General features: G+C 62.6%; 52 protein-coding genes, 1 tRNA gene and 1 other RNA gene (1 of these 54 running past the window's edge). 24 read left to right on the forward strand and 30 right to left on the reverse strand.

The genetic code is table 11. The features are described 5' to 3' along the window. Window positions 1-4 precede the first annotated feature (4 nt). The 20 genes from AB5Y81_RS04970 to AB5Y81_RS05065 all read left to right on the forward strand — a co-directional run bounded on the left by AB5Y81_RS04970 (window position 5) and on the right by AB5Y81_RS05065 (window position 22,026). A tRNA-Ser gene (locus AB5Y81_RS04970) sits at window positions 5-92 on the forward strand. Between the two features lie 54 nt (window positions 93-146). After that, window positions 147-275, forward strand: a non-coding RNA gene (locus AB5Y81_RS04975) — RtT sRNA. Window positions 276-708: 433 nt separating this feature from the next. Continuing rightward, window positions 709-1,467 carry a flagellar motor protein gene (locus AB5Y81_RS04980; protein WP_274437480.1) on the forward strand — a complete coding sequence of 253 codons (759 nt, stop codon included), beginning with the start codon at window positions 709-711 and terminating at the stop codon, window positions 1,465-1,467. Then, window positions 1,442-2,320: a flagellar motor protein MotB gene (locus tag AB5Y81_RS04985; RefSeq protein ID WP_164464948.1), complete on the forward strand. Its 879-nt coding sequence runs from the start codon at window positions 1,442-1,444 to the stop codon at window positions 2,318-2,320. The genes AB5Y81_RS04980 and AB5Y81_RS04985 overlap by 26 nt, the downstream gene beginning before the upstream one ends. Window positions 2,321-2,578: 258 nt before the next feature. Then, window positions 2,579-2,983, forward strand: a complete 405-nt coding sequence (locus AB5Y81_RS04990; RefSeq protein WP_010634271.1) for an NADH-quinone oxidoreductase subunit A — start codon at window positions 2,579-2,581, stop codon at window positions 2,981-2,983. A 29-nt stretch (window positions 2,984-3,012) separates the two neighbouring features. Next, window positions 3,013-3,687, forward strand: coding sequence for an NADH-quinone oxidoreductase subunit B family protein (locus tag AB5Y81_RS04995; protein WP_005299840.1), 675 nt, complete (start codon window positions 3,013-3,015; stop codon window positions 3,685-3,687). A gap of 2 nt (window positions 3,688-3,689) precedes the next feature. Then, a complete protein-coding gene (nuoC, locus tag AB5Y81_RS05000; RefSeq protein WP_279484485.1) occupies window positions 3,690-5,495 on the forward strand; it encodes an NADH-quinone oxidoreductase subunit C/D in 1,806 nt (601 codons plus the stop codon). Window positions 5,496-5,556: 61 nt separating this feature from the next. Beyond that, complete coding sequence (nuoE, locus tag AB5Y81_RS05005; protein WP_279484486.1) at window positions 5,557-6,099, forward strand: NADH-quinone oxidoreductase subunit NuoE; 543 nt, start codon at window positions 5,557-5,559, stop codon at window positions 6,097-6,099. Beyond that, complete coding sequence (gene nuoF, locus AB5Y81_RS05010; protein WP_139724643.1) at window positions 6,096-7,463, forward strand: NADH-quinone oxidoreductase subunit NuoF; 1,368 nt, start codon at window positions 6,096-6,098, stop codon at window positions 7,461-7,463. Before nuoE ends, nuoF begins: the two co-directional genes overlap by 4 nt. A 68-nt stretch (window positions 7,464-7,531) precedes the next feature. After that, on the forward strand, window positions 7,532-10,261 hold the full coding sequence (gene nuoG, locus AB5Y81_RS05015; RefSeq protein ID WP_279484487.1) for an NADH-quinone oxidoreductase subunit NuoG: 2,730 nt from the start codon (window positions 7,532-7,534) through the stop codon (window positions 10,259-10,261). Continuing rightward, window positions 10,258-11,226, forward strand: a complete 969-nt coding sequence (gene nuoH / locus AB5Y81_RS05020) for an NADH-quinone oxidoreductase subunit NuoH (protein WP_279484488.1) — start codon at window positions 10,258-10,260, stop codon at window positions 11,224-11,226. Before nuoG ends, nuoH begins: the two co-directional genes overlap by 4 nt. Window positions 11,227-11,354: 128 nt before the next feature. Continuing rightward, window positions 11,355-11,897, forward strand: coding sequence for an NADH-quinone oxidoreductase subunit NuoI (gene nuoI / locus AB5Y81_RS05025; RefSeq protein WP_005299827.1), 543 nt, complete (start codon window positions 11,355-11,357; stop codon window positions 11,895-11,897). 10 nt (window positions 11,898-11,907) lie between these two features. Next, the gene (gene nuoJ / locus AB5Y81_RS05030) at window positions 11,908-12,459 is read left to right on the forward strand and encodes an NADH-quinone oxidoreductase subunit J (RefSeq protein WP_017765895.1); all 552 of its coding nucleotides are present in this window, start codon (window positions 11,908-11,910) and stop codon (window positions 12,457-12,459) included. After that, window positions 12,456-12,764, forward strand: coding sequence for an NADH-quinone oxidoreductase subunit NuoK (gene nuoK, locus AB5Y81_RS05035; protein WP_005299823.1), 309 nt, complete (start codon window positions 12,456-12,458; stop codon window positions 12,762-12,764). Before nuoJ ends, nuoK begins: the two co-directional genes overlap by 4 nt. Continuing rightward, window positions 12,761-14,608, forward strand: coding sequence for an NADH-quinone oxidoreductase subunit L (gene nuoL / locus AB5Y81_RS05040; RefSeq protein ID WP_042050902.1), 1,848 nt, complete (start codon window positions 12,761-12,763; stop codon window positions 14,606-14,608). Before nuoK ends, nuoL begins: the two co-directional genes overlap by 4 nt. A 78-nt stretch (window positions 14,609-14,686) precedes the next feature. Then, on the forward strand, window positions 14,687-16,207 hold the full coding sequence (gene nuoM / locus AB5Y81_RS05045) for an NADH-quinone oxidoreductase subunit M (RefSeq protein WP_026458937.1): 1,521 nt from the start codon (window positions 14,687-14,689) through the stop codon (window positions 16,205-16,207). Window positions 16,208-16,268: 61 nt separating this feature from the next. Then, on the forward strand, window positions 16,269-17,732 hold the full coding sequence (gene nuoN, locus AB5Y81_RS05050; protein WP_010634280.1) for an NADH-quinone oxidoreductase subunit NuoN: 1,464 nt from the start codon (window positions 16,269-16,271) through the stop codon (window positions 17,730-17,732). Between the two features lie 190 nt (window positions 17,733-17,922). Next, a complete protein-coding gene (locus AB5Y81_RS05055) occupies window positions 17,923-19,053 on the forward strand; it encodes an FIST signal transduction protein (RefSeq protein WP_043170961.1) in 1,131 nt (376 codons plus the stop codon). After that, window positions 19,050-20,483 carry an HD domain-containing phosphohydrolase gene (locus AB5Y81_RS05060; protein ID WP_024941381.1) on the forward strand — a complete coding sequence of 478 codons (1,434 nt, stop codon included), beginning with the start codon at window positions 19,050-19,052 and terminating at the stop codon, window positions 20,481-20,483. The genes AB5Y81_RS05055 and AB5Y81_RS05060 overlap by 4 nt, the downstream gene beginning before the upstream one ends. A gap of 16 nt (window positions 20,484-20,499) precedes the next feature. Further along, entirely contained in the window at window positions 20,500-22,026 is a 1,527-nt protein-coding gene (locus tag AB5Y81_RS05065) for an HD domain-containing phosphohydrolase (RefSeq protein WP_279484489.1), read from the forward strand. A 58-nt stretch (window positions 22,027-22,084) separates the two neighbouring features. On the opposite strand, the gene purL is transcribed toward AB5Y81_RS05065, so the two are convergent. Next, a complete protein-coding gene (purL, locus tag AB5Y81_RS05070; RefSeq protein WP_279484490.1) occupies window positions 22,085-25,990 on the reverse strand; it encodes a phosphoribosylformylglycinamidine synthase in 3,906 nt (1,301 codons plus the stop codon). Between the two features lie 149 nt (window positions 25,991-26,139). Here purL and mltF point away from each other — a divergent pair, with 149 nt between their 5' ends. Continuing rightward, complete coding sequence (mltF, locus tag AB5Y81_RS05075; protein WP_043170957.1) at window positions 26,140-27,630, forward strand: membrane-bound lytic murein transglycosylase MltF; 1,491 nt, start codon at window positions 26,140-26,142, stop codon at window positions 27,628-27,630. A gap of 77 nt (window positions 27,631-27,707) precedes the next feature. Here the strand turns inward: mltF and AB5Y81_RS05080 are convergent, their stop codons facing one another. The 21 genes from AB5Y81_RS05080 to trmJ all read right to left on the reverse strand — a co-directional run bounded on the left by AB5Y81_RS05080 (window position 27,708) and on the right by trmJ (window position 46,957). Beyond that, the gene (locus AB5Y81_RS05080) at window positions 27,708-27,896 is read right to left on the reverse strand and encodes a hypothetical protein (RefSeq protein WP_326492475.1); all 189 of its coding nucleotides are present in this window, start codon (window positions 27,894-27,896) and stop codon (window positions 27,708-27,710) included. Between the two features lie 90 nt (window positions 27,897-27,986). Beyond that, a complete protein-coding gene (locus tag AB5Y81_RS05085; RefSeq protein WP_010634287.1) occupies window positions 27,987-28,220 on the reverse strand; it encodes a zinc ribbon domain-containing protein in 234 nt (77 codons plus the stop codon). Window positions 28,221-28,329: 109 nt separating this feature from the next. After that, window positions 28,330-29,829, reverse strand: a complete 1,500-nt coding sequence (gene der, locus AB5Y81_RS05090; protein WP_201988564.1) for a ribosome biogenesis GTPase Der — start codon at window positions 29,827-29,829, stop codon at window positions 28,330-28,332. Between the two features lie 74 nt (window positions 29,830-29,903). Continuing rightward, entirely contained in the window at window positions 29,904-31,088 is a 1,185-nt protein-coding gene (gene bamB, locus AB5Y81_RS05095) for an outer membrane protein assembly factor BamB (protein ID WP_010634288.1), read from the reverse strand. After that, the gene (locus AB5Y81_RS05100) at window positions 31,081-31,731 is read right to left on the reverse strand and encodes a tetratricopeptide repeat protein (RefSeq protein WP_279484491.1); all 651 of its coding nucleotides are present in this window, start codon (window positions 31,729-31,731) and stop codon (window positions 31,081-31,083) included. Before AB5Y81_RS05100 ends, bamB begins: the two co-directional genes overlap by 8 nt. 3 nt (window positions 31,732-31,734) lie before the next feature. Next, window positions 31,735-33,012 (reverse strand): histidine--tRNA ligase, encoded by a 1,278-nt coding sequence (gene hisS / locus AB5Y81_RS05105; RefSeq protein WP_279484492.1) that lies wholly within the window; start codon window positions 33,010-33,012, stop codon window positions 31,735-31,737. Window positions 33,013-33,150: 138 nt separating this feature from the next. Continuing rightward, entirely contained in the window at window positions 33,151-34,266 is a 1,116-nt protein-coding gene (ispG, locus tag AB5Y81_RS05110; protein WP_010634291.1) for a flavodoxin-dependent (E)-4-hydroxy-3-methylbut-2-enyl-diphosphate synthase, read from the reverse strand. A gap of 10 nt (window positions 34,267-34,276) precedes the next feature. Next, window positions 34,277-35,218, reverse strand: coding sequence for a cytoskeleton protein RodZ (rodZ, locus tag AB5Y81_RS05115; RefSeq protein ID WP_279484493.1), 942 nt, complete (start codon window positions 35,216-35,218; stop codon window positions 34,277-34,279). After that, the gene (gene tapF / locus AB5Y81_RS05120; protein WP_017765910.1) at window positions 35,208-35,999 is read right to left on the reverse strand and encodes a PilW family type IVa pilus biogenesis/stability lipoprotein TapF; all 792 of its coding nucleotides are present in this window, start codon (window positions 35,997-35,999) and stop codon (window positions 35,208-35,210) included. The genes rodZ and tapF overlap by 11 nt, the downstream gene beginning before the upstream one ends. Window positions 36,000-36,011: 12 nt before the next feature. Next, window positions 36,012-37,115, reverse strand: coding sequence for a bifunctional tRNA (adenosine(37)-C2)-methyltransferase TrmG/ribosomal RNA large subunit methyltransferase RlmN (locus AB5Y81_RS05125; protein WP_005299790.1), 1,104 nt, complete (start codon window positions 37,113-37,115; stop codon window positions 36,012-36,014). Window positions 37,116-37,283: 168 nt separating this feature from the next. Beyond that, the gene (gene ndk, locus AB5Y81_RS05130; protein WP_005299787.1) at window positions 37,284-37,712 is read right to left on the reverse strand and encodes a nucleoside-diphosphate kinase; all 429 of its coding nucleotides are present in this window, start codon (window positions 37,710-37,712) and stop codon (window positions 37,284-37,286) included. Between the two features lie 272 nt (window positions 37,713-37,984). Continuing rightward, on the reverse strand, window positions 37,985-39,268 hold the full coding sequence (pepB, locus tag AB5Y81_RS05135) for an aminopeptidase PepB (RefSeq protein WP_279484494.1): 1,284 nt from the start codon (window positions 39,266-39,268) through the stop codon (window positions 37,985-37,987). Further along, window positions 39,265-40,569, reverse strand: coding sequence for an aminopeptidase PepB (gene pepB, locus AB5Y81_RS05140; RefSeq protein WP_368146573.1), 1,305 nt, complete (start codon window positions 40,567-40,569; stop codon window positions 39,265-39,267). The genes pepB (AB5Y81_RS05135) and pepB (AB5Y81_RS05140) overlap by 4 nt, the downstream gene beginning before the upstream one ends. A 157-nt stretch (window positions 40,570-40,726) precedes the next feature. Next, the gene (gene fdx, locus AB5Y81_RS05145; RefSeq protein ID WP_005299781.1) at window positions 40,727-41,065 is read right to left on the reverse strand and encodes an ISC system 2Fe-2S type ferredoxin; all 339 of its coding nucleotides are present in this window, start codon (window positions 41,063-41,065) and stop codon (window positions 40,727-40,729) included. A 1-nt stretch (window position 41,066) separates the two neighbouring features. Further along, window positions 41,067-42,914 (reverse strand): Fe-S protein assembly chaperone HscA, encoded by a 1,848-nt coding sequence (gene hscA / locus AB5Y81_RS05150; protein WP_279484496.1) that lies wholly within the window; start codon window positions 42,912-42,914, stop codon window positions 41,067-41,069. A 28-nt stretch (window positions 42,915-42,942) separates the two neighbouring features. Next, window positions 42,943-43,461, reverse strand: coding sequence for a co-chaperone HscB (gene hscB / locus AB5Y81_RS05155; RefSeq protein WP_017780043.1), 519 nt, complete (start codon window positions 43,459-43,461; stop codon window positions 42,943-42,945). Window positions 43,462-43,582: 121 nt separating this feature from the next. Continuing rightward, window positions 43,583-43,906, reverse strand: a complete 324-nt coding sequence (iscA, locus tag AB5Y81_RS05160; RefSeq protein WP_005299772.1) for an iron-sulfur cluster assembly protein IscA — start codon at window positions 43,904-43,906, stop codon at window positions 43,583-43,585. Window positions 43,907-43,921: 15 nt separating this feature from the next. Next, window positions 43,922-44,305, reverse strand: coding sequence for a Fe-S cluster assembly scaffold IscU (gene iscU / locus AB5Y81_RS05165; RefSeq protein WP_005299770.1), 384 nt, complete (start codon window positions 44,303-44,305; stop codon window positions 43,922-43,924). Window positions 44,306-44,359: 54 nt separating this feature from the next. Then, window positions 44,360-45,574 carry an IscS subfamily cysteine desulfurase gene (locus AB5Y81_RS05170; protein ID WP_005299763.1) on the reverse strand — a complete coding sequence of 405 codons (1,215 nt, stop codon included), beginning with the start codon at window positions 45,572-45,574 and terminating at the stop codon, window positions 44,360-44,362. Between the two features lie 57 nt (window positions 45,575-45,631). Then, a complete protein-coding gene (gene iscR, locus AB5Y81_RS05175; RefSeq protein ID WP_011705634.1) occupies window positions 45,632-46,135 on the reverse strand; it encodes a Fe-S cluster assembly transcriptional regulator IscR in 504 nt (167 codons plus the stop codon). A gap of 93 nt (window positions 46,136-46,228) precedes the next feature. Then, complete coding sequence (gene trmJ, locus AB5Y81_RS05180; RefSeq protein ID WP_279484497.1) at window positions 46,229-46,957, reverse strand: tRNA (cytosine(32)/uridine(32)-2'-O)-methyltransferase TrmJ; 729 nt, start codon at window positions 46,955-46,957, stop codon at window positions 46,229-46,231. A 180-nt stretch (window positions 46,958-47,137) separates the two neighbouring features. On the opposite strand from trmJ, the gene AB5Y81_RS05185 reads away from it, so the two are divergent. After that, window positions 47,138-47,554, forward strand: coding sequence for a hypothetical protein (locus tag AB5Y81_RS05185; RefSeq protein WP_010634300.1), 417 nt, complete (start codon window positions 47,138-47,140; stop codon window positions 47,552-47,554). Here AB5Y81_RS05185 and AB5Y81_RS05190 read toward each other — a convergent pair. Next, window positions 47,501-48,040 (reverse strand): SCP2 domain-containing protein, encoded by a 540-nt coding sequence (locus AB5Y81_RS05190; RefSeq protein WP_025201837.1) that lies wholly within the window; start codon window positions 48,038-48,040, stop codon window positions 47,501-47,503. The two genes, AB5Y81_RS05185 and AB5Y81_RS05190, sit on opposite strands and share 54 nt — an antisense overlap. 191 nt (window positions 48,041-48,231) lie before the next feature. On the opposite strand from AB5Y81_RS05190, the gene AB5Y81_RS05195 reads away from it, so the two are divergent. Together AB5Y81_RS05195 and AB5Y81_RS05200 are read left to right on the forward strand one after the other, a co-directional pair. Then, window positions 48,232-49,227 (forward strand): peptidase U32 family protein, encoded by a 996-nt coding sequence (locus AB5Y81_RS05195; RefSeq protein WP_054545101.1) that lies wholly within the window; start codon window positions 48,232-48,234, stop codon window positions 49,225-49,227. Window positions 49,228-49,239: 12 nt separating this feature from the next. Then, complete coding sequence (locus AB5Y81_RS05200; RefSeq protein ID WP_054545102.1) at window positions 49,240-50,112, forward strand: U32 family peptidase; 873 nt, start codon at window positions 49,240-49,242, stop codon at window positions 50,110-50,112. Between the two features lie 134 nt (window positions 50,113-50,246). On the opposite strand, the gene nlpI is transcribed toward AB5Y81_RS05200, so the two are convergent. The 7 genes from nlpI to queA form a co-directional block, all read right to left on the reverse strand. Beyond that, entirely contained in the window at window positions 50,247-51,194 is a 948-nt protein-coding gene (nlpI, locus tag AB5Y81_RS05205) for a lipoprotein NlpI (protein ID WP_005299750.1), read from the reverse strand. Window positions 51,195-51,284: 90 nt separating this feature from the next. Beyond that, window positions 51,285-51,653, reverse strand: coding sequence for a rhodanese-like domain-containing protein (locus AB5Y81_RS05210; RefSeq protein WP_010634304.1), 369 nt, complete (start codon window positions 51,651-51,653; stop codon window positions 51,285-51,287). 99 nt (window positions 51,654-51,752) lie between these two features. Beyond that, window positions 51,753-52,700: a protein translocase subunit SecF gene (gene secF / locus AB5Y81_RS05215; protein ID WP_005299746.1), complete on the reverse strand. Its 948-nt coding sequence runs from the start codon at window positions 52,698-52,700 to the stop codon at window positions 51,753-51,755. A 9-nt stretch (window positions 52,701-52,709) separates the two neighbouring features. Beyond that, complete coding sequence (secD, locus tag AB5Y81_RS05220; RefSeq protein ID WP_005299734.1) at window positions 52,710-54,563, reverse strand: protein translocase subunit SecD; 1,854 nt, start codon at window positions 54,561-54,563, stop codon at window positions 52,710-52,712. 18 nt (window positions 54,564-54,581) lie between these two features. Further along, window positions 54,582-54,917: a preprotein translocase subunit YajC gene (gene yajC, locus AB5Y81_RS05225; RefSeq protein WP_005299732.1), complete on the reverse strand. Its 336-nt coding sequence runs from the start codon at window positions 54,915-54,917 to the stop codon at window positions 54,582-54,584. 50 nt (window positions 54,918-54,967) lie between these two features. Continuing rightward, on the reverse strand, window positions 54,968-56,104 hold the full coding sequence (gene tgt / locus AB5Y81_RS05230) for a tRNA guanosine(34) transglycosylase Tgt (protein WP_010634306.1): 1,137 nt from the start codon (window positions 56,102-56,104) through the stop codon (window positions 54,968-54,970). Between the two features lie 121 nt (window positions 56,105-56,225). Next, window positions 56,226-56,999, reverse strand: partial view of a tRNA preQ1(34) S-adenosylmethionine ribosyltransferase-isomerase QueA gene (gene queA, locus AB5Y81_RS05235; RefSeq protein ID WP_010634307.1) — the 3' portion only. It continues 294 nt past the right edge of the window; 774 of the gene's 1,068 nt are visible here — the last part of the coding sequence; its start codon lies off the right edge, out of view; its stop codon occupies window positions 56,226-56,228.

The following is a 56,999-nucleotide window of genomic DNA, read 5'->3' on the forward strand; positions in this document are numbered from 1 at the left end:
ATTTGGTGAGGTGTCCGAGTGGCTGAAGGAGCACGCCTGGAAAGTGTGTATACGGCAACGTATCGAGGGTTCGAATCCCTCCCTCACCGCCAAATGTTAAAGAACCGACCTGATGGTCGGTTTTTTGCTTTGGGGAAGAATTATCAGCTCATGTCGAAGAGGGAGGGTGAGAACCCTCGCCGGGTTCGAGCAGAGCAGCTTGCTGCGATGAACGGCCGCAGGCCGCCCCGAAGGGGTGAGCCACGCAGTGGCGAATCATCCCTCCCTCACCGCCAAATTTTAAAGAACCGACCTGATGGTCGGTTTTTTGCTTTCAGGCTCCGACGAAAGCGAACCCCTCACCCAGCGTCAAGCAGGCCGGCAGCCTCTATCTATCCTCCAGGCTGTCCTGCTGGCTATGACCCGCCCCATGGCGCACCGATCTCATCGCCCATTTGAACGGCCAACCTGATGGCTGATAGTGACATTCCGCCGCCAGCCAGCCTCTGCAGCCAAGCGCCTCAAACGCAAGACCACAGCACCGCCAAATTCCCTCTGCTGGCAGCAACGTCCACCTTGGTGGCACACCCCTTTCCATCCGGAAAACACCTCTCCCAGGCGGCAGCTGACGCTGACGCGCGTTATTGCTCACCGATTGGATATCATTTTGAAAAACTGATACTTAAGTAGCTACACTAGCCATTATCAATCTTCAGGGATGCGTAATAAATGAGCTTAATCGGCCTGGTTCTGGCATTGATCGCCATTCTGGGCGGCAACATGATCGAGGGCGGGCACCCCAGCGCCCTGCTCGATCTGCCCGCCTTCCTCATCGTGATCGGTGGTACTGTCGGTGCCGCTCTGACCCAGTTCCCCTTCTCCGTCGTCGGCAGCACCCTCAAGCGTTTCAAGTGGTTGCTGACCCCTCTCAAACTCGACATGCAGGAGCAGGCCGAACTGCTGGAGAACCTGGCGGGCAGCGCCAGGCGCAGCGGCATGCTGGCCCTGGAAGGGATGATCGACGACATCAAGGACCCCTTCCTGCAAAAGGGGGTGCAGATGATGGTCGACGGCTACGAGAAGACCAAGATCCACGAGGTGCTGGAGAACGAGATCGAGTTCGAGCAGGAAGATCTCGAGCAGACCGTCAAGTTCTATGAGGCCATGGGGGGTTATTGCCCGACCATGGGGATCGTGGGGGCGGTATTTGGCCTCATTCACGCCATGGGCCTGCTGGATGCCCCGGACAAGCTGGGGGGCGCCATTGCGGTGGCCTTCATCGCCACCATCTACGGGGTTTCGGCCGCCAACCTCATCTTCCTGCCCTTCGGCAACCGCTACAAAGCCTTTGCCCACCAGATCCGCCACTACAAGGAGATGACCCTGACCGGCATCCTCTGCATCGTGGACGGCGAATCCCAACAACGTCTGCAAGTCACCCTCGAACCCTACTTAGGAGGCCATGGTGGCAAAAAAGAAAAAGGCTGAGGCGCCGGAGAACCACGAACGCTGGCTGGTCTCCTATGCCGACTTCATGACCCTGCTGTTCGCCCTGTTCGTGGTGCTCTACTCCTTCGCGATGGCCAAGCAGTCTGAAACCCGGGTACTGATCCAGGGCTTCATCGAATCGCTGGGTAAAATAGGCCTGATCTCTCCTCCCGCCGGTTCACCGGTCATGCAAGGGGGAACCGGCATTCTTGAGCCGGAATCCAAGACCACCCCGAGCAGCCCCGAAAAGGAGACTGTGCTGGAGAAAGATGCCCCCGCAGCGGCCTCGGATCCCTTCAACGAGACCATAGGCGCCTCTGAGAAGCCGAGTGCGACGGAGTCCTGGCCTCACAAAACCAAGGAACAAGAGTGGGTGCAGGTCACCAAGAAGAAGCTGGAGCAGCAGCTCAAGGCACAGATTGAATCCAAGGATCTGGAGGTAGAGCAGCTCGGCAGCCAGCTGGTGATCCGCATCGGTGAGAAGGCGCTGTTTCCGGCAGATTCCGCCTTCCTCCAGCCCCAGTTCATTCCGCTGGTCAACAAGATCGCCGGCATTCTGGCGGATATCCCGGGCAAGGTGGTGGTCACAGGTCACACCGACAACTCGCAGGCGCCGGTAGAGCTCTATCGCAGCAACTGGGAGCTGTCGGTGCTGCGTTCGGCCTCCATCGTGCACACCCTGCTCACCAATCCCAAGCTCGATGCCTCCCGAGTCATCGCACAGGGGGTGGCTGATGCCCAGCCCCGCTATCCCAACGACACCCCGGAACACCGGCAGGCCAACCGCCGGGTCGAGATCACCCTCTCCCAGGGCAAGGCCGCCGAAGAGTCCCTCCCCGTCCTCAAACCCTGATCCAGCAGACCCCGCCCGGCGGGGTCTCGTTTTTCTCGATTAGTTTATTTTTCGAACTGCCCTGCGATTTTCCCCCCATTACAAAAGCGAGTGAAAATGATTCTCAAGTAGGAACATTGACCCCGCTTGCAAAATACGATTTTCCTCCCGCTGATTAATAATTAATCCCCTGAAATGACATGTAAATCAGTATCGAAGTGGCATAATACGTAACATCCTTGTTAAGTCTCGTGATTAATTTGGTTAGGGAAAACTCCTATGTTTGCTGATATTGCTGTCCAGCATTGGGCTTTTGCTGTCTATGTAGTTGGGGCCATCTGTATCTGCCTGATCATGATCGGCCTGGCTGCCCTGCTGGGAGGCCGCGCCTACGGCCGAGCCAAGAACAAGCCCTTCGAATCAGGCGTGGACTCCGTGGGCAATGCCCGTCTGCGCTTTTCCGCCAAGTTCTATCTGGTTGCCATGTTCTTCGTCATCTTCGACGTGGAGGCGCTCTATCTCTTTGCCTGGTCCGTCTCCGTTCGGGAGAGCGGCTGGGTCGGCTTCATCGAGGCAGCCATCTTCATCTCCTTGCTGCTGGTAGGCCTCATCTACCTGTGGCGCATCGGCGCCCTCGACTGGGCACCGAAAAAACGCGTCCTGACCGACAAGAAGCCAGACTGAATTACTGATTATCCCTTTGAGGTTGCACCATGAAGTACACCCTGACCCGGATTGACCCGGATGCGCCGGTTGAGCGCTACCCCCAGGAACAGCGCCAGACCGTCGAGGATCCCCTGGCTCAAGAGGCCTCACGCGGCATCATGATCGGGCGCCTCGAAGAGGTGCTGCAGGACACAGTCAACTGGGGCCGCAAGAACTCCCTCTGGCCCTACAACTTCGGCATCTCCTGCTGCTACGTGGAGATGTGTACCGCCTTCACCTCCCCTCATGACGTGGCCCGCTTCGGTGCCGAAGTCATCCGGGCCTCACCGCGCCAGGCCGATTTCATGGTCATCGCCGGCACCCCCTTCATCAAGATGGCCCCGGTCATCCAGCGCCTGTACGAACAGCTGCTCGAACCCAAGTGGGTCATCTCCATGGGGGCCTGCGCCAACTCGGGCGGCATGTATGACATCTACTCGGTCGTGCAGGGCGTCGACAAGTTCCTGCCGGTCGACGTCTACATTCCGGGCTGCCCGCCCCGTCCCGAGGCATTCCTGCAGGCCTTGATGCTGCTGCAGGACTCCATCGGCAAGGAGCGCCGTCCGCTCTCCTGGGTGGTAGGCGATCAGGGCATCTATCGCCCCCAGATGCCTGCCGAGAAGGACCGCAAGCGTGGCGAGCGGATCAACGTCACCAACCTGCGCACGCCGGATGAGATCTGACCATGAAACTGACTCGAGAATTTCCCAGCAACTACGCCATGGCCCAGTGGCAACCGAGTGATCACAAAGACGCTCAGGTAGTCGGCGAGCTGTTTGCCCATTTCGGTGCCGAACGCTTCACCATCCAGAATACCCGCACCGGCGTGCCGGTGGTCTGGCTCTCCCGCGAGCTGCTGCTGGACGTGATGGGGTTCCTTAAAAAGCTGCCCTCCCCGTTCGTGATGCTGTTTGACTTGAGCGCCACCGACGAGCGGATGCGCAGCCATCGTCACGATCTGCCCGACAGCGACTTCACCGTCTTCTATCACCTCATCTCCATCGATCGCAACGCCGACCTGATGTTGAAGGTGCCGCTCAAGGAGGGGGATCTGACGCTGCCCACCGTCAGCCGCCACTTCCCCAACGCCAACTGGTATGAACGGGAAGTGTGGGATCTGATGGGCATCAACTTCGACGGTCACCCGCACCTGACCCGCATCATGATGCCCAAGAGCTGGCAGGGTCACCCGCTGCGCAAGGATTATCCGGCGCGCGCCACCGAATTTGATCCCTTCATGCTCGATGCCGCCAAGCAGGACATGGAGCAGGGCAACCTGATGTTCAAACCGGAAGAGTGGGGCATGAGTCGCGGCAACGAGAACGAGGACTACATGTTCTTGAACCTGGGCCCCAACCACCCCTCCGCCCACGGCGCCTTCCGCCTGGTACTGCAGCTCGATGGCGAGGAGATCCGCGACTGCGTGCCCGATATCGGCTATCACCACCGCGGTGCCGAGAAGATGGGCGAGCGCCAGTCCTGGCACAGCTACATCCCCTACACCGACCGGGTCGAGTACCTGGGCGGGGTGATGAACAACCTGCCCTACGTGCTGGCGGTCGAGAAGCTGGCCGGCATCAAGGTGCCACAGCGGGTCGACATGATCCGGGTGATGCTGGCTGAGCTGTTCCGCATCCAGAGTCACCTGCTGTTCATCGGTACCTATATTCAGGACGTGGGCGCCATGACCCCGGTCTTCTTCACCTTCACCGACCGGCAGCGGATTTACACCATCATCGAGGCCATCACCGGCGCCCGTATGCATCCGGCCTGGTTCCGCATCGGCGGCGTGGCCCACGATCTGCCCGTCGGCTGGCAGCGACTGGTGCAGGACAACCTGCTGAGCTGGCTGCCCAAGCGGCTGATGGACTATGAGAAGGCCGCCATGCGCAACAGCATACTGCGTGGCCGCACCATCGGCGTCGCCGCCTACAACACCGAACAGGCGCTGGCCTGGGGCACCACGGGTGGCGGTCTGCGCGCCACCGGCCTCAACTTCGACGTGCGCAAGTGGCGCCCCTACTCCGGCTACGATCAGTTCGAATTCGAGGTACCGGTCGGTGCCAACGGCGATGCCTACGATCGCGCCCTGGTGCGTATCGAGGAGATGCGCCAGAGCATGCGCATCATAGAGCAGTGCATGAAGAACATGCCGGAGGGGCCGTTCAAGGCGGTTCACCCGCTCACCACGCCGCCGCCCAAAGAGCGCACCCTGCAGGACATCGAAACCCTGATCACTCACTTCCTGCAAGTGTCGTGGGGCCCGGTCATGCCGGCCGCCGAGTCCTTCCAGATGATCGAGGCGACCAAGGGGATCAACAGTTATTACCTGACCAGCGATGGCTCCACCATGAGCTACCGGACCCGGATCCGCACCCCGAGCTTTGCTCACCTGCAACAGATCCCCTCGGTGATCCGTGGCCAGATGGTGTCGGACCTCATCGTCTATCTGGGCAGTATCGATTTCGTTATGTCGGATGTGGACCGTTGAGTAACGGCTGTTACCAAGCGCCGTTACACGACAACAAGAACAAGCCACAAAAGGTTATGCCATGAGCCAGCAATGTCAGTGCCAACACAATCCGTCCCCGCAGGGACAGAGTTCATGCCAGGGCAAGGGGAACGATTTCATCCTGAGCCAGGCAGAACGCGATGCCATCGAGCATGAGAAACACCACTACGAAGATCCCCGTGCCGCCAGTATCGAAGCGCTCAAGATAGTGCAGCAGGCCCGCGGCTGGGTTCCTGACGGTGCCATCCACGCCATCGCCGCCGAGCTCGGTATCCCCGCCAGCGACGTGGAGGGGGTCGCCACCTTCTACAGCCAGATCTTCCGCCAGCCGGTCGGTCGCCACATCATCCGCGTCTGCGACAGCATGGTCTGCTACATCAACGGCCATGAGCAACTGTTGGCCGGCCTGAAAGAGGTGATGAACCTGGCACCCGGCCAGACCTCCGCCGACGGCCGCTTCACCCTGCTGCCAGTCTGCTGCCTCGGCAACTGCGACAAGGGGCCGGCTCTGATGATCGACGACGACACCTTCGGTGGGCTCGACGCCGTCAGCCTGCTCAAGACCCTGGAGGCTTACCCATGACTCTGGCATCCCTTGGTACCGCCAATCGCATCGCCCGCGCCGCCGAGACCCATCCCCTCACCTGGCGGCTGCGCGACGACGGCCAGCCGGTCTGGCTGGATGAATACCAGAGCAAGCAGGGTTACGATGCGGCCCGCAAGGCGCTGGGCCAGATGAGCCCTGATGAAATCGTCGGCACCGTCAAGGATGCCGGCCTCAAGGGTCGCGGCGGCGCCGGCTTCTCCACCGGCGTGAAGTGGGGCCTGATGCCCAAAGACGAGAGCATGAACATCCGTTACCTGCTCTGCAACGCCGACGAGATGGAGCCGAACACCTACAAGGATCGGCTGTTGATGGAGCAACTGCCCCACCTGCTGATCGAGGGGATGATCATCTCGGCCAAGGCCCTCAAGGCCTACCGTGGCTACATCTTCCTGCGCGGCGAGTACGTCGATGCCGCCACCAACCTGCGCCGGGCGGTAGAAGAAGCCAAGGCCGCCGGGCTCCTTGGCAAGAACATCCTGGGCTCGGGCTTTGACTTCGAGCTGTTCGTCCACACTGGCGCCGGCCGTTACATCTGCGGCGAAGAGACGGCGCTCATCAACTCCCTGGAAGGGCGGCGCGCCAACCCGCGCGCCAAACCCCCCTTCCCCGCCGTGTCCGGCGTCTGGGGCAAGCCTACCTGCGTCAACAACGTCGAGACCCTGTGCAACGTGCCCGCCATCATCGGCAACGGTGTGGCCTGGTATCAGGGGCTGGCGCTGCCGGGTTCGGAAGATCACGGCACCAAGCTGATGGGCTTCTCCGGCAAGGTCAACAACCCCGGCCTGTGGGAGCTGCCGTTTGGCATCACCGCCCGCGAGCTGTTCGAGAACTACGCCGGCGGCATGAAGCCCGGCTATCGCCTGAAAGCCTGGCAACCGGGCGGCGCCGGTACCGGCTTCCTGCTGCCCGAGCACCTGGATGCCCAGATGTACGCCGGCGGCATCGGCAAGGTCGGCACCCGGATGGGCACGGGCCTTGCCATGGCGGTGGATGACAGCATCAACATGGTCTCCCTGCTGCGCAACATGGAAGAGTTCTTCGCCCGCGAGTCCTGCGGCTGGTGCACCCCCTGCCGCGACGGCCTGCCCTGGAGCGTCAAGCTGCTGCGCGCGCTGGAGCGGGGCGAGGGTCAGCCAGGGGATCTCGCCACCCTGGAGCAGCTGGTCAGCTTCCTCGGCCCGGGCAAGACCTTCTGTGCCCATGCCCCTGGCGCCATCGAGCCGCTGGGCAGTGCGATGAAGTATTTCCGGTCCGAATTCGAGGCTGGTGTCAAGGCGCCGCAGGATAGTCACAAGCAGCTCAAGGGTATCCAGCCCAACCTGCTGGGCGAGCGCTGGTAAGGCGCCCAGTGCGCCCGCAGAACCGGCGCGAGCCACAGAATTTATCTCATTGAAGTCAGGGAAGTTGTATGGCCACCATTCATGTAGACGGTAAAGAGTTCGAGGTAGACGGGGCAGATAACCTGCTGCAAGCCTGTCTCTCCCTTGGGCTGGACGTCCCCTATTTTTGCTGGCACCCGGCGCTCGGTAGCGTCGGCGCCTGCCGCCAGTGTGCGGTGAAGCAGTATCAGAATGCCGACGACAAGCGCGGCCGCCTGGTCATGTCCTGCATGACCCCCTCCACCGATGGCACCTATATCTCCATCGAGGATGAAGAGGCGAAGGAGTTTCGCAAGACGGTGGTGGAGTGGCAGATGACCAACCACCCCCACGACTGCCCGGTGTGTGAAGAGGGTGGCGCCTGCCACCTGCAGGACATGACGGTGATGACCGGCCACAACAGCCGCCGCTACCGTTTCACCAAGCGCACCCACCAGAATCAGGATCTGGGCCCCTTCATCAACCACGAGATGAACCGCTGCATCGCCTGCTATCGCTGCGTGCGCTACTACAAGGATTACGCCGGTGGCGAGGATCTCGGGGTCTACGGCGCCCACGACAACGTCTACTTCGGCCGGGTCGAGGACGGCACCCTGGAGAGCGAGTTTTCCGGCAACCTGGTGGAGGTCTGCCCCACCGGCGTCTTCACCGACAAGACCCACTCCGAGCGCTACAACCGCAAGTGGGACATGCAGTTCGCCCCCAGCATCTGCCAGGGGTGCTCGGTCGGCTGCAACATCAGCCCGGGTGAGCGTTACGGCGAGCTGCGCCGCATCGAGAACCGCTTCCACGGGGCCCTGAACCACTACTTCCTGTGCGACCGCGGCCGCTTCGGCTACGGCCACGTCAATCTGACCGACCGCCCGCGCCAACCCCTGTTGCAGGATGGCAGTGACAAGCTGGCCATCACGGTGGACGGTGCTCTGAACCGGGCCGCCGATGCCCTGCGCACCGCCGCCGGCGTCATCGGCATCGGCTCGCCGCGGGCGTCGCTTGAGAGCAACTTCGCCCTGCGCGAACTGGTGGGAGCCGCCAACTTCTACAGCGGCGTCGAGCAGAGCGAATGGGAATGCCTGCAGAAGATGCTGCAGATCCTGCAGCACGGCGGTGTGCGCACTCCCAGCCTGCGCGACATGGAAGAGGCCGACGCCGTGCTGGTGCTCGGCGAAGATGTCACCCAGACCGCCGCCCGCATCGCCCTGGCCCTGCGTCAAGCAGTCAAGGGCAAGGGCCGTGAAATCGCCCGCAAGCTGAAGGTGGACCTGTGGCAGGTCGCCGCGGTGCAGACCCTGGCCCAGAACGAGCGCTACCCGCTGCTGATCACCAGTCTCGACACCACCCGACTGGACGATGTGGCGAGCGGCACCCTGCACGCCCCCCACGCGGATCAGGCGCGCCTCGGCTTCGCCATCGCCCATCTGCTCGATGGCAGCGCCCCTGCTCTGACCGATCTCGCCCCCGAGCAACAGGCCCTGGCCGCCAGCTGGGCCGCGCTGCTCGGCAACGCCAAAAAGCCGCTCATCATCGCCGGCGCCGGCGCCCGCAGCCAGGCGTTGCTCGAGGCAGCCAGCAACATCGCCCGCGCCCTCAAGGGCCGTGGCCAGGCCGTGGAGCTCGCCCTGGTCGCTCAAGAGACCAACAGCCTGGGGCTGGCCATGCTGGCCGGCAATGCCGCCCCGCTGGAGGCCGCCCTCGAGCGCATCGAAGGAGAAGAGAAGCTCGCTCTGGTGATGCTCGAGAACGATCTCTACCGCCGCGCACCGCGCAGCCGCGTCGATGCCGCCATCGACCGACTGCAACACCTGCTGGTGGTCGATCATCAGGACACCGGCACCGCCAAGAAGGCGAACCTGGTACTGCCTGCCGCCAGCTTCGCCGAGGGCGACGGTACCCTCATCAACATGGAAGGTCGCGCCCAGCGTTTCTTCCAGGTCTATGCCCCCGCCTTCTACGACGCCGACATCCAGGTGCGCGAGAGCTGGCGCTGGCTGGCCGCCCTGCAAGGGGCGCTGGATCGCAAACCGCTGCGCTGGAACACCTTCGACGATGTGAGCAGTGCCTGCGCCGCCAGCGCTCCGCTGCTGACCAGCATGCGCGAGGCCGCACCCAACGCCGGTCTGCGCATCCGCGGCATGAAGCTCGCCCGCGAGCCGCACCGCTACAGTGGCCGCACCTCCATGCTGGCGGATCAGAACGTGAGCGAGCCCAGAGTCGCCCAGGATCCCGACTCCCCCTTCAACTTCTCCATGGAAGGCTACGCCGGTGCCCGCCAGCCGCTGCAACAGGTGCCGTTCGCCTGGGCGCCGGGCTGGAACTCCCCGTCCGCCTGGAACAAGTTCCAGGACGAGGTGGGTGGCAACCTGCGCGCCGGGGATCCCGGTCGCCGTCTGTTGGAAGCAGGTGAGGAGAGCCTCGGCTGGTTCGACACCATTCCCGCCCCGTTCAGTGCCAAAGAGGCGCTGCAGGTGGTGAGCTATGACCAGCTGTTTGGCGGCGAAGAGCTCTCTGCCAGAAGCCCGGTCATCCAGGCCCGCATGAGCGAGCCCGTGCTGGTGCTGAACCCGGCCGACGCCAACCGTCTCTCCCTTAATGCCGGCAGCCAGGTCGCCTTCTCCTGGGGTGGCCACCACTGGCGGCTGACCCTGCGACTGAGCGAGCATCTGAGCGCCGGTCTGGTTGGCCTGCCGCTTGGTGTCAGCGGTCTGCCGACCGCCCTGCACCAGCAATATCTCGCCAACCTGCAGGAGGCCATCGCATGAGCGACTCTCTGATCGATCTGTTGCTGGAGATCGGCAAGGCATTGATCGTGCTGGTGGGGATCGTGGGGGCCGGCGCCTTCATGAGCTTCATCGAGCGCCGTCTGCTGGCGCTGTGGCAGGATCGTTACGGCCCCAACCGGGTAGGTCCCTTCGGCCTGCTGCAGCTGGCGGCCGACATGATCAAGATGTTCTTCAAGGAGGACTGGATCCCGCCGTTCGCCGATCGGCGGATCTTCGTGCTGGCCCCCATCATCGCCTTTACCGCCTTCATTCTGGCGTTTGCGGTGGTGCCGATCACCCCCACCTGGGGCGTGGCGGATCTCAACGTGGGGCTGCTCTACATCCTGGCTATCGCGGGGCTGGCGGTCTATGCCGTGCTGTTCGCCGGCTGGTCGAGCAACAACAAGTACTCCCTGCTCGGCAGCCTGCGCGCCTCGGCCCAGACCCTCTCCTATGAGGTGTTCCTCGGCCTCTCCTTGATGGGCATCGTCATCCAGACCGGCAGCTTCAACCTGCGAGATATCGTGGAAGCGCAAGCAGGATTGTGGAACATCATCCCCCAGTTCCTGGGCTTCATCACCTTCCTGTTTGCTGGCGTCGCCGTCACCCACCGCCATCCGTTTGACCAGCCGGAAGCCGAGCAGGAGCTCGCCGACGGTTATCACATCGAGTATGCGGGCATGAAGTGGGGTCTGTTCTTCGTGGGTGAGTACATCGGCATCGTGCTGATCTCTTCGCTCATCGTGACCCTGTTCTTCGGTGGCTGGCACGGCCTCTGGCTGCCGCCCTTCATCTGGTTTGCCCTGAAGACCGCCTGCTTCATGGTGTTCTTCATTCTGCTGCGGGCCTCTCTGCCCCGCCCGCGCTTTGACCAGGTGATGTCGTTTGGCTGGAAAGTCTGCCTGCCGCTGACCCTGCTCAACATGCTGGTCACCGGCGCCGTGGTGCTGATGAATGCGCAGTGAGGCCCCGATGGACAGAAAATTTGTGATGCCGTTTGGCTGGAACGTCTGCTTGCCCGCCGCCCTGCATCCCGCTCGGGATGCAGCCGCTACGGGCTGTGGTGCTGATGAATGTGCAGTGAGGCACGACTATGAAAATTATTAACATCATCAAGGGTGTCGGCACCCAGTTACGTAGCCTCGGCATGGTGTTCTCCCATGCCTGGCGCCCCCGCGAGACCCTCAACTACCCGGAGCAGGCCGTCTATGCGGCGCCTCGCTATCGCGGCCGCATCGTGCTGACTCGCGACCCGGACGGCGACGAGCGCTGCGTGGCCTGCAACCTGTGTGCGGTGGCCTGCCCGGTCGGCTGCATCTCGCTGCAAAAATCCGAGCGGGAAGATGGTCGCTGGTACCCGGAGTTCTTTCGCATCAACTTCTCCCGCTGCATCTTCTGCGGCCTGTGCGAAGAGGCCTGCCCCACCACCGCCATCCAGCTGACGCCGGATTTCGAGATGGGCGAGTACCGCCGCCAGGACCTGGTGTACGAGAAGGAGGATCTGCTGATAAGCGGCCCCGGCAAGTACCCGGACTACAACTTCTATCGCATGAGCGGGATGGCCATCGACGGCAAGCCGAAAGGGGATGCCGAGAACGAAGCCAAGCCCATCGATGTCAAGAGCCTGCTGCCCTGAGGAGTCAATCATGGAACTGGCATTCTATGCCGCGGCCCTGGTCGCCATTTACAGCACGCTGCGGGTGATCAGCACCAGCAATCCGATGCACGCGCTGCTCAATCTCATCATCTCCCTCATCGCCGTGGCCATGATCTTCTTCTGCCTGGGCGCCTCCTTCGCGGGTGCCCTGCAGGTGATCGTCTACGCGGGCGCCATCATGGTGCTGTTCGTGTTCGTGGTGATGATGCTGAACCTGGGCTCGGCCCAGGATCAGGAGAAGCACTGGCTCACTCCCACCACCTGGGTGGGCCCGGGCCTGCTTTCGCTCATCCTGCTCGGCTTTCTGGCCTACGGCATTCTCGGGGTCACCGGCGGTGAACTCGGTCTGACCGACGTCAGTGCCAAAGCGGTCGGCATCGCCCTGTTCGGCCCTTACGTGCTGGCGGTGGAGCTTGCCTCCATCCTGCTGCTGGCCGGTCTGGTCACCGCCTATCACCTTGGCCGCGAAGACAAGAGCGGCGAGGTACTCTCGGTGCCCCGCACCCCGGCCCGTCCATCACAAGAAGGAGGTCAGCAATGAATGGCATCCCCATGGAGCACGGACTGCTGCTCGCCGCCGTGCTCTTCTGCATCGGCCTGTGCGGCCTGCTGATCCGCCGCAACTTGCTGTTTATCCTCATGAGTATCGAGATCATGATGAACGCCTCGGCACTGGCATTCGTGGTGGCTGGCAGCCGCTGGGCCCAGGCTGATGGCCAGATCATGTACATACTGGTGATTTCTCTGGCGGCAGCGGAGGCCAGTATCGGCCTCGCCCTGTTACTGCTGCTCTATCGTCGTTACCACACCCTCAACGTGGACACTGTGAGCGAGATGCGCGGATGAGCCTCCTATACCTGACTTTTCTGTTTCCGCTGCTGGGATGGCTGGTGCTGGCCTTCTCCCTCGGTCGTTTCGGCGAGCGCACCTCGGCGCTCATCGGCGTCGGCAGCATAGGGTTGTCGGCCCTCACTACCCTGTGGGTCGGCATCGATTTTCTCAACACCATGCCGGCGGGCGGCGTCTATACCCAGACCCTGTGGCAGTGGATCTCGGTGGGCAGCTTCAGCCCCAGCTTCCGCCTGGCACTGGACGGTCTGTCGCTGACCATGCTGGGGGTGGTGACCGGGGTGGGCTTCTTCATCCACCTGTTCGCCTCCTGGTACATGCGTGGGGAAGAGGGTTATTCGCGCTTCTTCACCTACACCAACCTCTTCATCGCCAGCATGCTGTTCCTGGTGCTGGCCGATGACCTGCTGTTCGTCTATCTGGGCTGGGAAGGGGTGGGGCTGTGCAGCTACCTGCTGATCGGCTTCTACTACAAGGATCGCAACAACGGCGCCGCCGCCCTCAAGGCGTTCGTGGTGACCCGGGTCGGCGATGTCTTCCTCGCCATCGGCCTGTTCATCCTCTATCGCGAGCTCGGCACCCTCAACATCCACGAGCTGCTGGTGCGTGCCCCCACCCTGTTTGCCGAAGGCTCCCCCGCCCTGTCGCTGGCCTGCCTGATGCTGCTCGGCGGCGCCGTCGGCAAATCGGCCCAGCTGCCGCTGCAGACCTGGCTGGCGGATGCCATGGCGGGCCCGACCCCGGTCTCGGCACTGATCCACGCGGCCACCATGGTGACCGCCGGTGTCTATCTCATCGCCCGCACCCACGGTCTGTTCCTGCTAGCCCCCGAGATCCTGCATCTGGTGGCGCTGGTCGGGGCCATTACCCTGGTGCTGGCGGGCTTTGCGGCCCTGGTGCAAACCGACATCAAGCGGATCCTGGCCTACTCCACCATGAGCCAGATCGGCTACATGTTCCTGGCCCTCGGCGTTGGTGCCTGGGAAGGGGCCATCTTCCACCTGATGACCCACGCCTTCTTCAAGGCGCTGTTGTTCCTCTCCGCCGGTGCCGTGATCGTCGCCACCCACCACGAGCAGAACATCTTCAAGATGGGGGGCTTGCGCAAGAGCCTGCCGCTGGTCTATGCCTGCTTCCTGGTAGGGGGCTCGGCCTTGGCCGCGCTGCCGCTGGTGACCGCCGGTTTCTACAGTAAAGACGCCATCCTGTGGCAGGTGCAGGCCAGCGGCCAGAGCGCCCTGCTGTGGGCTGGCCTTGGCGGTGCCTTCCTCACCTCCCTCTACACCTTCCGCCTCATTTTCATCGCCTTCCACGGCGAGGCGAAGACCGAGGCTCACGCCGGTCACGGTCTGGCCCACCAGCTGCCGCTGCTGGTGCTGCTGGTGCTCTCCACCGGCATCGGCGCCCTGATCGTGCCGCCGCTGGCGGGGGTACTGCCGGCGGGTCCGGGGGATCACATCGAAGAGGGGCGCCACGCGTTGGAGATCACCTCCGCCGTCATCGCCATCGCCGGTATCGCCCTAGCTGCCTTCCTGTTCCTGGGTGAGCGCCGCCTGGCCAGCAGCATAGCCAACAGCGCGCCGGGCAAGTTGCTCAGCACTCTCTGGTTCAATGCCTGGGGCTTTGACTGGCTTTACGATCAGCTGTGGGTCAAACCGTATCTGCTGGCGACCCGCCTGCTCGGCAAGGATCCGCTGGACTGGATGATGAACCTGCCGGCCTGGCTGGCCCAGAGCGGCCACCAGCTGCTGGCCTGGACCGTTTCCGGCAAGTTGCGCTGGTATGCAGCCTCCATGGGGATGGGCGCCGCCCTGATCCTGGCCCTGCTGCTGCTCGGCTGATCCCGTGATGCAGCCCCTGAACTCGCAGCAAGCCCACGGGCCTGCACAGTGACTAGAACATAGACGAGAGCTGATATCGTGACCTTACTCTGGATCTTGTTAATACCCTTCATCGGCGGTCTGCTCTGTTGGCAGACCGAGCGATTCGGCGAGTACTTCGTACGCTGGGTCGCCCTGCTGTCGATGAGCGCCTGCCTGCTGCTCTCCTGCGCCATCTGGTGGAGCGGTGACTTCACCCTGGCAGCCCAGGGCGGCGTACCCGTCTGGGCCGCCGAACTGCAACTGCCCTGGATCCCCCGCTTTGGCATCTCACTGCACCTGGCGGTGGATGGCTTGTCGCTGCTGATGGTGATCCTCACCTGCTTCATCGGCGTGCTGGCCATCCTCTGTTCCTGGAAGGAAATCGTGCAGCGCATCGGCTTCTTCCACCTCAACCTGTTGTGGATCCTGGGTGGCGTACTCGGCGTCTTCATGGCGCTGGACCTGTTCCTGTTCTTCTTCTTCTGGGAGATGATGCTGGTGCCCATGTACTTCCTGATTGCGCTGTGGGGCCACTCGGTCACCGACGGCAAATCCCGGATCAACGCCGCCACCAAGTTCTTCATCTACACCCAGGTCAGCGGCCTCATCATGCTGGTCGCCATCCTGGGCCTGGTGCTGACTCACCATGCCGCCACCGGCGTGTTTACCTTCAACTATCAGGACTTGTTGAACACCCCCATGAGCGAGGGTGTGCAGTGGCTGCTGATGCTGGGCTTCTTCATCGCCTTCGCGGTCAAGATGCCGCTGGTGCCGCTGCACGGCTGGCTGCCGGATGCCCACAGCCAGGCGCCGACCGCGGGTTCCGTGGACTTGGCAGGGATCCTGCTCAAAACCGCCGCCTACGGCCTGCTGCGCTTCGCCTTGCCGCTGTTCCCCGAGGCATCCGCCGAATTTGCCCCCTACGCCATGGTGCTGGGCCTCATCGGCATCGTCTACGGCGCCATCGTGGCGTTCGCCCAGACCGACATCAAGCGGCTGGTGGCCTACACCAGCATCTCCCACATGGGCTTCGTGATGATCGCCATCTATTCGGGCAGCGAGCTGGCCCTGCAGGGTGCCGTGGTACAGATGATCGCCCACGGTCTCTCCGCCGCCGGCCTCTTCATCCTGTGCGGTCAGCTCTACGAGCGTCTGCACACCCGAGACCTGCGCCTGATGGGCGGGCTGTGGGGTCGTCTGCGCTACCTGCCCGGCGTGATGCTGTTCTTCTCGGTCGCCTCTCTGGGGATGCCGGGCACCGGCAACTTCGTCGGCGAGTTCCTGATCCTCATCGGCAGCTTCCAGGTTGCCCCCGTGCTCACCATCATCGCCACCTTCGGGCTGGTACTGGCCTCGGTCTACTCCCTCATCATGCTGCAGCGCGCCTGCTTCGGTACCCCCAAGGACGAGAGCGTCCTCAAGGGGCTCGACAGCCGCGAGCTGGTGATGATGATGACCATCGCCGGTCTTTTGGTGCTGCTCGGTGTCTATCCCCAACCTGTGCTCGACACCGCGGGCAACAGCCTGCTGAGCGTGCTGCACTGGTACGCTCTGCCCTTCGCAGGAGCATTGCAATGAGAGTGACCGCTGTTAAACCGCTGGCCCTGTTGCCTTCCTTGTCCCTTACAGGAGCACTGCAATGACCTTCACCGCTTCGCAACTGCTGGCCCTGCTGCCCCTGTTGCTGACAACCGGGGCCATGGTGGCCCTGATGCTGGCCATCGCCTGGAAACGGTGCGATGACACCGCCTTCGTGGTCACCATCGCCGGTCTCAACCTGGCGCTCTTCTCCCTGCCCATCGTGATGGCGCAAGGCGATCAGGGGGTCACCCCGCTGCTGCAGATCGATGGCTACGCCGTCTTCTACATGGGCCTGGTGCTCATCGGCGCCCTGGCGACCTGTACCTTCGGCCGCTCCTGGCTCAAGGGCTATCCGGACAACCGGGAAGAGTTCTACCTGCTGCTGCTGATCGCCACCGCCGGTGGCCTGGTGCTGGCCGGCTCCCGTCACCTCGCCTCCCTGTTCATCGGGATCGAGATGCTGACCCTGCCGATGTTCGGTCTGGTGGGCTACGCCTATCGCGAGCGCCACTCGCTGGAGGCCAGCATCAAGTACATGGTGCTCTCCGCCGCCGCCACCGCCTTCCTGCTGTTCGGCATGGCGCTGCTCTATGCCCAGGCAGGGAGCCTCAGCTTCAGCGATCTGGGGCTGACCCTGGCCACCACCCCGGCCCACCACCCGCTGCTGATGGGCGGTCTGGGTCTGATGCTGGTCGGCTTTGCCTTCAAGCTCTCCCTGGCACCGTTCCACCTCTGGACCCCGGACGTGTACGAAGGGGCGCCGGCCCCGGTGGCCACCTTCCTCGCCACCGTCAGCAAGATCGCGGTGTTCTGCGTGCTGCTGCGTTTCTACCTGGCGGTGCCCGCCGCCGCGGATCCCATGATCCACTGGCTGCTGGCCGCCATGGCGGTGGTCTCCATCGTCATCGGCAACCTGCTGGCCCTGCTGCAGACCAACATCAAGCGGATGATGGGTTACTCCTCCATCTCCCACTTCGGCTACCTGCTGGCGGTGATCGTGGCGAGCCGTCTCGGCCAGATGCCGGTGGAAGCGGCCGGCGTCTATCTGCTGATGTATCTGTTCACCAGCTTGGGGGCCTTCGGCGTCATCAGCATGATGTCCAGCCCCTATCGCGGCAAGGATGCGGACTCCCTGCACAGCTACCGCGGCCTGTTCTGGCGTCGCCCCTACCTGACCGCCGTGCTGACCGTGATGATGCTCTCGCTGGCCGGTATCCCCATGACGCTCGGCTTCATCGGCAAGTTCTACCTGATCGGGGTGACCGTCGATGCCAAGCTGTGGTGGCTCTCCGGCGCCATCGTGCTCGGCAGTGCACTGGGTCTCTATTACTACCTGCGGGTCATGGTCACCCTCTACCTGCGCGAGCCCGGCATGCAGCTGCGCGACGCCAAGGGGGACTGGGCCATCACCTCCGGTGGTCTGGTGGTGCTGCTCTCCGCCGCACTGGTGGTGGCACTGGGTCTCTATCCCCAGCCGGTCATCAGCCTGGTGCAGGGCTTCCAGAACGTGGTGCTGCGCTGATTTCACGCCACCCAAAAAAACCGGCCCAAGTGGCCGGTTTTTTTATCTGCCCAGAGCGGGATGTCCGCTCAGCTGTCTCAAATTTATCTGCCTTTATAACGGCTTATAAGCGCTTATCGGACACGACCGGGTATCCACCTCGCCCGCCTTGCTGATATATTGGCCATTGGCAGGAAAGGAGTTCCGAGGGATGATGCAGCCCGCTTTTCTTTCATTCGATACGCAGCCACTGGCCGATGCACTGCAGCCCTATCGCGGGGAGCGGCTCGATCTCTTGCTGGCCGAGCAGGATGCCGGGCACGTGGCCGAGTTGCAGCAGCAGTGCCGGCGGCTCGATATTCGGCTCAGCGGCGCACTCTTTCCCCGCCTCATCAGCCGCCACGGCTTTCATGAGCACGGTGCCTGGCTGCTGCCGCGCCCGGCTTCCCACGCCCCCCTGCTCATCCCGCTCGATCCCGCCGCCAGCACAGACCTGCAAGTCAGCACCCTTTGCGATGCGCTGCTCCCCCAGCTTGCGCAGTGGCCAGAAGCCGCAGGCGTACCGACCCTCTTTCTGACCTTTGATGCCATGATCCCCAACATCGCCTCCCTCCTCGAGGGGATCTATCTGCATCTCGCGGACAGGGTCAATTATGCCGGCGTCAATGCCGGCAGCGGCCAGTTCCGCCCCATGCCCTGCCTGTTCGACAACCACAGATTGCTGGCGCAGGCGGTCTGCTGCACCCTGCTGCCCCACCACAGCTACCCGCTGCTCGAGCACGGCTATCAGCTCACCGCCCAGCCCATGCTGGCCACCAGCAGCGAGGGCAACAAGATTGCCTTCATCGACTGGGAGCCGGCCTTCAGTCGCTACCAGTCCCTGGTCCAGCAACAGTTCCAACAGCGCCTGACGCCGGATCAGTTCTACCAGTACGGTGTCCACCTGCCGCTCGGGCTGCTGCGGGCCAACGGCGACGTCATCGTGCGCATCCCGGTCGCCGTCACCGACGAGGGGGCTCTGCTCTGCGTCGGGGAGGTGCCGGATCACAGCATCCTCACCCTGCTCAAGGCGCCGCAGAGCCCGACCGCCCACGCCATCGAGCTGGCCGAAAAGCTGAGCCGGCACGGCGCCCCCGAGCGCCTCGAGATCTACTACTGCGCCGGCCGTCAGCAGCACTTCGGCGAGCAGAGCACGCTGGAGCTGAAGACCCTCTTCAGCCACAGCGGTGCCCACGAGCTGGTGGGCGCCCTCTCCCTTGGCGAGATCGGCAGCCTGCGACCAGGGGAGTATCCGCTGTTTCACAACGGAGCCATTCTCTGCAACGGGGAGGGACGGCGATGAACAACGACCACGCCATGGCCATCGTCTGCGATCTTGCCCTCTGCATCGGTCGCGAGGTCACTCTGGACGCCCTGTTGACCAAGGTGCTGCAGCGTTTTCTGTTTCACTGTGCCTGCCCGGTCGGGCTGGTGCTGCAGCAGTTGCCACAGGGTGAGTACAAGATCATCAAGGCGATTGGGGATGAGCAGCTGGTCAGCCATCAGGGGGAGCCGCTCGCGCTGCCCCACTGGGTCGGCGACGGCGAGCAGTGCATCCTGCACGCCCCGCTGCCGCTGCCCGCTGCACGCCCCTACCCCTTTGCCTACCGGCTGCGGATCGAGGGGGGTTACCTGATGCTGCTGCTCTCCCCCAATGCGGAGCAGCAGGGGGAGCGGCTCTGTCACCTGTTCAGCCCCATCCTCGGCAACCTGGCCCGCGCCATCCAGCTGTGCCGGGACAGCGAGCAGCTGGCGCTGCGCCAGCAGGCGGAGCTGGTCGACATGCAGCGCTTCAACGAATCCCTGCTCAAGGCAATTCCCATTCCGGTGTTTTACAAGGATGTCGAGGGGCGTTTCATCAGCTGCAACCCGACCTTCACCCAGATCACCGGCATCAGCAAGGCCGAGCTGCAGGGCAAGCGGGTGGACGAGCTCCTGCCCCCGGAGATGGCCGACGAATACACCCAGCGCGACCTGGAAGTGCTGCGCAGCAGGCAGCCGCAATATTTCGAGCACACCCTGTTTGACCGGGAGGGCCGCCGCTATCAGGTGCTCAACTTCAAGGATCTCTTCTACGACCATCAGGGCGAGGTGGCCGGCATCATAGGCGCGCTGGTCGACATCACCCACATCAAGGAGAGCGAGCAGCAGCAACGTACCCTGCTGTTCCAGACCATAGCGGCGCTCTCCTCCGCCATCGCCCACAAGGATCCCAGCACCGCGGGCCACGAGCGGCGCGTGCACGATCTGGCGCTGGCCATCGGCCAGCATCTGCAACTCGCGCAGGATCGGCTGGATGGACTGGGCCTCGCCGCCATGGTGCACAACATCGGCCTGCTGCAGATCCCGGCGGAGATCCTCACCCGCCCCCGCGAATTGCGGGAGGTGGAGTTCGAGCTCATCAAGCTGCACCCGCAGGCGGGCTGTGAAATTCTGCAGCAGATAGACTTCCCCTGGCCCATCGCCACCATAGTGCAGCAGCACCATGAGAACATGGACGGCAGTGGCTATCCGCAGGGATTGCAGGGGGATGCTATCTGCCTGGAGGCGCGCATCATCCGGGTGGCCGACTCCCTGGCGGCCATGACGGCCCACCGTCCGTTTCGGCGGGCCCTCTCCTTCACCGATGCCTTCGCCGAGCTGACCCGCTATGCCGGTGTCCACTACGACGAACAGGTGGTCAGCGCCTGCTTCGCCGTCTGGCAGGCGGGCTACCGCTTCGCCCCCCTTTGACCGAGGCTGGATGACGATGAGTTCAAGACCCGCACCGCCCTTTACCCCGCTGTCCACGGCCGCCCTGCTTGGTCAGGTGATGGATCAGCTGCCCTACCGGGTGCTGCTCAAGGATACCCGCTCCCTCTTCATCGCCTGCAACCGGCTGCTGGCAGACGATCTCGCTCTCAGCCCGGCCGAACTGGTCGGCAAGTGCGATGCCGACTTCTTCCCGGCCGAGCTGGCCCAGCGCTATCGGGACGACGATCTCAGGGTCATGGCCAGCGGCACCACCCAGCGCCACGAGGAGCCTTATCTCAAGGGAGGCGAGGCCCGCTGGCTCAGCACCACCAAGTTTCCCCTGTTCGACGAGCTGGGTCAGGTGGTCGGCGTCGGGGTCTTCTTCGATGACATCACCGAGAAGAAGCAGCAGCAGGAGCGGCTGCAACAGTACACCTGGACCCTGGAGGCCATCGGCCGTGCCCATCACGCCATGCTCAGGCCGGACGACGAGCAGACGCTGCTGCAGGAGATCTGCGACGCCATCACCTTCGATGGCCGTTTCCCCCTCGTCACCGTGCTGCAGGAAAAACCTGACCAGCACACCCTGCAGGTGCTGGCGCAGGCGGGCAACGCAACCTGGTTTGCCAGCGACGAGTGGCTGACCCGGGATCCCGCCCTGCACCAGGCCATCAGCACAGAGATGCCGTGCAACGAGGCGCTCCCCTGCGAGCTGGTACATCATTCGGCCACCCTGCGCGCCCGCCTGCTGCTGCCGCTGCAGTGGCACACCGGCGGGCGCGGCGGCCTGCTCATTCACAGCGAGCAGGCCCGCCCCTTCACCGACGAGGAGGTGCACCTATTCAGCCAGCTGGCGGACTACCTTGCCTATGGCCTGCAGGCCCGCAGCACCCAGCAGGCCTACCTCACCGCCCAGCGCGACAAGGTGCTGCATGCCCGTCAGCTGGAGCTGGCGCTGGAAGATGCCCTCGGTGCCATTGCCGCCGTGCTGGAGCAGCGCGATCCCTACACCGCCGGCCACCAGAAGCACGTCGCCACCCTGGCGCTGGCCATCGGTCGCGAGCTGAAGCTGGACGACAAGCGATTGCGAGGGCTCTATCTGGGGGCCATGGTGCACGACATCGGCAAGATCCAGGTACCGGTCGACATCCTCACCAAGCCGGGGCGGCTGACCCCGCAGGAGTTCAACCTGGTCAAGGAGCACCCGGGCGCCGGTTATCAGGTGCTCAAGGACATCGCCCTGCCCTGGCCCATCGCCCAGATGATCCACCAGCACCACGAGTACATCGACGGCTCCGGCTACCCTGCCGGGCTCAAGGGCGAGCAGATCCTGCTGGAGGCCCGCATCCTCACGGTGGCCGACATAGTGGAGTCCATGTCCTCCGACCGCCCCTACCGCGCCGCCCTCGGCATTCCCCAGGCCAGGGCCCATATCATCCAGCTGCGCGGCACCCGACTGGATGAAGCCGTCGTGGACGCCTGCCTGCGCATTCTCGATCGCGGTGACTTCATCCCCCACGAACTGGGTCACGGCCGCCCCTAGCGGGAAGGTCGCCATAAAAAACCGGCCACAAGGGCCGGTTTTTGTTTGCGTCGCAGACTTAGCCCAGACGAACCCGGGCATTGCGGAACATCCGCATCCAGGCGCCATCCTCGCCCCAGTTGTCCGGGCGCCAGGAGTTGGCCACGGTGCGGAACACCCGCTCCGGATGCGGCATCATGATGGTGGCGCGTCCGTCGGTGGTGGTCACGGCGGTGATACCGTTCGGCGAGCCGTTCGGGTTGGCAGGATACTGCTCGGTCACCTGACCACGGTTGTCCACGAAACGCAGCCCCACCAGGCCGCTGGCTTGCAACGACGCCAGGTGGGCGGCATCGCGCACCTCTACCCGCCCTTCCCCGTGGGAGACGGCGATCGGCATCATGGAGCCTGCCATGCCGGCGAAGAAGGCGGACGGGGAGTCCTGCACTTCCACCAGGCTGAAGCGGGCCTCGAAGCGCTCGGAGCGGTTGCGCACGAAGCGCGGCCACAGATCGGCGCCCGGGATCAGCTCGCGCAGGTTGGACATCATCTGGCAGCCGTTGCACACCCCCAGAGAGAGCGTATCGCCGCGCTCGAAGAAGCGCTGGAACTGCTCGCGGGCCCCCTCGTTGAACAGGATGGACTTGGCCCAGCCTTCGCCCGCCCCCAGCACGTCGCCGTAGGAGAAGCCGCCACAGGCCACCAGGGTCTGGAACTGCTCCAGCTTGATACGGCCTTCGAGGATGTCGCTCATATGCACGTCGACGGCGGTGAAGCCGGCACGGTCAAACGCCGCCGCCATCTCCACGTGGGAGTTGACCCCCTGCTCGCGCAGCACCGCCAGACGGGGAGAGACCCCGCGGGCAATGTAGGGTGCCGCCACGTCCTCGGCCGGGTTGTAGCTGAGCCTGGCCTGCAGACCCGGATCGGCTGCGTCCTGACGGGCGGCATGCTCCTGATCCGCGCACTCGGGGTTGTCGCGCAGGCGCTGCATCTGCCAGCTGGTCTCGCCCCAGATGGTGCGCAGGGCAGTGCGGCTGGCGCGATAGACCTCCTGACCGGCCCGCTGCAGGGTGATGAGATCCCCCTCGCGCACCGTGCCGAGCACGTGGGAGCAGGCCGCCAGACCGTGACCGGCCAGCAGGGTCATCACCGCCTCCTTGTCCTCACGACGCACCTGGATGACGGCGCCCAGCTCTTCGTTGAACAGCGCAGGCAGCAGGTCGCCGCCGATGCGATCCAGTTGCAGGTCGAGGCCACAGTGACCGGCGAAGGCCATCTCCACCAGGGTGACGAAGAGGCCGCCGTCGGAGCGGTCGTGATAGGCGATCAGCTTGCGATCGGCCACCAGCGCCTGAATGGCGTTGAAGAAGCCCTTGAGCTGAACCGGGTTGTCCAGATCCGGCGCCTTGTCACCCAGCTGGCGATAGACCTGGGCCAGGGCGGAGGCGCCGAGGCGCTGCTTGCCGTTGCCAAGGTCGATGAGGATCAGGTCGGTTTCACCAAGATCGCTGCGCAGTTGCGGGGTCACGGTGTTGCGCACGTCCTCCACCCGGGCAAAGGCGGAGATGAGCAGGGAGAGCGGTGAGGTGACGCTTTGCTCCTTGCCATCCTGCTGCCAGCGAGTCTTCATGGACATGGAGTCCTTGCCCACCGGAATGGTGATGCCAAGGGCCGGGCAGAGCTCCTCGCCCACCGCCTTGACCGCCTCGTAGAGACCGGCATCTTCCCCCGGGTGACCGGCTGCGGCCATCCAGTTGGCGGAGAGCTTGACCCGCTTGAGCGACCCGATGTGGGCCGGCGCCAGGTTGGTCAGGGCCTCGGCCACCGCCATACGGGCGGAAGCGGCGTGGGAGAGCAGCGCCACCGGGGTGCGCTCGCCCATGGACATGGCTTCACCGTGGTAGCTGTCGTAGGTGGCGGCGGTGACGGCGCAGTCGGCCACCGGGATCTGCCAGGGGCCGACCATCTGGTCGCGGTTGACCAGACCGGTCACGCTGCGATCGCCGATGGTGATGAGGAAGGATTTCTCCGCCACGGTGGGCAGACGCAATACCCGCTCGGCGGCGTCGCCGAGGGTGATGCCATCCAGTTGCAGTGCCTTGCCCTGGGCGGGCAGGCTCGCTACGTCGCGGTGCATCTTGGGGGTCTTGCCCAGCAGCACGTCCAGCGGCAGATCGATGGGGTGATTGTCAAAGTGCTGGTCGGAGAGGGTCAGGTGTTTCTCTTCGGTGGCGCTGCCGATGACGGCATAGGGTGCACGCTCACGCTCGCACAGCGCCTTGAACAGCGGCAGCTTCTCTTTGGCCACCGCCAGTACGTAACGCTCCTGGGATTCGTTGCACCAGATCTCCAGCGGGCTCATGCCCGGCTCGTCGTTCGGAATGGCGCGCAGGTCGAAACGACCACCGCGATCGCCGTCGCTCACCAGCTCCGGCATGGCGTTGGAGAGGCCACCGGCCCCCACGTCGTGAATGAAGACGATGGGGTTGTCGTCCCCCAGCTGCCAGCAGCGATCGATCACCTCCTGGCAGCGGCGCTCCATCTCGGGGTTGTCACGCTGCACCGAGGCAAAGTCGAGATCTTCCGCCGACTGACCGGAGGCCATGGAGGATGCAGCGCCGCCGCCCAGACCGATGTTCATGGCCGGGCCACCCAACACGATAAGGGCCGCCCCGACCGGGATCTCCCCTTTCTGGACGTGTTCGCTGCGGATGTTGCCGATGCCGCCCGCCAGCATGATGGGTTTGTGGTAGCCACGCACCTCGACGCCGTTGTGGCTCGGCACCTCCTCTTCGAAGGTACGGAAGTAACCGAGAATGGCCGGACGGCCGAACTCGTTGTTGAAGGCGGCGCCGCCAAGCGGCCCCTCCTGCATGATGTCAAAGGCGCTGACGATGCGGCTCGGCTTGCCGAAATCCTGCTCCCAGGGCTGTTCGAAACCGGGGATGCGCAGGTTGGAGACGGAGAAGCCCACCAGGCCCGCCTTGGGCTTGGCGCCACGGCCTGTCGCACCCTCGTCGCGGATTTCGCCGCCGGAGCCGGTAGCGGCGCCCGGGAAGGGGGAGATGGCGGTCGGGTGGTTGTGGGTCTCCACCTTCATCAGGATGTCGACCTGCTCTTGGTGGTACTGGTATTCGCCGTTGGCGGGGCTCGGGAAGAAGCGGCCACCCTGGCTCCCTTCCATCACGGCGGCGTTGTCTTTATAGGCAGACAGGACATGATCCGGCGTCTGCTCGAAGGTGTTCTTGATCATCTTGAACAGCGACTTGGGCTGCTGCTCACCGTCGATGGTCCAGTCGGCGTTGAAGATCTTGTGGCGGCAGTGCTCGGAGTTTGCCTGGGCAAACATGTAGAGCTCGATGTCGTTGGGATTGCGACCCAGCCGGGTGAAGTTCTCCACCAGATAGTCGATTTCGTCGTCGGCCAGCGCCAGACCCAGTGCCACGTTGGCCTCGGCCAGGGCGGCGCGGCCACCGGCCAGCACATCCACCTGGGTGAAGGGGCGCGGCTCCTGATGGGCAAACAGGGCGGCGGCCTCGTTCATCTCGCCAAACACCGTCTCCATCATGCGGTCGTGCAGCACGGCGGCCACGTCGGCGCGCTGGGCGGCGCTCAGCTCACCCTTGGCCTGCACGTAGTAGGCGATGCCGCGCTCGAGCCGCTTGACCTGGGTCAGGCCGCAGTTGTGGGCGATGTCGGTTGCTTTGGAAGACCAGGGGGAGATAGTGCCGGGGCGGGGGGTAACGAGAAACAGCTGACCGCTGGGGGTGTGTTCGGGGATTGTCGGGCCGTAGCGCAGGAGCTGGCCCAAGGTCGCTCGCTCCGGGGGCGACAGCGGGCTCGAGAGCTCGGCGAAGTGCACATATTCGGCATAGACATCCTCTATCTCTACTCCTCTCTCCTGTTTCATCTGCGCGAAGCGTTGCAGCAGTTTTTGGACACGAAACTCAGACAGTGCGGGGGCACCACGCAAGATATCCATATGACCTTTCTCACCAAGTGTTGAAGTGGGGGGGAATTGAGACGCGCGTATTATAGGGATCAGGCCGACGGCGGACAAACGTTTTTCTTGTTTTGCCAAGTGTGACTCGGTCCACACTCTCTGGTATAAAGGTGCCTCTTTTTTGACAAATGCCGATTTTTTCAACAAGGGTACTCACCTACTTGCGCTGCATTTTTCGACTGTTTATCGGGCTGATGTTGCTGCTGACCCTGGTCGGTTGCGACTTCTACACCCCCTCCAGCCAGCTGGAGCAGATCCGCCAGCGGGGCGAGATCCGGGTTGGCACCATCTACGGCCCCACCTCTTATTACCAGCGTGACGACACCGCCCAGGGGTTCGATTACGAGCTGGCGAGAAGCTATGCCGACTGGCTGGGGGTCAAGCTGACCATAGTGCCTGTCTACTCCACCGCCGAGCTGGTGGATCTGCTCAAGAAGGGCAAGCTCGATCTGGCCGCGGCCGCCATCGTCATCACCCCGGAGCGGCGCCAGCTGTTTCGCTTCGGCCCCGGCTTCTACCAGGTCTCGCCCAAGCTGGTCTATCGCAACGGCTCCCCCAAGCCCAAGGACATCGGCGATCTCAAGGGCAACATAGTGGTGCCTGCCGGCTCCACCGGGGAGGATCTGCTCAAGGAGCTGGCCAAGCAGCACCCCAACCTCAAGTGGAGCACCAACCGGGATGCCGACGTGGAGGAGCTGCTCAAACAGGTGGCCGACGGCAAGATTGACTACACGGTGGTGCAGGATACCGTGCTGGCCCGTACCCAGCGCTACTACCCCGAGCTCACCGAGGGGATGACGCTCGCCAAGAACCAGACCGTGGCCTGGGCCATGACCAAGCTGCCGGACGACAGCCTCTACGCCAGCATCATCGACTTCTTCGGCCAGCGCTTCATGGATGGCGCCATCGCCAAGCTCGACGAGAAGTACTTCGGCCACGTGCAGAATTTCGACTTCGTCGACACCCGCACCTTCCTGCAGCGGGCCAAGAGTCTGCTGCCCAAGTACCAGGATCTGTTCAAGACCCACGCCAAGCTGGTGGACTGGCGCCTGCTGGCCGCCATCAGCTATCAGGAGTCCCACTGGGATCCGGAGGCCCGTTCCTACACAGGGGTGCGTGGCATGATGATGCTGACCGAGCCCACCGCCAAGGCGATGGGGGTCAACAACCGGCTGCACCCGGAGGAGAGCATCAAGGGGGGCGCCCGTTATCTCGAGCAGATGATGGCAAAGGTGCCCGCCTCGGTGCCCGATGACGAGAAGGTGTGGTTTGCCCTCACCGCCTACAACATCGGCTACGGCCACATGATGGATGCCCGCCGCCTGACCAAGGAGCTCGGCAAGAACCCGGACGCCTGGAGCGACGTGAAAGAGGTACTGCCGCTGCTGCAGCAGTCGCGCTGGCATCGCAAGGTGCGCTACGGCTATGCCCGTGGCGGCGAGGCGCGCAACTACGTCAACAACGTGCGCCAGTACTACCAGAGCCTGCTCTGGCTCGACAACGAGCAGCAGAAAGCCCATCGCCGCGAAGAGCTGGATGAGGATGACAGCAGCGAGCCGACCAGCGCCGAACGTCCCACCGTCATTGCCGAAGTGGTCAAGCAGATCACCCTGCGCTGATCCCTGTTGACAGGTTTGTTTTTCGGGTGGTTTCTCTGTTACCATCCGACCACACCGGAGCCTATCCGAATCTGTTTTTATCGCGCCATTTCATCCACTTGCACTCGGATGACAGCACGTTCAGATAGGCTCCCATCATCACCCAAGGCCGGGATGGCCACCCCATGGGAGGAGACCAAGATGCGAGCTCGCAGAAGAACGACACTGGTCAAGAAGACAAGGTGCGGCTGGAGCCCCAGACGCAAGCTCAAGCTCAACGAGATCAAACGCAAGATATGGCGCCGAAACCGCTCCTTCACCTTGCTGATAGCAGAGCACACAGCATAAACCCGGCATTAGCCGGGTTTTTTATTGCCTCAATTTTCCGTCAGCGGGCTCACCTCGAAGAGCACTGCCCGCTTCGACACCAGGCTGTTGCAGTGGTTGCAGAAGTAATCCACCGCGCCGCAGGCCTTGAGCCGCTCCAGCTCCTGCCGGCAGGTCGGGCAGAGCGCCCGGATCTGGTAACGGGCCTGGCACTGACCACAGGTGGTCTCACGGCTGCGGCTGTCCAGCTCGCCCTGGCAGGCAGGGCAGACAAGTTGACTCATGGTTGGCTCCTTGCAAAGTGAATGTGCACTGGGCGGCCCCACTGCACATTCCCCTCCCCTTCAATAGACCACTAGAAAAACGGCTGCCGGTGAGGGCAGCCGCTGGACCTTATTTCTTGGCTTTGGCCTTGAGCAGGCGCTTGCGCTGGCGCTCCTGGCTCAGGGTCAGGGTGTTCTTCTTGCCCTCGAACGGGTTGACCGACTCCTGGAACTCGACTCGAACCGGCGTCCCCATGATTTTCAACGACTTGCGGAAGTAGTTGATGAGGTAGCGCTTGTAGGAGTCCGGCAGGTCGTTGAGCTGGTTGCCGTGGATCACGATGCGCGGCGGGTTGTAGCCACCGGCGTGGGCGTACTTCAGCTTGACCCGGCGACCGTTCACCATGGGCGGCTGGTGGTCTTCCTGCGCCATCTGCATGATGCGGGTCAGCATGGCGGTGCTGGTACGGCGGGTGGCGGACTGGTAGGCCTCCTGGATGGATTCGAACAGGTGGCCGACGCCGCTGCCGTGCAGGGCGGAGATGAAGTGCACGCGGGCGAAGTCGATGAAGCCCAGACGACGATCGAGCTCGTTCTTGACGTCCTCTTTCACCTTCTGATCCAGACCGTCCCACTTGTTCACTACCAGCACCACGGAGCGGCCGGTGTTGAGCACGAAACCGAGGATGCTGAGATCCTGATCGGTGATGGTCTCCTGGGCGTCGATCACCAGCAGGCAGACGTTGGCATCTTCAATCGCCTTGAGGGTCTTGATGACGGAGAACTTCTCCACCGTCTCGTGCACCTTGCCGCGACGACGCACGCCGGCGGTGTCGATGATGACGTACTTCTGCTCGTCGCGCTCCATCGGGATGTAGACGGAGTCGCGGGTGGTGCCCGGCATGTCATAGACGATGACCCGATCTTCACCCAGCATGCGGTTGGTCAGGGTCGACTTGCCAACGTTGGGACGACCGACGATGGCGAACTTGATGGGCAAGTCGGCGAACGGGGTCTCCTTGGTGTCTTCCTTGGTGTCGAGTTCACCGGCGGCCACCATGCGCAGCAGGGCCTCTTCGTCGAAGTCTTCCTCTTCTTCATCCAGCTCGTCTTCTTCGCCGGCGGCTTCGACCAGGGTCTCCAGATGGGGGGCCAGCGCCAGCTCGAGCAAGCTCAGTACGCCACGACCGTGGGCGGCCGCCATCTGGTAGACCTCGCCCAGGGCCAGACCGTAGAACTCGGAGACGGCGGAGTCACCGTCGATGCCGTCGGTCTTGTTGGCCACCAGAAACACCTTCTTGTGGGTCTTGCGCAGGTGCTCGGCGATGGCCTGATCCGCCGCGGTCAGACCGGCACGGGCATCCACCATGAACAGCACCACATCGGCCTCTTCGATGGCCAGCAGGGACTGCTCGGCCATCTTCAGCTCGATCCCCTCTTCGGTGCCGTCGATACCACCGGTATCCACCACGATAAATTCCAGCTCGCCCAGCTTCGCCTGGCCATATTTGCGGTCCCGGGTCAGACCGGGGAAGTCGGCCACCAGGGCGTCCCGGGTACGGGTCAGGCGGTTAAACAGGGTGGATTTCCCCACGTTGGGGCGGCCCACCAGGGCTACTACAGGAGTCATAAAAGCCTCATTCTCAAGACGACAAAGGCTCCGGGTCCGAAGACCAGGAGCCGGATATTCACATTATCGGGCGATCAGGGACGCTTGACAGCGTACAGCTTGCCGCCACGGCTCTGCACATACAGGGTGTCACCGTCCACCAAGGGGGCGGCGTACAGACCACTGCTGTCGAGCTGCTGCATGGCCTTGATGGACCCGTCGGTCCGATCCAGCCAATACAGGTAACCTTCCACATCGCCGACCACCACATAGTCACCCATGATGACGGGGGCGGTCACGGTGCGGTTTTCCAGCTGGGTGTTGGACCACAGCTCGAGACCGTTGCGACGGTCGACCGCAAACAGATGGCTGCGGCTGTCGGTCAGCACGATGGCATTGCCGGTCACCGCCATGTCGCGGTAGCCGGAATACTTGCGCTTCCACACTTCGTCACCGCTCATCAGCTTGCGCGCCATCAACTGGCCATTATACGCGATGGCATAGAGCTCATCGCCGGCGATGAGCGGCGTGGCATCCACGTCCACCATGCGGTCGAGCTCGGTGGCGCCGCGCGGGTCGGCCACCTTGGACTGGCGCACCGGCTGGCCGTTGCTCAGCAGGGCGATGCCCACCTTGCCATCGGCGCGGCCGTACAGCACGGCGCCGTTGGTGATGATGGGGGCACCGGCGCTGCGCAGGGTCAGCGGCGGCTGCTCTTCCGCCAGGGTCCACTGCAGCTTGCCCTCGTCGGTATCAAGCGCCACCAGGCGACCCGAGGTGGTCAGTACCACCACCCGGCCATCCTCGACGGCGGGGCTCGCCACCACTTCACCCGGTACCGTGGTCTGCCACAGCACTTCCCCGTTCTCTTCGTTCAGGGCGTAGACCACCCCGTTCTCGGAGCCCAGGAACAGCTTGCCGTAGCGGGAAACCAGGCCACCGGAGAGGCGGGCGCTGCGCTTGTCGGCGTTGATTGGCAGATCCGCCAGATCGACGCTCCACAGCTCCTTGCCGCTTTCGCGGTCAAAGGCGGTGACGTCACCGTCGCGGGCCGCCGCATAGATGCGCTCCTCTTCCACCACCGGCTTGAGCTGGGAGTAGAAGTCACCGATGCCGTCACCCACCGAGGAGGACCAGGCGGTATCGGCGGTGAACGCGGACTCGACCTTGGGCAGCGGAGCCATGGGGTTGAGATCCTCTTCCGAACTGAACAGGGAGCAACCCTGCAGGGCGAAGGAGACCGCAGCCCCCAACGCCACCATCTTGAACAGATTACGCATCCGGAGCCTCACCCGTGGTCACCGCTGGCAACGCCAGATCGTCCATCTTCAGCTTGAGCTCGGCGCTGCTCTGCAGACCGCCGGCATCGGCCGCCGCCTGATAGGCATCGCGAGCCTCTTCGCTCTTGCCCTGCTTTTGCAGGATGTCGCCGCGCACTTCGGCCACCTGGGCCTTGAAGGCGTCGTTGTTGATCTTGCCAAGCTGGGCCAGCGCTTCATCGGCCTTGCCCTGATCGTTCAGCACCCGGGCCAGACGCAAAGCAGCGATGGGACGAATGCTCTCGTCACCGCTGGTGGCAACCTGGGTCAGCTGCTCGGCCGCCAGATCCAGCTTGTCCGCCTTGACCGCGGCCGCCGCCAGTTGCAGCGCCGCCAGCTCGGCGTAGGAGTCGCCCTTGTGGGCGCTGATGAAGCTTTGTGCCTGCTCGAAGCCGGCCGCGTCACCCTTGGCCAGCTGGGCGCTCATCTCGTTGTAAGCCAGGGAGGCGGCTTCCTGGGTGGTCTGCTGATGCTCGTTGTAGTAGCGCCAGCCAAAGAGTCCAACCAGACCGATAACAGTTCCTGCGATCACCGAGGTTCCGTTCTCTTTCCACCAGTTCTTGATGACCTCAACCTGTTGTTCTTCGGTGGTATAAACTTCCACAGCTTACTCTCCTTTCGCTGCCAGCAGGGCAATGGCGGCGTCGACCGTGACGGTCTGTTGCTCGGCCTGGCCACGCAGATATTTGATGGTGATCTCCCCGTTTTGTACCTCGGTCTCGCCAAGGATCAGGGCAATGGCCGCGCCGCTCTTGTCGGCACGCTTGAGTTGTTTCTTGAAGTTGCCGCCGCCGCAGTGGCTCATCAGGCGCAAATCAGGCAGGGCATCACGCAGCCGCTCGGCCAGCTGGAAACCGGCCTGTTCAGTGCCCTCACCCACCATGCAGAGATAGACATCCACCGCCGGGCGGATGTCGGCATTGAGTTCGAGGGTTTCCAGCATCAGCACCAGACGCTCCATGCCCATGGCAAAGCCCACCGCCGGGGTCGGCTGACCGCCCAGCTGCTCCACCAGACCGTCGTAGCGGCCACCGGCACAGACGGTGCCCTGGGCACCCAGGCTGTTGGTGACCCACTCGAACACGGTGAGGTTGTAGTAGTCGAGGCCGCGCACCAGACGCTCGTTTACCTCGTACTTGATGCCGGCAGACTCGAGCAGGCGCTTGAGCCCCTCGAAGTGGGCCAGGCTCTCTTCGCCCAGGTGATCGAACAGACGCGGCGCGCCCACCAGGATGGCTTGTACCTTCTCGTCCTTGGAGTCGAGCACCCGCAACGGGTTGCTGTACATGCGACGCTGGCTCTCTTCGTCCAGCTCGCTCTTGTACTGCTCCAGGTAGGCGACCAGCGCATCGCGATAGGCGGCACGCTCGGCAATCTGACCGAGGGTATTGAGCTGCAGGGTCACGTGTTCGCTGATGCCGAACAGACGCCACAGACGGTGGGTCAGCATGATGAGCTCGGCATCGATGTCCGGCCCGTTGATGCCAAACAACTCGACCCCGAACTGGTGGAACTGGCGATAACGGCCCTTCTGGGGGCGCTCGTGACGGAACATGGGGCCCATGTACCACATCCGGCGTTCCTGGTTGTAAAGCAGACCGTGCTCGATACCGGCACGCACGCAGCTGGCGGTCCCTTCCGGACGCAGGCTCAGGCTGTCGCCGTTGCGGTCTTCAAAGGTGTACATCTCTTTTTCGACCACGTCGGTCACTTCACCGATGGCGCGCTTGAACAGATGGGTCTGCTCGACAATCGGCATGCGCACTTCGCTGTAGCCATAGCTGGCCACGACCTGGCGCAGGATCTGTTCTACTTTCTGCCATACCGGGCTCTGCTCCGGCAGGCAATCATTCATACCGCGAATAGCTTGGATCTGTTTTGCCACGTTGATACTCGAGAAAAAGAGGTAAAATTTGGCCGCATTATAGGGATTTTCGACCCCGAGGTAAAATCAGGGTATTCCAATGCGGGATGTAAAATCAGCAACCTAAAGACAGGGCCACCCTGAGTGGCCCTTGGTTGCTCAACCCTCGTCCACCTGGATCTGGTTGGCCGGATCCAGCATGGCGGCCCGGGCGCGAATGCGGCGCTCCAGGGTCGGAATGAGATCCTTGTTGTCGAGCCGGTCGACCCGCTGACCACCCTCGTAGAAGGCGCTCTTGTTGGCCGCGCCGGCAAGGCCCAGATCGGAGACCAGCGCCTCCCCCGGACCGTTCACCACGCAGCCGATGATGGAGACATCCATCGGAGTGATGATGTCTTCGAGCCGCTCTTCCAGCGCATTGACGGTGCCGATGACGTCGAACTCCTGGCGGGAGCAGGAGGGACAGGCGATGAAGTTGATGCCGCGGGAACGGATGCGCAGGGACTTGAGGATATCAAAGCCCACCTTGATCTCTTCCACCGGATCGGCCGCCAGCGAGATGCGCAGGGTGTCACCGATGCCTTCACTCAGCAGCATGCCAAGACCGATGGCAGACTTCACCGCGCCGGCGCGAAAACCGCCCGCCTCTGTGATGCCCAGATGCAGCGGCTGTTCGATCTGCTTGGCCAGCAGGCGATAGGCGCCGACCGCCAGGAAGACGTCGGAGGCCTTGACGCTCACCTTGAAGTTGTCGAAGTTCAGGCGATCCAGATAATCCACGTGGCGCATGGCTGACTCGAGCAGCGCCTCGGGGGTGGGTTCGCCATATTTTTCCTGGATGTCCCGCTCCAGCGAGCCGCCGTTGACGCCGATGCGGATCGGGATGTTGTAGTGGCGGGCACAGTCCACCACGGCGCGGACCCGCTCCTCGTTGCCGATATTGCCCGGGTTGATGCGCAGGCAATCGGCGCCGTATTCGGCCACTTTGAGGGCGATGCGGTAGTCGAAGTGGATGTCGGCCACGATGGGGATGCGGGTCTGCTGCTTGATGAGCTTGAATGCTTCCGCCGCCTCCATGGTGGGGACGGAGACCCGGACGATGTCGGCACCGACCCGCTCGATCCGCTGGATCTGCTCGACGGTGGCGGCCACGTCCGTGGTCTTGGTGTTGGTCATGGTCTGTACCGTGATGGGGGCATCGCCCCCGACCGGTACGTTGCCGACCATGATCTGCCTGGATTTACGACGAATGATGGGAGATTCGTGAGCGGACATGGCGGACAGATTACTCCTGCGGCAGTGAGAGGCGAGCAGTCCGGCCGTTGTTGTAACGGCTCATGTCGATGGACTTGCCCTTGTATTCGATATTGATGGCCATGGGCGCACCAATGATGAATTTGAGCGGCTCGGGTCCTTCCAGTACCAGTTCGTCATTGGCCTTCTTGAGGCCGCTGAACAGGGTCTTGCCATTGGCATCCTTGACGTCCAGCCAGCAGTCGGCGGTGAAGCTCATCTTGAGCTGGGGCACCTTGGCAGGCTCGCTCGCGGCGGTGTCGTCAGCCGGTTGCGTGGCGGTGGCGGCAGACGTCTCGGCAGTGGTGGTCGCCACGGAGCTGCTGGCATCCTCCGGCAGAGTGGTTGCAGCGGCATCGCTCACCACGGGGGTTACGGCAGCATCTGCGGCGGCGGAAGTGGCAGGAGCCAGTACCGGCTCGGCAACATCGACGGCCGGGGTAGCGTTTGGCGTATTGGTGTTGCGGGCTGCGCCCATTTCGGTCGCGGCCAGGGCCTCATCACCGGCGGAGCGACGCGCCGTGCTCTGCCACCACCAGACGACGGAGAGGGCGATCAGCACCAGGATCACCAGCCAGGTCACCACCTTGAGGCGACTGTCATTGGCCTGCTGGCGGGAGCGGCGGGAGAAGCTCTGCATGTCGATGTTGTCGGGCGGCGTCAGGCCCAGCTTGTCATAAGCGGCGAGGATGGTCTCTTCCGGAATACCGACCAGCTTGGCATAGGTACGCAGATAGCCGCGGATGAAAGTATGGGAGGTATGTTTGTCATACGTATCCGATTCGATCGCGGCAATCAGGGTCAGACGAAGGTGAATGCGGGACGCAACCTGTTCTCGCGTCCAGCCGAGCTGTTCACGGGCGTTGCGCAGCAGCTGGCCTGGGCCAACTGCCTGGGAGTCGTCTTGGAAATCGTGTGGCTGTTCAGTAGTCATTGGCTAAGTAACGCTTGGCTTGTTGCGAAGTGGGATATTGCCTTACCAGCTCAGTCCCGAATTGGTGAAGTAGTGCCGGTTTGTCCATGGCCTGCGCCAGCCGCAATCTCAACCAGAGACTGTTCTCGTTCTCGTCCGATACATCGGCAAAACGGGCGAGATAGGCCTGCACATCAGGCAGCTTGCCATCTTTCATGGAAAGCTCCGCCATGTCCAGCAATAACCTTGGATTGCGGGGATTATACCCCAAGGCCAAGCGATAGTACTCGCTTGCTTTATCATTTCTGCGATTTTGCGCGGCGCAAAGTGCCGCGTTTTCATAGGTATCGGCGATCTTGATGTAGTTCGGCTGGCTGACGGCCTGCAGGAAGGCTTTCTCAGCCTCGTCGAAACGACCGCGATTGCAAAGGAAGGCGCCATAGTTGTTCATCGCGTCAGCATTGGACGGATCCACGGCAAGGGCTTTCTGGTAACTGGCTTCGGCTGCCTTGTAATCTTGCACCTGCTGGTAGAAGTAGGCAAAACCGATGTAAACCTGAGGATTGGCGGCGTCGTACTGGAGGGCGCGATCAAGGTTGAACTTGGCCTGCTCGGCGTTGCCCTGCTGCAGATACTGGATGCCCAAATCCAGACGGGTCTGGGCTGCCGCCTTGAGGTCGGGACCGACCTCACGCTGGGTGGAATTCTGGCCAGCGTAAGTGGTCTCGGTAACACAGCCTGGCAGCGCACAGAGCGCTGCCACTACGATCAATGTACGTGTATCCATTCCCTGACTATACAATGGCTTAGCAAGTTAAACCATTTTGACGGAAATCCCATCCTGTTGCATCCGATTTTTCATGGTGCGCTTGGTGCGATCGATCACCTCCCCCACCAGCTGACCGCAGGCGGCATCGATGTCGTCACCACGGGTCTTGCGGACAATGACGGTGAAGCCGTACTCCATCAGAACCTTGGAGAAACGGTCGATGCGACTGTTGCTCGGCTTGCCGTAAGGGTTGCCCGGGAAGGGGTTGAACGGGATCAGGTTGATCTTGCTCGGGGTGTCCTTGAGCACCTTGGCCAGTTCGTGGGCATGCTGCATGTCGTCATTGATGTGATCGAGCAGCACATACTCCACCGTGACCCGGCCGCCGTTGGCGTTGGACTTGCCGAGGTAGCGACGCACACCGGCCAGGAAGGCTTCGATGTTGTACTTGTCGTTGATCGGCATGATCTCGGAGCGCAGTTTGTCGTTGGGAGCGTGCAGGGAGATGGCCAGCGCCACGTCGATCTGGTCGCCCAGCATGTCCAGTGCGGGCACCACGCCGGAGGTGGAGATGGTGACCCGGCGCTTGGAGATGCCGTAGCCGTAGTCATCCATCATCAGGCGCATGGCCGGTACCACGTTGGCGAGGTTGAGCAACGGCTCGCCCATGCCCATCATCACCACGTTGGTGATGGGACGCTTGCCGCCGACGATCTTGGCGGCGCGCCACACCTGACCGATGATCTCGGAGACTTTCAGGTTGCGGTTGAAGCCCTGCTGGGCGGTGGAGCAGAACTTGCACTCCAGGGCGCAGCCCACCTGGGAGGAGACACACAGGGTCGCCCGATCGTCCTCGGGGATGTAGACGGTCTCCACCTCCTGGCCGCCAACCTGCAGCGCCCACTTGATGGTGCCGTCGGAGGAGCGCTGTTCGCGGCTCACTTCCGGCGCCCGGATCTCGGCGATCTCCTTGAGACGCTCGCGCAGCACCTTGTTGACGTTGTTCATCTGATCGAAATCATCACAACCAAAGTGATAAATCCACTTCATTACCTGATCTGCCCGGAACGGCTTCTCGCCCAGTTCGACGAAGAAGGCACGCATGGCATCCCGATCGAGATCCAGCAGGTTGGTTTTTGTTTCGCTCATCAAGGGCCTCAGCTCACACACTTCATAAATTATCGGCTGACCTACGTCAGGGGGCGGCATTGTACAAATTATGGGTCCGGCTTTCCACCTGGAGAATAAGGGGATATTGGCCGAATGACCAAAAAACAAAAGGGAGCCGAGGCTCCCTTGAGATTCTGCTGACGAAAATCAACCGCGCGGGCAGATCTCGGCGTCAGAGAAGAAGTAGGCGATTTCACGAGCGGCAGAGGCCGGCGCATCGGAACCGTGCACGGCGTTGCGATCGATGCTCTCGGCGTAGCAGGCGCGCAGGGTGCCGGCCAGGGCCTCTTTCGGGTTGGTGGCGCCCATGATTTCACGGTGACGACGGATGGCTTCTTCGCCTTCCAGCACCTGGATCATGACGGGGCCGGAGGTCATGAAGCTGACCAGACCATCATAGAAAGGCTTGCCCTGGTGCTCGGCGTAGAAACCGGCGGCTTGTTCGCTGCTCATGTGCAGCATCTTGGCGGCGATGACTTTCAGGCCAGCGCTCTCGAAACGGTTGTAGATGGCACCGATCAGGTTCTTGCTGACGGCGTCCGGCTTGATGATGGAGAAGGTACGTTCGATGGCCATTGAGATCTTTCCTTAACTACAGAGATTTATTGTTAGAATCCATGTTCGGCGGCGATTATACGTAAACAAAAACCGAAATAACACACAGAAAAGCAACTTTTTATTAAACAATTCCATCCCTAAAACAACATCACCACTCATCTTGGCCCAGGCCGGCAGGAAAAAATGTGTGCTTGCGCACGATCACCATGCTAACCCCCTGAAACATTGGCTATTGCCCATCTTCTGCAATATGGGAAAGGGCACCCTCAGGTGCCCTTGATGTGGTCCTCTCAGCGGGTCTCCGCCAACAGGGTGTGGGCGATGGTGCGCATCCCCAGGGTATTGGCCCCCGGTGCCCACAGATTGTCGCCGTTGTCGCTGAAGCAGGCAGCGAGATCCACGTGCAACCAGCCTCGCCCTTCGTTGCCCACGAAGCGGGAGAGGAATCCGGCCGCATTGGAGGCGCCGCCCGGGCCACCGCCCGGCACGGGACGGCTGTTGGCAGTGTCGGCATAGTGGGACGGACACTGCTGGCTGTGCCAGGGCTCCAGCGGCAGCGGCCAGGCAGGCTCCTGCTCCGCATCCGCATAGGCCATGGCGCGGCTCACCAGCCCCTTGTCGAGGCCAAACAGCGCGTTGTAGCGTCCACCCAGCGCCATCACCGCCGCGCCGGTCAAGGTGGCAGCGTCGATGACCAGCGGCGCGCCGGATTCGCCGGCCAGTTGCAGACCGTCGGCCAGCACCAGGCGCCCCTCGGCGTCGGTGTTGACTATCTCCACCGTGGTGCCGTTCTTGTAGGTGAGGATGTCACCCAGCTTGTAGGCGTGACCCGAAACCAGGTTCTCGGCGCAGCAGAGGATGAGCTTCACCCGCTTGTCGAGGCCGCGCAGGATGGCCAGCGCCAGCGCGCCGGTGACGATGGCGGCGCCCCCCATGTCGTGCTTCATGGTCAGCATGCCCTGGGAGGTCTTCATGGAGTAGCCGCCGGAGTCGAAGGTGATCCCCTTGCCCACCAGGGCCGCGGCCACCGGTGCCTTGGGATCCCGGCCTGGGTTGAAGTCCAGCTCCAGCATCACGGGCTCGCGCTCGCTGCCACGACCGACCTGGTAGAGACCGACCCAGCCCGCCTGTTGCAGCGCCTCCCCTTTGAGGATGCGATGGCTGATCTTGTCGGGGGCCAGCTCGGTGAGGAAGGCGGCGGCTTCGACCGCCAGCTCCAGCGGCCCCAACTGTTCGGGGGTAGCATTGGTCATCTCTCGCACCCAGCGCCCGCACAGCCAGCGCGCCTCCAGCTCCTCCCGGTCCTCCTCGGACGAGGTAGCCCACTGCAGCGCCACCTCCGCCTTGGGCGTCTGCAGCCCCTGGGCAAAGGCCCATTGCTGCTCGCGCTCCCAGTGACCGGCCAGCACCACCTGCTGGATCCCCTGGCTGCACAGGCGCCGCGCCGCCTGCTGGATGTCCAGCAAGGGGGTGGTGGTCACCAGATGGATCACCATGCCATCGGCGCGGTGAGAGAGCAGCGCCCCCTCCCCCCACTCGGCCGGCGCAAATTCTCGGCTCAACCAGACGTTCATGCGCCCACCTCCTGCAACCAGCGGGCAATGGTACGCAGACCGTGGCCCTTGGCACCGGTCGCCCACAGATCGTTGCCCGATTTTTGATAGGAGGCGGCCAGGTCCAGGTGTACCCAACCCTTGCCTTCGTCACGCACGAAGCGCGACAGGAAGGCGGCTGCCGTGGTGGCACCGGCGGTGCCTTCGGCGGATGCCACGTTCCCCAGCTCGGCAAAGGCAGAGGTGAGCTGGCCCGCGTGCCAGGGCTCCAGCGGCAGCGCCCAGGCCTGCTCGTTTTCGGCTTTGGCGGCCGCCAGCGCGCGCGCCTGCTCGGCCTCATCGAGGGCAAACACGGCATTGTAGTCGCGACCCAGCGCAGTCTTGGCGGCGCCGGTCAGGGTAGCGGCGTCGAGGATGTAGGCTGCCCCGCTTTCGCTGGCGGCCAGCAGGCCATCGGCCAGCACCAGACGGCCTTCCGCGTCGGTGTTCTGGATCTCGACCGAGATGCCGTTGCGATAGGTGAGGATGTCGCCGAGCTTGAAGGCGTGGCCGGAGACCAGGTTCTCGGCGCAGCAGAGGATCAGCTTGACCCGTTTGTCGAGGCCACGGCTGATGGCCAGCGCCAGCGCGCCGGTCACCATGGCGGCGCCCCCCATGTCGGATTTCATCGGCAGCATGTTGTCGGAGGACTTCATGGAGTAGCCGCCGGAATCGAAGGTGATCCCCTTGCCCACCAGGGCCGCCAGCACGGGAGCGTTGGCATCCCCGGTCGGGTTGTAGTCGAGCTCGAGCAGCACCGGCTCGCGCTCGCTGCCACGGCCCACCGACCAGATCCCGATGTGACCGGCCTCCTGCAGCGCCTCCCCGGCGGTAATGCGGGCGGTCACCTTGTCACCGGCGAGGCTGCGAATGAGCAGCAGGGCGGACTCCGCCAGGCTCATGGGATAGATCTCCTGCGGGCAGCCGTTGGTCACCTCGCGCACCCAGCGGGCCGCCTTGAGCAGGGCCGCCAGCTCGCCGGCTTCCTTGTCGCTCTGCTCACCAAAGTCGAGCTCGCGCACCCCCTTGGCGGCATAGAAGCCCTGGGCGAAGGCGTAGCGACGCTCCCGATCCCAGCCCTCACCCACCAGCTTGACGCGCTTGATGCCGCTCGACTCGAGGCGTCTGGCCCCGCGCTGGATAGCGCGCAGCGCCTCCTTCTCCTGGCCGCCGCTGCCCAGATGGAGATGGGCTTCGTCGCCGTTGAAACTGAGCAGGGCACCCTCGCCCCAGTGGGCGGCGGCAGCCTGGGAAGACAACCGTACGTTCATCATGTCAGCCATGTTCTCTTGCTTCCTTTTTATTGGCACTTTCATCAACGAATAGGGAGATCGCGGGCACAAAAAAGGCCGCGCCCTCAAGGGTCACGGCCTTCACCATATCATTACTGCACCACGAGATGCTGCACGCGCAATTCACTCATGTGTAATTAAGGGGTCATCAGTGGCGCTCAGACGCCAGATTCAGGGTGTACTTGGGCAGTTCCACCACCAGATCCTCGTCCGCCAGTCTGGCCTGGCAGCTGAGACGGGATTCCGGCTCCAGTCCCCACGCCTTGTCCAGCATGTCGTCTTCCAGCTCGTCGCTCGGCTCGAGGGAGTCGAACCCTTCCCGCACCACACAGTGGCAGGTGGTGCAGGCGCAGGACTTCTCGCAAGCGTGTTCGATCTCGATGCCGTTGCGCAGCGCGATGTCCAGAATGGTTTCACCGGTCGCGCCTTCGAGGGCCGCGCCGTCCGGACAGAGCTCGGGATGGGGCAGAATAATCAGTTTTGGCATATTACACCTTGTTGACGTTTTGTCCGGTCAGCACCTTGCGGATGGAGGCATCCATCCGACGGGCTGCAAATTCGCCACTGGCAGCGTCCGCCGCCTCGATGGCCTCTTTGATCTGGTTGGTGGTACCCGAGCTGCGCATGGTCAGCAGATGATTGATCGCAGCATCCAGCTCGGCCCGCTCGGCGGTGCTCAACAGCGCCTCGCCATCGGCGGCCAGCGCGGCGTTGAGGCTCTCGACCACCCGGTCGGCCTCGACCTGCTGCTCCGCCAGCATGCGGGCGTCCATGTCCTGCTGGGCATTGGCGATGGAGGCGCTCAGCATGTTGAGGATGTCGTCCTCACCCAATCCGTAGGAGGGCTTGACCTGGATCTCGGCCTGCACGCCGGAGGATTTCTCCATGGCGCTGACCGACAGCAGACCGTCCGCATCCACCTGGAAGGTGACGCGAATGTGGGCCGCCCCCGCCGCCATGGGCGGAATGCCGGTCAGGGTGAAGCGGGCCAAGGATCGGCAATCGGCCACCAGCTCGCGCTCGCCCTGCACCACGTGGATCGCCATCGCTGTCTGGCCATCCTTGAAGGTGGTGAACTCCTGGGCGCGGGCCACCGGAATGGTGGTGTTGCGCGGGATCACCTTCTCGGCGAGGCCCCCCATGGTCTCAAGACCAAGAGAGAGCGGAATGACGTCCAGCAGCAGCATCTCGGCATCGGGCTTGTTGCCCACCAGGATGTCGGCCTGGATGGCGGCACCGATGGCCACCACCTTGTCGGGGTCGATGCTGGTCAGTGGCGTGCGTTGGAAGAACTCCCCCACCAGCTCGCGCACCAGCGGCACCCGGGTCGAACCGCCGACCATCACCACTTCCAGCACCTCTTCCTGTTCGAGACCCGCATCGCGCAGGGCGCGGCGACAGGCCAGCAGAGTGCGCTTGACCAGTGGCTGGATCAGCTCGTCAAACTGGCTGCGGGTGACGGAGCCCTGCCAGCCGGCAAAGGCGCAGGCAACGGCATCGGCATCGGTCAGGCCGTGCTTGACGGCGGCGGCGGCGTCCAGCAGCTCGCGCTGGGTACGGGCATCGAGCTGACCGGACAACCCGGCTTGCTCTTTGAGCCAGTCCGCCAGCAGGTGATCGAAATCATCGCCGCCGAGGGCCGAGTCGCCGCCAGTGGCCATCACCTCAAACACCCCTCGATGCAAACGCAGAATGGAGATATCGAAGGTACCGCCACCCAGGTCATAGACGGCGATCACCCCTTCCTGACCGGAGTCGAGGCCATAGGCGATGGCGGCGGCGGTCGGTTCATTGAGCAGACGCAGCACGTGCAGACCGGCCAGTCTGGCCGCATCCTTGGTGCCCTGGCGCTGGGCGTCGTCGAAATAGGCGGGCACTGTGATCACCACGCCGTCGAGATCGCCACCCAGGGCGGCGGCGCCCCGCTCGGCCAGTTTTTTGAGGATCTCGGCCGAGACCTGCACCGGGTTGACCAACCCCTGACGGGTCTGCAGCTGCGGCATGCCGTTGTCGGCCGCCACGAATTCGTAGGGCTGCTGGCGGGTATCGATGTCGGCCAGCGCCTTGCCCATCATCCGCTTGGCGGAGACGATGGTGTTGTGCGGGTCGAGGGCTGCCTCGCGCTTGGCATCGAAGCCGACCCGGATGGTATCGGCCTGGTAATGCACGACGGAGGGCAGCAGATCACGCCCCTGCTCGTCACAGAGGGTGTCGGCCTGACCGCTGCGCACGGCGGCGACCAGCGAGTTGGTGGTGCCAAGGTCGATGCCGACGGCACGCTTGTGCTGATGAGGTGCGGCGCTCTGGCCGGGCTCGGCGATTTGCAGTAATGCCATGGGTAATCAAACTTCCAGCGTTAAAGGATCAAGACTCGAACAGGGAGTCTTCGAATCGTTCCAGCTCCTCGAGGAGCTTGTCGACAAACTTGAGCTTGCGAACGCAGTCAGCGGCCTTCTGATCATCGCCGGTGGCGAGGCTCAGGGTCAGCTGTTGCATCAACTGCTGGTGATCATGCCTGATCTCCTGGCGAAAATCCTTGATGGCCCGCTCAGGGTCGGCTTCGCCTTTCAGATCGGCCAGCCGCTCGCGCCACTCCAGTTGCTGCATCAGGAAGGCGGGATCTTGCAGCGTCTGCTGCTCGCCGCGGATATCGGTACCACGCAGGGAGAGCAGGTACTCGGCTCGGCGCAGGGGCGCCTTGAGGGTAGTGAAGGCATCGTTGATCTGGGCGGCACGTTGCACCGCGGCCAGCTGTTCCCGCTCGGGAGCCGTGGCAAAACGATCGGGATGGAACTGGGTTTGCAACTGACGGTAGGTATCCGCCAACTGACGGGTATCGAGCTCGAAGCCTTCCACCAGCCCAAACAGCTCGAAATGATTCATGCAGACCTCTTAGACCCTGATGCGACCGCCGTCCTGCTCGCCCTCGGCAAACGGGACGGCGTGGTTGAACTGGCCGTGGCCGGCCGGTTCAACACATGCGCAATCAGGTGTAGCAAACATCTCAGACACTGAAGCTTTCGCCGCAACCACACTCGCCCTTGGCGTTGGGGTTGTTGAACTGGAAGCCCTCGTTGAGGCCCTCCTTGACGAAGTCCAGCTGGGTACCATCCAGGTGGATCAGGCTCTTGGCATCGACGATGATCTTGACGCCGTCCTGCTCGAATACCTGATCTTCATCCGCCAGCTCGTCGACAAATTCGAGCACGTAGGCAAGACCGGAACAGCCTGTGGTCTTGACGCCGAGGCGCAGGCCGATGCCCTTGCCCCGGTTGGCCAGAAAAGAGGAAACCCGTGCCGCTGCGGCATCTGTCATGGTAATGGCCATACTGCGCTCCTGACCTTAGAGACCTTTCTTCTGCTTGTAATCGGCGATGGCGGCCTTGATGGCATCCTCGGCCAGAATGGAGCAGTGGATCTTCACCGGCGGCAGCGCCAGCTCTTCGGCGATGTCGGTGTTCTTGATGCCGGCTGCTTCGTCCAGGGTCTTGCCCTTGACCCACTCGGTCACCAGGGAGCTGGAGGCGATGGCGGAGCCACAACCATAGGTCTTGAACTTGGCATCTTCGATGATGCCGTCGTCGCTGATCTTCAGCTGCAGCTTCATCACGTCACCACAGGCCGGCGCACCGACCATGCCGGTAGCGATGCTGGGATCGTTCTTGTCGAAGCCACCTACGTTACGGGGGTTCTCGTAGTGGTCGATTACTTTTTCACTGTAAGCCATATCTAACTCCTGCTAATTCCGTTGTTCACCAAACACTTGCTCTCTTGGCAAGGATCAGTGATGAGCCCATTCGACCGTGTTCAGATCGACGCCGTCCTTGTACATCTCCCACAGGGGAGACATCTCGCGCAGACGACCGATGGAGTCACGGATAAGCTTGATTGCGTAATCAATCTCTTCTTCGGTGGTGAAGCGACCCATGCTGAAACGGATGGAGCTGTGCGCCAGCTCGTCGTTCAGGCCCAGGGCGCGCAGCACGTAGGAGGGCTCCAGGCTGGCCGAGGTACAGGCAGAACCGGAAGAGACCGCCAGATCCTTGAGCGCCATGATCAGGGATTCCCCTTCCACATAGGCGAAGCTGACGTTGAGGTTGCCCGGCACACGCTGTTCCAGGTCACCGTTGATGTAGACCTCTTCGATATCCTTGATGCCGTCCCACAGACGCTGACGCAGGGCCATGATGCGTTGACCTTCGCTCACCATCTCTTCTTTGGCGATACGGAAGGCTTCGCCCATGCCGACGATCTGGTGGGTCGGCAGGGTGCCGGAACGCATGCCGCGCTCGTGGCCACCACCGTGCATCTGGGCTTCCAGGCGCACACGCGGCTTGCGGCGCACGTAGAGAGCACCAATGCCTTTCGGGCCATATACCTTGTGAGCAGACATGGAGAGCAGGTCAACCTTGAGCGCTTCCACGTCCACCGGAATTTTACCCACGCTCTGTACTGCATCCACGTGCAGCAGGATCTTGCGGGAGCGGCACAGCTCGCCGATGGCAGCAATGTTCTGCACCACGCCGATCTCGTTGTTGACGTGCATGATGCTGACCAGGATGGTGTCATCGCGCAGGGCGCCTTCGATCTGCTCCAGAGTGAACAGGCCGTTGGGCATCGGCTCGAGGTAGGTCACCTCATAGCCTTCGCGCTCCAGCTGGCGGCAGGTATCCAGTACCGCCTTGTGTTCGGTCTTGGAGGTAACGATGTGCTTGCCCTTACCGGCGTAGAAGTGGGCGACGCCCTTGATGGCCAGGTTGTTGGACTCGGTGGCGCCGGAGGTGAAGACGATCTCGCGCGGGTCGGCACCGATCAGCTCTGCCACTTGATTACGGGCCAGGTCAACCGCCTCTTCGGCTTGCCAGCCGAAACGGTGGGAACGGGAAGCTGGATTGCCGAACAGGCCATCCATGGTGAGACACTGCATCATTTTTTCTGCGACACGCGGGTCCACCGGACAGGTTGCCGAATAATCAAGGTAAATAGGCAGTTTCATGTTTTTCTCCGTTACAGCCTGGGTCATACATCGACCGGCTGTGGAAAGCACGTTTGTTTATAGTTGGACTTTCAAGCTCACATCGCCGCGTTCTGCCCGATCAACCAGGGACAACACGGTTTTCATCTGTTCGTCTTGCTTGCCGGCAATGCGGCGCACATCCGCCTGATCAACCAGCTCGGCCAGGGTGATATCCCCCAGGAAGCTGGAGATCCGCTCGCTCAGGTCACGCCACAAGGAGTGAGTAAGACACTGGGTGCCGCCGTGGCAGCCGCCCTTGCCGAGGCACTTGGTGGCATCCACCGATTCATCCACCGCGGTGATCACCTGACCGACCGAGATGGCATTCGGGGCCAGACCGAGGCGATAGCCGCCACCGGGGCCACGCACGCTGCTTACCAGGCCATGCTTGCGCAGGCGGGCAAACAGTTGCTCCAGATAGGACAAGGAGATGCCCTGGCGCTCTGAAATATCAGCCAGGGGCACGGGCCCCTGCTCTGCATGCAACGCCACGTCGAGCATGGCAGTCACAGCGTAACGTCCTTTTGAGGTCAGTCTCATATGCCTTACCGTCTTGCGAACCAATCAATATGGGCATATGGTCACATACCCGACTAAATCAGTCAAGTATATGGTTGAGTAATTCAGTCGGGTTTAATCCTGCGACCTGGGTTTTTGCACCGAGGTCAGAATGCCGCGCAGAATGTTGAGCTCCACCGCCTCCGGACGCGCCCGGTTGAACAGGCGACGCAACTTGTTCATCACCTGACCCGGGTGGTCATCGGTGATGAAACCGGTCTTGAGCAGCGTCTGTTCCAGATGCTGATAAAAACCTTCCAGCTGTTCGGCACTGGGGTACTCCACTGCCATCCCGCTGTCGCCTGCTTGCTCTTGCCGCTGCAGCCAGTGCATGCGCACCTCATAGCAGAGGGTCTGCACCGCCATGGCCAGATTGAGGGAGCTGTACTCGGGATTGGCCGGGATGGCCACATGGTAGTGGCACTTTTGCAACTCGTCGTTGGTGAGGCCGGTACGTTCACGGCCAAACACCAGCGCCACCGGGTGCTGCATCCCCTCGGCCACCAGCTTCTCGCCCGCTTCGCGGGGATCCAGCATGGGCCAGCTCAGGGTGCGGGAACGTGCACTGGTGCCGATCACCAGGCCGCAGTCGGCGATGGCTTCATCCAGCGTCGCCACGACACGGGCATTGGCCAGGATGTCGCTGGCACCGGCGGCCAATGCATTGGCATTGCCATCAGGCAGGGCTTGTGGATCAACCAGCACCATCTGACTCAAGCCCATGGTCTTCATGGCGCGTGCCGCAGACCCCATGTTGCCGGTGTGAGAGGTGTTTACCAACACGATACGAATCTGATCCAACATGCCCAGTCAATCTTCAGTCAAAAATGGCGCGCAATTGTAACATAGCCAATCGCTATTTTGGCACCGTAAATGGCGCTCCATTTCACAACTATCGCGCCGGTTTGTAGAACAAAGCGGCATGAGGCGGGCATAAGGGCAGGCTAAACTTGGAGGATGGGAAGGTGAAAGAGAGGAGACCACATGTGCCCGCGCTGGCTTTATGAGAAGCTGCCGGCCTGCTATCTGCTGGCAGCCATCGGCATCATCGCTCTCAGCCACTCCCCGCTGCTCTGGCTGGCGGGAGGCCTGCTGTTTGTCGCCGGGGCCGCCAGCTGGATGATGCGCTCCAGCTATCGGCGCACCGATCTGGTCATCTTCCCAAACAAGGTCTGGCTGCAGCCGGAGTGGCTCTATGAGGCCCAACCTTTCCTCTGGCTGGTGCTGGGTCTGCTGTTGTCACGCCAGCAAGGCGCCGGAGCCCTGCTGGCGTTGCTGCCCTGCCTCTGGGCCCTGCGCTGCCTGTGGGCCCGCAACCACTATCGCCATCATGCCGAGGGGCTAGCCTCACAGCTGAGACGCCACCCCACCCGCCGGCGCAGAATGCGCCTCTTGCGCTGAGCTGGCTCTGGCCTGCTCGATAAAGGTGGCGAGATCCATCAGCGGATAGCGCACCAGGCTCGGCAACCCGTCCAGATCCAGGCTGTCCATCAGGTTTTTTACCTCCAGTCCCAGCTCGGTATTGCCTTCTATTTTCAGCTTGCGCTGGAAGAAGAGGGAATCGGGGTCTTCCTTGCGACCGGCGATCAGGATGAGATCGTTGCTGCTGCCGCTGAAGCAGACATCGGCCTGTTCACAGTGACGAGCCACCACCAGCTTGCCCTCCTGCTCGCTGATGAACCAGCAGAGCTCGAGATCCGATACCTCGACCTTGAGCCACTTGCCGGCCAGAAATGCAAAGTCGCCATCGGCGATGGCCTCCTTGAAGACGCTGGCGAGCAGGCGCTCCATCAGATGCTGTTGCAGGGCAAAGGGCACCAGCTTGAGGGGATGGCGCAAGAAGCGGGGGGCCTGTTCGACCAGGCGATGCTGCAGTTGTTTGAACACGATGAACTCCCAGTTTTTTGCGCATTCAAACACAGGGTCGGCGCCATGATCCTGTTGGAAATCAAACTTGTGCTCACTTACCTCAAGAAGGGTAAAGCCACACAAAGCTGCCTCAGGTCAAAAAGTGGAAGGACGCCGGTGAATACAATCGGGCCACTTTTTTGCATTTTTTGCCCTCTCGGAGCGTACCGATGGAATTACTCTGTCCGGCAGGCAGTCTGCCGGCACTGAAAACAGCCGTGGATAACGGGGCCGATGCCGTCTATATCGGCTTCAAGGATGACACCAACGCCCGCCATTTCGCCGGGCTCAACTTCACCGACAGCAAGCTGGAGAAAGCGGTCGACTACGTGCATCAACATGGCCGCAAGCTGCACATCGCCATCAACACCTTCGCCCACCCGGGCTCCGATGCCCGCTGGCAGCAGGCGGTGGACAAGGGCGCCGCACTGGGAGCCGATGCCCTGATCATCGCCGATCTCGCCGTGCTCGATTATGCCAGCCGCCGCTACCCGGATCTGGAGCTGCACGTCTCGGTGCAGGCCAGCGCCACCAACACCGCCGCCATCCGTTTCTACCAGCAGCACTTCAACGTCGGTCGGGTGGTGTTGCCCCGCGTGCTCTCCATGCACCAGGTGAAACAGCTGGCCCGCGAGACCGACGTCGGCCTCGAAGTCTTCGCCTTCGGCAGCCTCTGCATCATGGCGGAGGGGCGCTGCTACCTCTCCTCCTACATGACCGGCGAGAGCCCCAACACCGTCGGTGCCTGTTCACCGGCCAAGTTCGTGCGCTGGGAAGAGACCCCAAGCGGCCTCGAGTCTCGCCTCAACGAAGTGCTGATCGACCGTTACGGCCCGGGGGAGAACGCCGGTTACCCGACCCTGTGCAAGGGGCGCTTCGAGGTGGACGGTCAGACCTACCACGCGCTGGAGGAGCCCACCAGCCTCAACACCCTGGGCCTGTTGCCCGAGCTGTTCCAGACCGGCATCCAGTCGGTCAAGATCGAGGGGCGCCAGCGCAGCCCCGCCTACGTGGAGCAGGTGACCCGGGTCTGGCGCGCCGCCATCGACGCCTATCAGGCCAACCCCGAGGCCTATCGGGTCAAGGCCGAGTGGGATGCCCAGCTCGCCCGCGTCTCCGAGGGAAGCCAGACCACCCTCGGCGCCTATCATCGCCAGTGGCAATAAGGAGCCCTGTTCATGAAATTCTCTCTCGGCCCCCTGCTCTTCTACTGGCCCAAGGCCGACACCCAGGCCTTCTATCAGGCGGTCGCCCAAAGCCAGGCCGACATCGTCTATCTGGGGGAAACCGTCTGCAGCAAGCGCCGCGAACTGAAAGTGGATGACTGGATTGCCCTCGCCCGTCAGGTGGCCGGCTCGGGCAAGCAGGCGGTGCTCTCCACCCTGGCACTCATCTCCGCCCCCTCCGAGCTCAAGGAGGTGAAGCGGCTGGTCGACAACGGCGAACTGATGATCGAGGCCAACGATCTGGGCGCGGTCCAGCTCGCCAGCGAGGCCGGGTTGCCGTTCGTCTGCGGCCCCGCCATCAACGCCTACAACGCCGACGTGCTGCGCATGCTGCTCAAACAGGGGATGCAGCGCTGGGTGATGCCGGTGGAGCTGTCGCGCGACTGGCTGGTGCAGCTCAATCAGGATCTCGGCAACGCCCGCCAGCAGTTCGAGGTGGAGGTGTTCGCCTACGGCCACCTGCCGCTCGCCTATTCGGCGCGCTGCTTCACCGCCCGTTCACTCGATCGGCCCAAGGACAACTGTGAACTGGCCTGCATCGACTACCCCACCGGCCGGCTCGCCAGCAGCCGCGAGGGGCAGAAGGTGTTCAACCTCAACGGCATCCAGACCCAGTCTGGTTACTGCTACAACCTGGGCAACGATCTGGCCGGCATGGAAGGACTGGTGGATGTGGTACGGCTCTCCCCTGAGGGATTGGATACCCTGACGATGCTGGATCGCTTCAAGGCCAACGAACGGGGTCAGGCCCCCCTGCCCCTGCAACAGGAGCGGGACTGCAACGGCTACTGGCGCCAGATCCCCGGCATGATGCTGGCGCAGTAATTGCGCCCTTACCGGCGGGCAGGCACGGTGGTCACTCTATGCAATGGCGCCGTAAAACCTGACACCCAAACAGCAAAAAGGCCTCGCTATGAGGCCTTTTCCATATCGTTCAAAGCGGCGACAGCCAGCAAGATTCAGGATGCCTGCTTGCTGCTCTTGCCCTGGGCACTCTGGGCGCCGGGCGGCAGGGGTTTGCGCGCCATCAGCTCCAGCTCGAGCAGGGCATATCTGTGCTCGATGAAGTCATACACGTTGTTGGCCAGCGCCAGCTTGAAGTAGCTGATGGCCTCCTTGCGATTGCCCCTGGCCAGCTCGAACTTGCCAAGGTAGAAGTAGGTCTCGCACAGGCGCTCGGCGAGCTCCCGGTTGTCCTTCACCCCTTTCACCACATTGCCCATCAACTGGGTAGCGTTGAGCTCGCCGGTATAGAGGCGCACCAGATCCCAGTTCCAGGCGTCGTCGTCATACTTGTTGAGCCGCTCGCGCATCCGGCTCATGGCGGCCGGCGCATTGAGCTTCTGCTCGGCCAGATAGAGCCAGATCACCCGGTAGGGATCTTCCGGCTGCGCCTCGTAGAAGCGCTTCATATCGGCTGCGGCAAGCTCGGGGCGATTGCCGTAATAGAGCGCAATACCACGGTTCAGATAGGCATAGTCATAATCGGGAGCCAGCTCGAGGGCGGAATCAAATGCCTCGTAGGCTTCGTCATAATTCTGCTGCTGCACCAGATAGACGCCGATGAAGTTGTAGGCTTCGGCGAAATCCGGCTTCTCCCGCAGGGCACGGTTGAAATCCAGCCGCGCCAGAGAGCGCAAGCCTACCCGGTCAAACACGACAGCACGCTCATAAAACAGTTCGGCCCGTTGCTCGGTGGTCAATTCCATCTCACTGAGCATCTGCCCGAGTCGCGCCAACGCCAACTCGCTCTGGTAAGAGACCTGCAGGGGGGTCGCCAATACCAGTGAAGCGGGTTGCGGCTTGGGAACTTGAGGCGTTTGAACCTGACTGCTACTGCTGCAACCCCACATGGGGAGCAGCAACAGGATACCAAGGAGGTATCCAATCCCTTTCCTGACGTTCAATGAACACTCCGACGCTTACGCTTGACCCGGCATATGGTAAAGGTCAGCCGACACTTTGTCATGTGGCTGAGCCTCTCTCCCTCAAATAAATCAGGATTCGACAGGGTATCCGGCATCACACCAGCCCCGAAAGCCACCATCCACGCTGACCACCCGGCCGTAGCCCATCTTCTGCAGGTTCTCCGCCACCAGAATAGAGCGAAAACCGCCACCACAATAGAGGTAGAGCTCGGTGTCGGGATCCGGATAACGAGTCTCGATATCCCGTTCGATCACCCCGCGCCCGAGGTAGGTCGCGCCCGGCAGATGGCCCCTGGCCCACTCGCTCTCTTCCCGCACGTCGACCAGGTGAAAGGTGCGCCCCTCCTCCTGCCAGCGCTTGATCTGGTGCACGTCGGTCTCCTTCACATGGGGGCGAATGGCCTCTACCAGCGCCAGAAAACGGGGATTGTGTTGCATGGCTTGCTCCTTGCCTCTTGGCCAATGGCCGTGGGTGAAACCGTCATAATGGCTCACCCGGATGATAAGAGAAAGGGCGCCTCGTGGCGCCCTTGTCATTTACGGCAGGATCTCTTGCTGATCCGCGCCCTCTTTCTCCACCTGGGTCGGCAGCATGTGCTCCCGCTTGACCCCGAAGAACATGGCGAACGAGCTCGCCACATAGATGGAGGAGTAGGTACCAAACGCCACACCGATCACCATGGCCACCGAGAAACCGTGGATCAGCGGACCGCCCTTGAGCAGCAGCGCCAGCACCACCACGAAGGTCAGGCCGGAGGTGATGATGGTCCGGCTCAGGGTCTCGGTCATGGAGAGATCCAGGATGTACTCGGTATCCCCCTTGCGCACCTTGCGAAAGTTCTCCCGCAGGCGGTCGAACACTACGATGGTGTCGTTCAGGGAGTAACCCACGAGGGTCATCAAGGCCGCCAGCACGGTCAGGTCGAATTCGTACTGGAAGTAGGCGAAGACGCCCAGGGTGATCACCACGTCGTGCACCAGGGAGAGGATGCCGCCCATGGCCAGACGCCACTCGAAGCGTACCGCCACGTAGATCATGATGCAGATGATGGAGGCCAGCATGGCCAGCGCACCGTCCGTCGCCAGCTCGTCACCCACGGAGGGGCCGACGAACTCCACGCGCTTGAGCACGGCGCCCTGATCGATCACCTTGGCGGCCGCCAGCACCTCGTTGCCCTGCTGCTCCACCTTGACCCCCTCTTTCGGGGTCAGGCGCACCAGCACGTCACGGCTGGAGCCGAAGTGTTGCAGGGTCGCCCCTTCAATCTTCTGCTCGTCCAGCACCTCGTGCATCTTCTCCAGGCTCACCGACTGCTGGAAGCCCACCTCGATGGTGGTGCCGCCGGTGAAGTCCAGACCCCAGTTCAGACCCCGATCGAACAGGAAGAACAGGGAGATCACCATCAGCAGGGTAGAGAAGACCACACCCGGCTTGGCAAAGCGCATGAAGGGGATGGGCTTTTCAAAATGTAGAATCTGAAACATGTCTCTTCCTTAGATCGGCAGCTTGTCGAGGCGCCGACCACCCCAGGCCAGGTTGATGATGGCGCGGGATACCGTGATGGCGGTAAACATGGACGCACTCAGACCAATCCCCAGCGTCAGGGCGAAGCCCTTGATGGCGCCGGTACCGATACCGAACAGGATCACACAGGTGATGAGCGAGGTGATGTTGGAGTCGGCGATGGTCGAGAATGCCCGATCAAAGCCCAGGTGGATCGCCTGCTGCACGCCGCGGCCGTTGCGGATCTCTTCACGAATGCGCTCGTAGATCAGCACGTTGGCGTCCACCGCCATGCCCAGCGTCAGCACGATACCGGCGATGCCCGGCAGGGTCATGGTGGCCCCCGGGATCATCGACATGATGCCGACGATCAGCACCAGGTTCATGGAGAGGGCAATGTTGGCCACCCAACCGAAGGCACGGTAGTAGATCCCCATGAACAGCACGATCACCAGCATGGCCCAGCCGATGGCTTCCATACCGCTGTCGATGTTCTGCTGACCCAGGCTCGGGCCAATGGTGCGCTCTTCCACGATCTGGATCGGGGCGATCAGCGCACCAGCACGCAGCAGCAGCGCCAGGTTGTGGGCTTCGTTGGCGTTGTCGATGCCGGTGATGCGGAACTGGCTGCCAAGGCGCGACTGGATGGTGGCGACGTTGATCACCTCCTCCTGCTTGCGGAACTTGCGCTTGCCGTCCGGACCCGGCTGACCGACCGGCTTGTATTCGATGAATACGGTGGCCATGCCCTTACCGACGTTGTCCTTGGTAAAGTTGGCCATCTTGTTGCCACCCTGGCCATCGAGCTTGATGTTGACCTGGGGACGGCTGTATTCGTCGAAACCGGACTGGGCACCCACGATGTGGTCACCGGTCAGGATGATGCGCTTTTGCAGCACCACCGGACGACCGTTGCGATCGTTGTAGACCTTGGAGCTCGGCGGTACGCGACCGTCGGCCGCAGCCTGGATGTCGGCGGTCTCATCGACCATGTGGAATTCCAGGGTCGCGGTCGCGCCCAGGATCTCCTTGGCACGGGCGGTGTCCTGGATACCAGGCAGTTCCACCACGATGCGCTCGGCACCCTGCTGTTGTACCAGCGGCTCGGCGACACCCAGTTCGTTCACCCGGTTGCGGATGATGGTGATGTTCTGCTCGAGGGCGTACTTCTTCACCTCCTTGACCTTGGCTTCACTTAAGGAGGCCAGCAGGACGAACTCGTCCCCCTTCTGCTCGGTGGTAAAGGTGAGATCCGGGTTCTGACGACGCAGGAAGGAGACCGCCTTGCTCTGGTCGGCTTCGTCGCGGAAGACCACCTGTACCTGATCACCGACCCGGCGCACGCCGGAGTAACGGATCTTCTGGGTACGCAGCTCGGAGCGGAAATCCTGCACCATCTGCTCCTGCTGCTTGGCCAGCGCTTCGGCCATGTCCACTTCCATCAGGAAGTGCACGCCGCCACGCAGGTCCAGACCCAGCTTGAGCGGGTTGGCACCAATGGCTTCGAGCCAGGCAGGGGTGGAAGGCGCCAGGTTGAGCGCGGTGATGAAGTTGTCACCCAGCTTGTTGGCGACCAGATCGCGCGCCTTGAGCTGCTCTTCGGTGTTCTTGAAACGAATCAGAATGAAGCCGTGTTCGAACGCCGCATGCTTGACCGGGATCTTCGCCTCGTCGAGGGTCGCTTTCACCAGGTCAAGGGTATCAAGCTTGACTTCGGCACCCCGGCTGGCAGAGATCTGCAAGGCCGGGTCTTCGCCGTAAAGATTGGGGGCTGCATATAGAAAACCGATGGCGATCACCACGATCACCATCAGGTATTTCCACAGCGGATAGCGATTTAACACGCTGTGCTCCTCGGGAGATTAGAGGGACTGGATAGAACCCTTGGGCAGAACGGCAGAGACGAAATCACGCTTGATGGTGACCTGGGTCTGATCGTTCAGGGACAGCACAATGTATTCGCTGTCGGCGGAAACCTTGGCGATCTTGCCGACCAGGCCGCCGGAAGTGAGCACTTCGTCACCCTTGGAGAGGGAACTCATCAGATTGCGGTGATCCTTGGCACGCTTGGCCTGGGGACGATAGATCATGAAGTAGAAGATGAGACCGAACACGGCCAGCATGATGATCATTTCCATGCCACCACCCTGTGCCGCCGGAGCCGCGCCTTCTGCATATGCCTTGGAGATAATGCTCATTTAACAACCTCTTATTGATGTAAATTTGATAACTAGCTTATAAATCGTTGTTATTTCACGTCATTTTCAGCTAACGGAGGCACGGGCTTCCCTTGCCGACGGTAAAACTCAGTTACAAAGTCGTCTAATTTACCCTGCTCGATCGCGTCCCGCAAACCCTGCATCACACGCTGGTAATAACGCAGGTTGTGAATGGTGTTCAGACGGGCACCGAGGATCTCGTTGCACTTGTCCAGATGGTACAGATAACTGCGGGTGTAGTTCTTGCAGGTGTAGCAGTCGCAGTCCGCATCCAGGGTGCTGGTGTCCTCGCGATACTTGGCGTTGCGGATCTTGACCACCCCGTCGGTGGTGAACAGGTGACCGTTGCGGGCGTTGCGGGTCGGCATCACGCAGTCGAACATGTCGATGCCGCGGCGCACCCCTTCCACCAGATCTTCCGGCTTGCCCACCCCCATCAGGTAGCGTGGCTTGTCGGCCGGAATTTTTGGGCAGACGTGCTCGAGGATGCGATGCATGTCCTCTTTGGGCTCACCCACCGCCAGACCGCCGACCGCGTAGCCGTCGAAACCGATCTCCAAGAGACCGTCCAGCGACACATCCCGCAGATCTTCGTACACGGAGCCCTGGATGATGCCGAACAGGGCGTTCTTGTTGCCCAGCGCATCGAACTTGTCGCGGGAGCGCTTGCCCCAGCGCAGGGACATCTCCATCGACTTGCGCGCCTCTTCGTAAGTGGCCGGGTACGGCGTGCACTCGTCGAAGATCATCACGATGTCGGAGCCCAGATCGTACTGGATCTCCATGGACTTCTCGGGGTCGAGGAAGATCTTCTCGCCGTTGATGGGGTGACGGAAGTGCACCCCCGCCTCGGTGATCTTGCGGATGTGCCCCAGGCTGAACACCTGGAAACCGCCGGAGTCGGTCAGGATCGGGCCCTGCCAGTTCATGAAGTCATGCAGATCGCCGTGGGCGCGCATCACTTCCTGCCCCGGGCGCAGCCAGAGGTGGAAGGTGTTGCCAAGCAGGATCTGGGCGCCAGTTTCACGTACCTCTTCCGGGGTCATCCCCTTGACGGTGCCGTAGGTGCCAACCGGCATGAAGGCCGGGGTCTGCACGGTGCCGCGCTCGAATACCAGCTGACCGCGACGGGCACGGCCGTCGGTGGTTTTCAGTTCAAATTTCATTGCTACCTCGGTTTCAGTCAGAGAAACAGTCTGACAAATAGTAGGGCCGCACCGGCCCGGTACAAGAAGCCGGCCGGGATCCTGACGATCAGGTCCTGAACGGCTTCTGAAGGGCAGCCGCTTACGCCGCTGCCCGGCGACGGGTGACAAACATGGCGTCCCCGTAGCTGAAGAAACGATACTGCTCGGCCACGGCGGCCTGGTAGGCGGCCATCACGTTGTCATAGCCGGCAAAGGCGCTGACCAGCATGATCAGGGTCGACTCGGGCAGATGGAAGTTGGTGACCATGGCATCGACCACCTGGAACTGGTAACCCGGGAAGATGAAGATGTCGGTGTCGCTGAAAAACGGCGCCAGCGGCTTGCCCTGGGCCAGGGTCACCTTGGCCGCGCTCTCGAGCGAACGTACCGAGGTGGTCCCCACCGCAATCACCCGGCCGCCGCGGGCACGGGTCGCCGCGATGGCGTCCACCACCTCCTGCGGCACTTCGGCGTATTCCGAGTGCATGTGGTGATCTTCAATCTTGTCCACCCGTACCGGCTGGAAGGTGCCCGCCCCCACGTGCAGGGTGACGAAGGCCGTTTCCACGCCCTTGGCACGAATTTTCTCCAGCAGCGGCTCGTCGAAGTGCAGGCCGGCGGTCGGCGCCGCCACGGCGCCCGGCTTCTGGTTGTAGACGGTCTGGTAGCGCTCCTTGTCGGCATCCTCGTCGGGACGATCGATATAGGGGGGCAGCGGCATGTGGCCGATGGCTTCCAGGATCTCCAGCACCGGGCGCGGATCGAGGAAGTGGATCTCGAACAGGGCGTCGTGACGGGCGCGCATCTCGGCCTCGACGGGCACGCCGTCGGCACCGGCATCCAGGATCAGGCGGGTGCCTGGCTTGGGCGACTT

The organism is Aeromonas sp. s2 (assembly GCF_040907935.1).
Classification (GTDB): Bacteria; Pseudomonadota; Gammaproteobacteria; order Enterobacterales; family Aeromonadaceae; genus Aeromonas; species Aeromonas dhakensis.

Bases quoted from the DNA above. Each gene is read 5' to 3' on its own strand.
- AB5Y81_RS04980 (WP_274437480.1), top strand. From the start codon at position 709: ATGAGCTTAATCGGCCTGGTTCTGGCATTGATCGCCATTCTGGGCGGC.
- AB5Y81_RS04985 (WP_164464948.1), top strand. From the start codon at position 1,442: ATGGTGGCAAAAAAGAAAAAGGCTGAGGCGCCGGAGAACCACGAACGC.
- AB5Y81_RS04990 (WP_010634271.1), top strand. From the start codon at position 2,579: ATGTTTGCTGATATTGCTGTCCAGCATTGGGCTTTTGCTGTCTATGTA.
- AB5Y81_RS04995 (WP_005299840.1), top strand. From the start codon at position 3,013: ATGAAGTACACCCTGACCCGGATTGACCCGGATGCGCCGGTTGAGCGC.
- nuoC (WP_279484485.1), top strand. From the start codon at position 3,690: ATGAAACTGACTCGAGAATTTCCCAGCAACTACGCCATGGCCCAGTGG.
- nuoE (WP_279484486.1), top strand. From the start codon at position 5,557: ATGAGCCAGCAATGTCAGTGCCAACACAATCCGTCCCCGCAGGGACAG.
- nuoF (WP_139724643.1), top strand. From the start codon at position 6,096: ATGACTCTGGCATCCCTTGGTACCGCCAATCGCATCGCCCGCGCCGCC.
- nuoG (WP_279484487.1), top strand. From the start codon at position 7,532: ATGGCCACCATTCATGTAGACGGTAAAGAGTTCGAGGTAGACGGGGCA.
- nuoH (WP_279484488.1), top strand. From the start codon at position 10,258: ATGAGCGACTCTCTGATCGATCTGTTGCTGGAGATCGGCAAGGCATTG.
- nuoI (WP_005299827.1), top strand. From the start codon at position 11,355: ATGAAAATTATTAACATCATCAAGGGTGTCGGCACCCAGTTACGTAGC.
- nuoJ (WP_017765895.1), top strand. From the start codon at position 11,908: ATGGAACTGGCATTCTATGCCGCGGCCCTGGTCGCCATTTACAGCACG.
- nuoK (WP_005299823.1), top strand. From the start codon at position 12,456: ATGAATGGCATCCCCATGGAGCACGGACTGCTGCTCGCCGCCGTGCTC.
- nuoL (WP_042050902.1), top strand. From the start codon at position 12,761: ATGAGCCTCCTATACCTGACTTTTCTGTTTCCGCTGCTGGGATGGCTG.
- nuoN (WP_010634280.1), top strand. From the start codon at position 16,269: ATGACCTTCACCGCTTCGCAACTGCTGGCCCTGCTGCCCCTGTTGCTG.
- AB5Y81_RS05055 (WP_043170961.1), top strand. From the start codon at position 17,923: ATGATGCAGCCCGCTTTTCTTTCATTCGATACGCAGCCACTGGCCGAT.
- AB5Y81_RS05060 (WP_024941381.1), top strand. From the start codon at position 19,050: ATGAACAACGACCACGCCATGGCCATCGTCTGCGATCTTGCCCTCTGC.
- AB5Y81_RS05065 (WP_279484489.1), top strand. From the start codon at position 20,500: ATGAGTTCAAGACCCGCACCGCCCTTTACCCCGCTGTCCACGGCCGCC.
- purL (WP_279484490.1), bottom strand. From the start codon at position 25,990: ATGGATATCTTGCGTGGTGCCCCCGCACTGTCTGAGTTTCGTGTCCAA.
- mltF (WP_043170957.1), top strand. From the start codon at position 26,140: ATGCCGATTTTTTCAACAAGGGTACTCACCTACTTGCGCTGCATTTTT.
- AB5Y81_RS05085 (WP_010634287.1), bottom strand. From the start codon at position 28,220: ATGAGTCAACTTGTCTGCCCTGCCTGCCAGGGCGAGCTGGACAGCCGC.
- der (WP_201988564.1), bottom strand. From the start codon at position 29,829: ATGACTCCTGTAGTAGCCCTGGTGGGCCGCCCCAACGTGGGGAAATCC.
- bamB (WP_010634288.1), bottom strand. From the start codon at position 31,088: ATGCGTAATCTGTTCAAGATGGTGGCGTTGGGGGCTGCGGTCTCCTTC.
- ispG (WP_010634291.1), bottom strand. From the start codon at position 34,266: ATGTCCGCTCACGAATCTCCCATCATTCGTCGTAAATCCAGGCAGATC.
- rodZ (WP_279484493.1), bottom strand. From the start codon at position 35,218: ATGACTACTGAACAGCCACACGATTTCCAAGACGACTCCCAGGCAGTT.
- AB5Y81_RS05125 (WP_005299790.1), bottom strand. From the start codon at position 37,115: ATGAGCGAAACAAAAACCAACCTGCTGGATCTCGATCGGGATGCCATG.
- ndk (WP_005299787.1), bottom strand. From the start codon at position 37,712: ATGGCCATCGAACGTACCTTCTCCATCATCAAGCCGGACGCCGTCAGC.
- pepB (WP_279484494.1), bottom strand. From the start codon at position 39,268: ATGAACGTCTGGTTGAGCCGAGAATTTGCGCCGGCCGAGTGGGGGGAG.
- pepB (WP_368146573.1), bottom strand. From the start codon at position 40,569: ATGGCTGACATGATGAACGTACGGTTGTCTTCCCAGGCTGCCGCCGCC.
- fdx (WP_005299781.1), bottom strand. From the start codon at position 41,065: ATGCCAAAACTGATTATTCTGCCCCATCCCGAGCTCTGTCCGGACGGC.
- hscA (WP_279484496.1), bottom strand. From the start codon at position 42,914: ATGGCATTACTGCAAATCGCCGAGCCCGGCCAGAGCGCCGCACCTCAT.
- hscB (WP_017780043.1), bottom strand. From the start codon at position 43,461: ATGAATCATTTCGAGCTGTTTGGGCTGGTGGAAGGCTTCGAGCTCGAT.
- iscA (WP_005299772.1), bottom strand. From the start codon at position 43,906: ATGGCCATTACCATGACAGATGCCGCAGCGGCACGGGTTTCCTCTTTT.
- iscU (WP_005299770.1), bottom strand. From the start codon at position 44,305: ATGGCTTACAGTGAAAAAGTAATCGACCACTACGAGAACCCCCGTAAC.
- AB5Y81_RS05170 (WP_005299763.1), bottom strand. From the start codon at position 45,574: ATGAAACTGCCTATTTACCTTGATTATTCGGCAACCTGTCCGGTGGAC.
- iscR (WP_011705634.1), bottom strand. From the start codon at position 46,135: ATGAGACTGACCTCAAAAGGACGTTACGCTGTGACTGCCATGCTCGAC.
- trmJ (WP_279484497.1), bottom strand. From the start codon at position 46,957: ATGTTGGATCAGATTCGTATCGTGTTGGTAAACACCTCTCACACCGGC.
- AB5Y81_RS05185 (WP_010634300.1), top strand. From the start codon at position 47,138: ATGTGCCCGCGCTGGCTTTATGAGAAGCTGCCGGCCTGCTATCTGCTG.
- AB5Y81_RS05195 (WP_054545101.1), top strand. From the start codon at position 48,232: ATGGAATTACTCTGTCCGGCAGGCAGTCTGCCGGCACTGAAAACAGCC.
- AB5Y81_RS05200 (WP_054545102.1), top strand. From the start codon at position 49,240: ATGAAATTCTCTCTCGGCCCCCTGCTCTTCTACTGGCCCAAGGCCGAC.
- AB5Y81_RS05210 (WP_010634304.1), bottom strand. From the start codon at position 51,653: ATGCAACACAATCCCCGTTTTCTGGCGCTGGTAGAGGCCATTCGCCCC.
- secF (WP_005299746.1), bottom strand. From the start codon at position 52,700: ATGTTTCAGATTCTACATTTTGAAAAGCCCATCCCCTTCATGCGCTTT.
- yajC (WP_005299732.1), bottom strand. From the start codon at position 54,917: ATGAGCATTATCTCCAAGGCATATGCAGAAGGCGCGGCTCCGGCGGCA.
- tgt (WP_010634306.1), bottom strand. From the start codon at position 56,104: ATGAAATTTGAACTGAAAACCACCGACGGCCGTGCCCGTCGCGGTCAG.